Annotated in this window: 41 protein-coding genes; 29 read left to right on the top strand and 12 right to left on the bottom strand. The window is 72.7% G+C overall.

All coding sequences use genetic code 11. The annotated features are described in order from the left end of the window. Positions 1–457: 457 nt before the first annotated feature. The 8 genes from E0D90_RS02200 to E0D90_RS02165 all read left to right on the top strand — a co-directional run bounded on the left by E0D90_RS02200 (position 458) and on the right by E0D90_RS02165 (position 7958). Complete coding sequence (locus E0D90_RS02200) at positions 458–1318, top strand: hypothetical protein (protein ID WP_103501033.1); 861 nt, start codon at positions 458–460, stop codon at positions 1316–1318. A 115-nt stretch (positions 1319–1433) separates the two neighbouring features. Next, positions 1434–2183, top strand: coding sequence for a Flp pilus assembly protein CpaB (cpaB, locus tag E0D90_RS02195; RefSeq protein WP_130796390.1), 750 nt, complete (start codon positions 1434–1436; stop codon positions 2181–2183). Positions 2184–2335: 152 nt separating this feature from the next. Continuing rightward, positions 2336–3559, top strand: a complete 1224-nt coding sequence (locus tag E0D90_RS02190; protein ID WP_103528541.1) for a CpaE/TadZ family protein — start codon at positions 2336–2338, stop codon at positions 3557–3559. A gap of 86 nt (positions 3560–3645) precedes the next feature. Further along, positions 3646–3978, top strand: coding sequence for a TadE/TadG family type IV pilus assembly protein (locus E0D90_RS02185; protein ID WP_227869928.1), 333 nt, complete (start codon positions 3646–3648; stop codon positions 3976–3978). Between the two features lie 129 nt (positions 3979–4107). Continuing rightward, positions 4108–4437, top strand: a complete 330-nt coding sequence (locus E0D90_RS02180) for a TadE/TadG family type IV pilus assembly protein (protein WP_227869927.1) — start codon at positions 4108–4110, stop codon at positions 4435–4437. An 88-nt stretch (positions 4438–4525) separates the two neighbouring features. Further along, the gene (locus E0D90_RS02175; protein WP_170214909.1) at positions 4526–6055 is read left to right on the top strand and encodes a TadA family conjugal transfer-associated ATPase; all 1530 of its coding nucleotides are present in this window, start codon (positions 4526–4528) and stop codon (positions 6053–6055) included. Beyond that, positions 6052–7071: a type II secretion system F family protein gene (locus E0D90_RS02170; RefSeq protein ID WP_103504800.1), complete on the top strand. Its 1020-nt coding sequence runs from the start codon at positions 6052–6054 to the stop codon at positions 7069–7071. The genes E0D90_RS02175 and E0D90_RS02170 overlap by 4 nt, the downstream gene beginning before the upstream one ends. Next, positions 7068–7958 (top strand): DUF5936 domain-containing protein, encoded by an 891-nt coding sequence (locus E0D90_RS02165; protein WP_130796387.1) that lies wholly within the window; start codon positions 7068–7070, stop codon positions 7956–7958. Before E0D90_RS02170 ends, E0D90_RS02165 begins: the two co-directional genes overlap by 4 nt. A 56-nt stretch (positions 7959–8014) precedes the next feature. On the opposite strand, the gene E0D90_RS02160 is transcribed toward E0D90_RS02165, so the two are convergent. The 7 genes from E0D90_RS02160 to E0D90_RS02130 all read right to left on the bottom strand — a co-directional run bounded on the left by E0D90_RS02160 (position 8015) and on the right by E0D90_RS02130 (position 12845). Continuing rightward, positions 8015–8566 carry a hypothetical protein gene (locus tag E0D90_RS02160; RefSeq protein ID WP_103528724.1) on the bottom strand — a complete coding sequence of 184 codons (552 nt, stop codon included), beginning with the start codon at positions 8564–8566 and terminating at the stop codon, positions 8015–8017. 4 nt (positions 8567–8570) lie between these two features. Then, entirely contained in the window at positions 8571–9218 is a 648-nt protein-coding gene (locus E0D90_RS02155) for a hypothetical protein (RefSeq protein ID WP_103504803.1), read from the bottom strand. Beyond that, positions 9215–9841: a hypothetical protein gene (locus E0D90_RS02150; protein WP_130796386.1), complete on the bottom strand. Its 627-nt coding sequence runs from the start codon at positions 9839–9841 to the stop codon at positions 9215–9217. Before E0D90_RS02150 ends, E0D90_RS02155 begins: the two co-directional genes overlap by 4 nt. A gap of 165 nt (positions 9842–10006) precedes the next feature. Further along, positions 10007–11311, bottom strand: a complete 1305-nt coding sequence (locus E0D90_RS02145; protein ID WP_130796385.1) for a hypothetical protein — start codon at positions 11309–11311, stop codon at positions 10007–10009. Between the two features lie 31 nt (positions 11312–11342). Further along, positions 11343–11639, bottom strand: coding sequence for a hypothetical protein (locus tag E0D90_RS02140; protein WP_103504806.1), 297 nt, complete (start codon positions 11637–11639; stop codon positions 11343–11345). Positions 11640–11805: 166 nt separating this feature from the next. Continuing rightward, complete coding sequence (locus E0D90_RS02135; RefSeq protein WP_103504807.1) at positions 11806–12123, bottom strand: hypothetical protein; 318 nt, start codon at positions 12121–12123, stop codon at positions 11806–11808. Between the two features lie 83 nt (positions 12124–12206). Then, on the bottom strand, positions 12207–12845 hold the full coding sequence (locus E0D90_RS02130; RefSeq protein ID WP_103504808.1) for a hypothetical protein: 639 nt from the start codon (positions 12843–12845) through the stop codon (positions 12207–12209). Between the two features lie 393 nt (positions 12846–13238). On the opposite strand from E0D90_RS02130, the gene E0D90_RS02125 reads away from it, so the two are divergent. The 11 genes from E0D90_RS02125 to E0D90_RS02075 all read left to right on the top strand — a co-directional run bounded on the left by E0D90_RS02125 (position 13239) and on the right by E0D90_RS02075 (position 25167). Further along, positions 13239–13445, top strand: coding sequence for a hypothetical protein (locus E0D90_RS02125; RefSeq protein WP_130796384.1), 207 nt, complete (start codon positions 13239–13241; stop codon positions 13443–13445). 47 nt (positions 13446–13492) lie between these two features. Further along, a complete protein-coding gene (locus E0D90_RS02120; protein WP_130796383.1) occupies positions 13493–14104 on the top strand; it encodes a hypothetical protein in 612 nt (203 codons plus the stop codon). Positions 14105–14138: 34 nt separating this feature from the next. Next, on the top strand, positions 14139–14738 hold the full coding sequence (locus tag E0D90_RS02115) for a hypothetical protein (protein ID WP_130796382.1): 600 nt from the start codon (positions 14139–14141) through the stop codon (positions 14736–14738). Positions 14739–14750: 12 nt separating this feature from the next. Further along, entirely contained in the window at positions 14751–15488 is a 738-nt protein-coding gene (locus E0D90_RS02110; protein ID WP_130796381.1) for an OmpA family protein, read from the top strand. 344 nt (positions 15489–15832) lie between these two features. Continuing rightward, entirely contained in the window at positions 15833–16852 is a 1020-nt protein-coding gene (locus tag E0D90_RS02105) for a DUF4328 domain-containing protein (protein WP_170214908.1), read from the top strand. A gap of 116 nt (positions 16853–16968) precedes the next feature. Continuing rightward, positions 16969–17541 (top strand): DUF1990 domain-containing protein, encoded by a 573-nt coding sequence (locus tag E0D90_RS02100; RefSeq protein WP_103504814.1) that lies wholly within the window; start codon positions 16969–16971, stop codon positions 17539–17541. Between the two features lie 438 nt (positions 17542–17979). Beyond that, positions 17980–18915, top strand: coding sequence for a prepilin peptidase (locus E0D90_RS02095; RefSeq protein WP_130796379.1), 936 nt, complete (start codon positions 17980–17982; stop codon positions 18913–18915). Positions 18916–19078: 163 nt separating this feature from the next. After that, positions 19079–19846, top strand: a complete 768-nt coding sequence (locus tag E0D90_RS02090) for an isoprenyl transferase (RefSeq protein ID WP_103504816.1) — start codon at positions 19079–19081, stop codon at positions 19844–19846. Between the two features lie 490 nt (positions 19847–20336). Next, positions 20337–21641, top strand: a complete 1305-nt coding sequence (gene phoH2 / locus E0D90_RS02085; RefSeq protein WP_103504819.1) for an RNA 5'-3' helicase PhoH2 — start codon at positions 20337–20339, stop codon at positions 21639–21641. Between the two features lie 818 nt (positions 21642–22459). After that, on the top strand, positions 22460–23191 hold the full coding sequence (locus E0D90_RS02080) for an aggregation-promoting factor C-terminal-like domain-containing protein (protein WP_103504817.1): 732 nt from the start codon (positions 22460–22462) through the stop codon (positions 23189–23191). A gap of 323 nt (positions 23192–23514) precedes the next feature. Continuing rightward, on the top strand, positions 23515–25167 hold the full coding sequence (locus tag E0D90_RS02075) for an AI-2E family transporter (RefSeq protein WP_130796378.1): 1653 nt from the start codon (positions 23515–23517) through the stop codon (positions 25165–25167). A gap of 113 nt (positions 25168–25280) precedes the next feature. On the opposite strand, the gene E0D90_RS02070 is transcribed toward E0D90_RS02075, so the two are convergent. Continuing rightward, the gene (locus E0D90_RS02070; RefSeq protein WP_130796377.1) at positions 25281–27092 is read right to left on the bottom strand and encodes an alpha/beta hydrolase; all 1812 of its coding nucleotides are present in this window, start codon (positions 27090–27092) and stop codon (positions 25281–25283) included. A gap of 260 nt (positions 27093–27352) precedes the next feature. Between E0D90_RS02070 and E0D90_RS02065 the strand changes: the two genes are divergently transcribed. Continuing rightward, positions 27353–28813 carry a catalase gene (locus E0D90_RS02065; protein WP_103528182.1) on the top strand — a complete coding sequence of 487 codons (1461 nt, stop codon included), beginning with the start codon at positions 27353–27355 and terminating at the stop codon, positions 28811–28813. Between the two features lie 123 nt (positions 28814–28936). On the opposite strand, the gene E0D90_RS02060 is transcribed toward E0D90_RS02065, so the two are convergent. Further along, a complete protein-coding gene (locus E0D90_RS02060; protein WP_130796376.1) occupies positions 28937–30721 on the bottom strand; it encodes a hypothetical protein in 1785 nt (594 codons plus the stop codon). Between the two features lie 106 nt (positions 30722–30827). Here E0D90_RS02060 and E0D90_RS02055 point away from each other — a divergent pair, with 106 nt between their 5' ends. From E0D90_RS02055 to E0D90_RS02030, 6 genes are all read left to right on the top strand, one after another. Further along, positions 30828–32258 (top strand): serine/threonine-protein kinase, encoded by a 1431-nt coding sequence (locus E0D90_RS02055; RefSeq protein ID WP_130796375.1) that lies wholly within the window; start codon positions 30828–30830, stop codon positions 32256–32258. 135 nt (positions 32259–32393) lie between these two features. Next, complete coding sequence (locus tag E0D90_RS02050) at positions 32394–34061, top strand: fumarate hydratase (RefSeq protein ID WP_130796391.1); 1668 nt, start codon at positions 32394–32396, stop codon at positions 34059–34061. Positions 34062–34143: 82 nt separating this feature from the next. Beyond that, the gene (locus tag E0D90_RS02045; protein ID WP_130796374.1) at positions 34144–34815 is read left to right on the top strand and encodes a class I SAM-dependent methyltransferase; all 672 of its coding nucleotides are present in this window, start codon (positions 34144–34146) and stop codon (positions 34813–34815) included. Between the two features lie 113 nt (positions 34816–34928). Beyond that, positions 34929–36374 carry a class II fumarate hydratase gene (locus E0D90_RS02040; RefSeq protein ID WP_130796373.1) on the top strand — a complete coding sequence of 482 codons (1446 nt, stop codon included), beginning with the start codon at positions 34929–34931 and terminating at the stop codon, positions 36372–36374. A 105-nt stretch (positions 36375–36479) separates the two neighbouring features. Further along, positions 36480–37205, top strand: coding sequence for a cytidylyl-2-hydroxypropylphosphonate hydrolase (gene fomD, locus E0D90_RS02035; protein ID WP_130796372.1), 726 nt, complete (start codon positions 36480–36482; stop codon positions 37203–37205). Positions 37206–37380: 175 nt separating this feature from the next. Further along, positions 37381–39225 carry an ATP-binding SpoIIE family protein phosphatase gene (locus tag E0D90_RS02030; protein ID WP_103504503.1) on the top strand — a complete coding sequence of 615 codons (1845 nt, stop codon included), beginning with the start codon at positions 37381–37383 and terminating at the stop codon, positions 39223–39225. A 138-nt stretch (positions 39226–39363) separates the two neighbouring features. Here the strand turns inward: E0D90_RS02030 and E0D90_RS02025 are convergent, their stop codons facing one another. Further along, positions 39364–39897: an alkyl hydroperoxide reductase gene (locus E0D90_RS02025; RefSeq protein WP_130796371.1), complete on the bottom strand. Its 534-nt coding sequence runs from the start codon at positions 39895–39897 to the stop codon at positions 39364–39366. Positions 39898–40009: 112 nt separating this feature from the next. Further along, complete coding sequence (locus tag E0D90_RS02020; RefSeq protein WP_103504505.1) at positions 40010–40564, bottom strand: peroxiredoxin; 555 nt, start codon at positions 40562–40564, stop codon at positions 40010–40012. Positions 40565–40695: 131 nt separating this feature from the next. On the opposite strand from E0D90_RS02020, the gene E0D90_RS02015 reads away from it, so the two are divergent. From E0D90_RS02015 to E0D90_RS02005, 3 genes are all read left to right on the top strand, one after another. Continuing rightward, on the top strand, positions 40696–41670 hold the full coding sequence (locus tag E0D90_RS02015; RefSeq protein WP_130796370.1) for a hydrogen peroxide-inducible genes activator: 975 nt from the start codon (positions 40696–40698) through the stop codon (positions 41668–41670). Positions 41671–41852: 182 nt separating this feature from the next. Next, on the top strand, positions 41853–42509 hold the full coding sequence (locus E0D90_RS02010; RefSeq protein WP_130796369.1) for a DUF1707 SHOCT-like domain-containing protein: 657 nt from the start codon (positions 41853–41855) through the stop codon (positions 42507–42509). Positions 42510–42881: 372 nt separating this feature from the next. Continuing rightward, the gene (locus E0D90_RS02005) at positions 42882–43214 is read left to right on the top strand and encodes a WhiB family transcriptional regulator (RefSeq protein ID WP_103500934.1); all 333 of its coding nucleotides are present in this window, start codon (positions 42882–42884) and stop codon (positions 43212–43214) included. An 82-nt stretch (positions 43215–43296) separates the two neighbouring features. Here the strand turns inward: E0D90_RS02005 and glpX are convergent, their stop codons facing one another. Continuing rightward, complete coding sequence (gene glpX / locus E0D90_RS02000; protein WP_103500933.1) at positions 43297–44328, bottom strand: class II fructose-bisphosphatase; 1032 nt, start codon at positions 44326–44328, stop codon at positions 43297–43299. Positions 44329–44474: the final 146 nt, after the last annotated feature.

Genomic DNA, 44474 nt, shown 5'->3' with positions numbered 1-44474 from the left:
ATGTGTGGGGGTGTGGGGGAGGGGAGATGCGTTGTACATCGGTGGCCACCGATGGTCCAGAAAGATGGTCCAGACCAATGCTCCTGTCAAGGGGGTCGACACAAGTGCCGCAGCCACAGCGGTCCGCGGCACCGCCCGCGCCGCGGACCAGGCGCTGTCTCCCGCGTCCCGCCCGGCCCGCGACCCTCGGCACACCGCCTCGCCCCGTCGCAGGCCCACACGAGCACGGCGGCTACGAGCCGGGAACCTCCACCGTGCGACACGCCACGACGGACACCGCGAGTGCCCGGGGCGGTGTCCGTCGGACAGAACGGGTCACCCCCGCGACGGCTCCCCGGCCCGGCCCCGGAGCCGGAAGGCGGCGGAAGCTGCCACGCGGCACGGAAGATGCCATAAGCTGCTCAACTGGCAGACAGACTGCACGAGACGGGCAGCACGTGCCCGGGGGGAGCGGCGCATGCCCATGGCCATCGCGGTGACCGACGCCGACCTGGTACTGCCGTCGGCCGATCCCCGCACCCCCGGCGCCCATGTGCTCACCCCGCCGCAGCAGCAGGACTTCCCGGCCGCGCTCGCCGAGACCGGTGAGCTGCTGGAACGCCACGGGCACGTCCTCGTCGTCTACCCGGCCTCCCTGCCCCGCGCCCACCTCCAACGGCTGCACGCCGTGAGGGCGTTGCTGGAGACCGACCGGATGGCGCTCCTGCCCAGCAGGCTGCCGCCGCTCGGTATCGCGGCCCTCGTCCGCCAGTTGCGCCAGCTCTCCGTCTGCGACTTCAGCCCGGGTGTGCTCGGCTCCGCCGCGCGGCTGCTCGGGCACTACATCTACTGCGGCGCGCTCCTGGCCTCCGGCCGGGCGCTGGACCGCATCCCGCTGGCCCTGCCCACCGCCGAGAGCTCCCGCTCCGGGTCCTGCGCCGTGCTCGCCGGGCCCACCCCGCAGTGCGTGCGCACCGGCGAGGGCGAGCTGACCGGACCGCAGTTCGCCACCGTCCTGACCTACGCCGGCAGCGGCCTCGCCGACGACTGGGTGACCACCGAACTCGCCTCCCGCTGGCGGGTCAGCGGCGTCGACCCCGTCGACCTGCCCGAGGAGTCCCGCCACTGGTGGGGCACCGGCAAACTGGTGGAGTTCGCCGCCGCGATCCCCGACGTCGCGCCGCTCTACCAGATGGTCAGCTCCGTACGGCAGGAACTGTGCCACTGGTGCGGACTGGCGCTGATCGGCGACCGCTGCGCCTTCTGCGCCGCGCCGGTCCGCGCCACCGACCGCAGACCCCGCGCTCTCGTCTCCGGCCGGCGCAGGGCGCTCACCTGACCGGCTCCACCGAACCACGCCACGCCCACCACGCCCCACACGGCGGCCCGGCCGACCGGCCCGACCGTGACGAAGCGACCGCCACCGGAAGAACGACGAGGGAGAGCCCGCCCCCATGAACGGACGCCAGCGCCGAGGACTGATACTGTTGCTGGTCTCGGTGGTGCTCGCCCTGGTCGCGTTCGGCGGCGTCTACGCGGTGATCCAGGACGTCGAGTCCAAGGTCGGCCCCGAGACCACCGCCTACGAGGTCGCCGAGGACATCGAGCCCTACCAGCCGCTGAACGCCGACCAGTTCCGCGAGGTGCGGATACCCGAGCGCTATGTGCCCGAGTCGGCCGTCACCGATCTCGACGACCTGGACGGCAAGGTGGCCGTCGGACCTCTCGCCCCCGGGTCGCTGCTGCAGCGCGACATGATCTCCGACCGCCCCGAACTCGGCAGCGGGCAGCAGGAGATCGCCATCATGATCGACGCCTCCACCGGCGTGGCCGGCAAGATCTACCCCGGCGCCACCATCAACATGTACGCCGCCTACCGGGCCGAGGACAGCGACGCCACCGACAGCGGCGAACTGGAGGTGGTGCGGCTCATGGTCAACAACGCGCAGGTCATCGATGTCGGCGACCTCACCGAGATCGAGGGCGACCGCGAGCGCGTCGAGGCGGTCCCGATCACCTTCGCCCTGGAGAACGTCGACGCCCAACGGGTCACCTTCGCCGAGGCGTTCGCCGAGCAGATCCGCCTCGCCCTCGTCGCCCCCGGCGACGACACCGAGATCCCCGAGGAGGAGCGCACCTACACCATCGTCGGTGACGTCCTCGGCTCCCCGCACGCCGACATCGTCCAGCCCGGCGCGAACTGACAGGTGGTTGCCGTGAACACACTGCCGCGCGACGGGCTGAGTCCCGCCCTGAGGGGAAGGGAACCGGAGAAGAGACGGCGGACGCACGATGCCGGGAGCCGCCGGCCCGCCGCACCCGCGGCAGCCCCTCCCGGCACGGAAAGGACCGGCAGGTGACGACGCGCATCCTCCCCGCGGTGGGGGACCCGGACACGGCACGGGCCATGCTCACCGTACTGAGCCAGCTCCCGGACATCGCGCCGCTGCGCGCCGTGCCCGACTCGGGCGCGCTCCTGGACACCCTCGCGGCGCTCTCCCACGGCTCCGTCGGCGACCTGCCCGAGGTCGTCCTGATCCACGAGGGCGTCGGCCCGCTGCCCGCCCTCGAAGTGGTCCGCGAGGTGGCACTGCGGTTCCCCGCCGTCGGTGTCGTCCTGGTCACCTCCGACCCCACCGCCGGGCTCTACGCGGCGGCCATGGAGGCCGGTGCCCGGGGTCTGGCGGGGCTGCCCCTCTCCTACGACGAACTGGCCGCGCGGGTCACCGCCGCCGGGCAGTGGGCGCAGGGCGTGCGACGGCACCTCGGCGCCGAGGAGCACACCCCGGCGGGCCCCGGCGGCCGGGTCGTCACCGTCTCCGGCGCCAAGGGCGGGGTCGGCGCGACGCTGCTCGCCACCCAGCTCGCCCTGGCCGCCCGGCGCGGCGGACCCTCCGACCGGGGCGTGCTGCTGCTCGACCTCGACCTGCTGTGCGGCGACGTCGGCTCCTACTTCGACGTCCAGTTCCGGCGTTCCGTCGCCGACCTCGCGGGCATCAGCGACATCTCCCCGCAGGTCCTCTCCGAGGCGGTGTACGCCCACGAGACCGGGCTGTCGCTGCTGATCGCGCCGGCCGAGGGCGAGCGTGGCGAGGAGGTCACCGACCCGACCGCGCGCCAGCTGCTCGCCGCCGTCAGGTCGCGCTACGAACTCGTCATCGTCGACTGCGGATCGCAGATGAACCCGGCCAACGCCGCCGCGGTGGAGATCGCCGACATCGCGCTGCTGGTCACGACGCCCGACGTCATCTCGGTGCGGGCCGTCAACCGCATGGTCCGGATGTGGGACCGGCTCCAGATCCGCAAGGCAGAGGACACCCTGACCGTCGTCAACCGCCTCGGCCGCACCAGCCACATCCAGCCCCAGCTGATCTCCCGGATCACCGGGACCCGGGTCGCGCGCGGCGTCGTCCCCGCCAACTTCCGCGAACTGCAGGAGGCCCAGGACGCCGGGCGCATCCAGGACCTCGACCACCGCGGACCGGTCCGCCGCGCCATGTGGGAGCTGGCCGACGAACTGGGCCTGACCACGGCGCCGGCCGCCGACGGCCGGTCCAACCGCCGCAAGGGCAAAGGCTGATGGACCGGCCCCCGGTCCCCGCCGCGCCCACGAGCCCCCCGCGTCCGCGCGGGGAGCCTCGGCCGCACGGCGACCGGGGCGCCGTCATGATCGAGTTCGCCGGGATCTTCCCCTATGTGCTGCTGATGCTCGCCCTCATCTGGCAGTGCGTACTGATCGGTTACACCTTCTCGCTCGCCGGCAACGCCGCCGACCAGGCGGCCCGTGCCGGTGCCGCCGCCCGGGACGGCGCCGCCGGTGCCTGCGCCGCCGCCGCGGCTCAGCACGTGCCGTCCTCCTGGAGCGTGAGCGCCGACTGCGGCGGCCAGGGCGAGCTGTACCGCGCGGAGGTGACCCTGCGGGTGCCGGCGCTCTTCCCCGGGGTGCTGAACCTGCCGTTCGACGTCAACGGCACCGCCGGCGCGGCGGCGGAGGGATGACCCATGGCCCAGCGACCGCGCCCACCCGTCCGCCTGCCGCGCCGCCCGCGCGCCGGCCGGCCCCCGGCCCGAACCACCGCGGGCGGCCCGAACCCGCCACGACGCGACGGCCAACGGGGAGTCAGCGCGGTGGAGTTCGCCGGATGGCTGCCCATCCTGCTGCTGGTGGCGCTGACCGGACTCCAGCTCGGCTTCGTCGGCTACGCCGCCCAGCAGGCGGGCTCGGCGGCCCGCGCCGCCGCCCGGGTCGCCGCCCAGGAGGAGATCGCCGACCGCTACCGCACTGCCGGCCTGGGCGCGATGAGCGACTGGAGCGACGGCAGCGTCTCGCTGGACACCGCCTGTGGCCGGAACGGCGGCGTAGCGACGGTGACAGCGAGCGTCCGGGTGCCGTCCGTCCTGCCGTTCATCAGCGGATTCGGCGCCATCACCAAGACCGTCACCATGCCATGCGACTGAACACCGGGCGGCGGACACCAGGCCGTGCCGTGCCCGGCCGCGCCGCGCACCGAGCCGTCCGGCCGCCACACGCGAGGAGGAACACCCCATGGGTCTGAGGTCCCGGCTGGCCGTCCCGGAGGAGACGGCCGGCGCCGACCAGGGCGACAGCCGGCTGGTCGCGGTCTACCGCGCCAAGCTGCTGCAGGAGACCGACCTCGCCGAGATGTCGTCCATGTCGATGGCCGAGCGGCGCGACCGGCTCGAACGCGTCCTCGGACACATCCTGAGCCGCGAGGGTCCCGTACTCTCCACCCAGCAGCGCGCCACCCTCATCCGTCGCGTCGTGGACGAGGCACTGGGCCTGGGCATCCTCGAACCGCTCCTGGAGGACGCCTCCATCACCGAGATCATGGTCAACGGACCCGACCAGATCTTCGTCGAGCGCCGTGGCCGCGTCGAGCAACTTCCCCTGCGGTTCGCCTCCGACGAGCAGCTGATGCAGACCATCGAGCGGATCGTCTCCACCGTCAACCGGCGGGTCGACGAATCCAACCCGATGGTCGACGCCCGGCTCCCCACCGGTGAACGCGTCAACGTCATCATCCCGCCGCTCGCACTCAGCGGCGCCACGCTCACCATCCGGCGCTTCCCCCGCGCCTTCACCCTCAGTGAGCTGCTGGACGCGGGCACCCTCGACCAGGAAATCCTGCTGCTGCTCTCCGCGTTCGTCCGGGCCCGCCTCAACATCATCGTCTCCGGGGGCACCGGCTCGGGCAAGACGACGCTGCTCAACGCCCTCTCCGGCCTGATCCCCGACGGCGAGCGCATCGTCACCGTCGAGGACGCCGCCGAACTCCAGCTGCAGCAGAGCCACGTGGTCCGGCTGGAGTCCCGCCCGCCGAACGTCGAGGGACGCGGCGAGGTCACCATCCGCGACCTCGTCCGCAACTCGCTGCGGATGCGCCCCGACCGCATCCTGGTCGGCGAGGTCCGCGGCGGTGAGACGCTCGACATGCTCCAGGCGATGTCCACCGGCCACGACGGCTCACTGGCGACCGTGCACGCCAACAGCGCCGAGGACGCCCTGCTCCGGCTCCAGACCCTCGCGTCCATGTCCGAACTCCAGGTCCCCTTCGAGGCGTTGCGTGACCAGATCAACAGCGCCGTGGACGTCCTGGTCCAGCTCGTCCGCGACCCCGACGGCACCCGCCGTATCGCCGAGGTCGCGGTGCTCGCCAGCCGCGGTCGCGACCGCTTCCAGGTCGTGTCCGTCGCCCGGTACGAATCCACGCCGATGACCCGGGACGTCGGCGTGCCGGGCCGCTTCCTCCACTACCCCGTGCCGCCGCAGCTCGCCGACCGGCTCCATCTGGCGGGCGAACGGGTGCCGCAGGCGTTCACCGTGCTGCGGGACGGGGTGCCGGACCGTCTGGCGGACGAGCCGGGCGGCCGTGGCCCAGCCGACGGCTACGGCGGTCACGGCGGTCACGGCGGTCAGGGCGGCTACCCCGGCGGCCACGGTCCGGGGCACCCGTACGGGCCCGCGCACGGGCCCGCGCACGGATACGGCGAGGCGCCGGGCCTGCCCCGAGCCGTACCGCGCCGGCTCGGCGCCGGCGGGGAGGGCGACCGGTGACCACCTCCGGCCCCGACGGGGCGGCCGCGGTCCGGCTCAGCTTCGACCACCTCCCACAACTCACCCTCGGCATAGCCCTGTTCGCCGCCCTGGTCTTCGTCGCAGGGCTGCACGTCTATGTGACCGGCCGCGCCCGTCAGCGCGCGCTGATGAACCGGCTCGCGGGCCCGGACCCCACCCCGGCCGACCCGATCGGCCCGATCCTGCCCGGCCGGGGTGCGGAACTGCGCACCGGCCGGTTCGACGCGGTCGACCGGGCCATCCGCACCACCGCCTTCGGCCGCCGCCTGCGGCTGAAACTGGCGGCGACCGGCCTCAACCTGACCGCAGGCGAGTACCTCAGCTATGTGGTCGGCGCGGTGCTGCTGCTCGGCCTGGCGGGCTCCGTCGTCCTCGCACCGTTCTTCGGACCGGTCTTCGCCCTGGTAGCCCTCTGGGGCGGCAACGCCTACCTCAACTGGCAGCGCACCAAGCGGACCGAACGGTTCATCGCCCAACTCCCCGAGCTGGCACGCCTGATCGCCAACGGCACGGCGGCCGGACTGGCGCTGCGCACCGCGCTCTCCATGGCGGCCGAGGAGATGGACGACCCCGCGCGATCCGAACTCGCCTCGGTCGCGAACCAGTTGGCAGTCGGACGGTCACTGGAGGACGCCCTCGGCGAACTCGGGGAACGGCTGCCCTCCCGCGAACTCAACGTCCTGGTCTCCACCCTGATACTCGCCAACCGCGCCGGCGGAGCCATCGTCTCCTCGCTGCGCAACCTCACCGACACCCTCGAACAGCGCAAGGAGACCCGGCGTGAGGTGCGCACCGTCCTCGCGGAGGTCAACGCCACCGCTGTCACCGTCCCCGCCCTCGGCCTGGGCTCGCTGCTGATGATCAACACGATGTCCCCGGGGGCGCTCGGCCGGGTCACCGCCAGCCCGGCCGGACAGATCGCCATGATCATCGCGCTGTCGCTGTACGCCGTGGGCTTCTTCGTGGTGCGCCGCTTCGGGCGGGTGGAGCCATGATCGCCCTGGCGCTCTCCCTCGCGGTCCTGCTCGCCGTCCTGGGCACCATCGCCGGCTACCGCATGATGAGCGGAGGCACCCGCCTCCCCGAGGACCTGGCGCTCGCCCTCGAAGTCGGCTCCACCCGCGTCACCGCCACCGGCTCGGCCGTCGACCGGCTCGGGATGCGGATGGCCCCCACCGTGCTGCGGCTGATGGGACCGCAGGGCGTGGAGAAGAAACGCCTGCGCATCGACCAGGCCGGCAACCCCGACGGCCTCACCATCGACCGCTACGCCGCCCGGCGCGCCGTCTACGGCATCTTCGGCGCCGTGGCCGGGCTGCTGTTCTTCGCCGCCGGCTGGGGGCTGTTCGGCCTGCTGGGCCTGGCCTTCGGCCTCTTCGCGGCCGACGCCGTCATCTGGCAGGGAGCGCGGGCCCGCAAGGACGCCATCGAGCGGACGCTGCCCGACTTCCTCGACGTCCTGGCCGTCGTGGTCTCCGCGGGCATCGGTTTCCGTCAGGCGCTGGACCGCGTCTCCTCCCGCTACGAGGGGCCGTGGGCCGACGAGATCCGGATCACCCTGCGCCAGATGGACATGGGCGTCCCACGCCGCCAGGCGTTCGACGAACTGCGACGCCGCAACGGCTCCGAAGCGGTCAACCAGTTCGTCACCGCCCTCCAGCAGGGAGAGGAACTCGGCGCGCCGATCGCCGACACCCTGATCCAGATCGCCGACGACATGCGGCGCACCGACGCCCAGAACGCCCGCCGCCGCGCGGCCAAGGCGATCCCGAAGGCGACGATGGCGACACTGGTGTTCATGGTGCCCGCCACGATGATCATCATCGTGACCGGGATGATCCTGGGCTCCGGCACCAACCTGCTGTCGATCCTCAACCCGTGATCGCCGGGGCGCGGCCGGCGCAGGCCGGAGGCGCCCCGGCGGTCAGGCGGGGCGCCTCAGCGGCTCTTCCGCGCCCGACGGCGGTGCGGGTCCCCTCCGCCCCGACGTGTCGCCGGAACCCGCCGCGCCAGCCGCAGCAGCGGCCGCACCCCGGCCGCCACCACCGACACACAGACGCCCAGGCCCAGTACCCACCACCAGCCCTCACCGCTCTCCGCCAGGCGGCACCCCAGATCCTCCGACGCCACGCAGCGGTCCGCGCCACCGCGCGCGGGCAGGGCCCCCGCGAGGAACACCACCAGGACCAGTGCCACCGCCGCCGTCAGCACCGTCGCCGAAACCGGCACCCACCGGCCGAACCGGCCGCTCCACGCGGCCCGTTCCGGCACCTCGCAGACCAGGCAGCCGTACGCGGTCAACAGCACGGCCGCCGCGGTCGCCAGGCCCAGCAGCGACAGGAAGACCGCCGGCCCGCCCGGTGTCGCCCCGGCCCACCCGGCCACCGTCGCCCCCGTCGTCATACCGACCGCGATCATCAGCACCACCGCCGCCGCGCAACCGCAGTACAGCAGGACGGCGGCCCGTCCGCGCAACTCCCGCCGGGCCACGCGCTCAGCCCGCCGGGTCGGCCATGACGGTGCCGGCGATCTCGTCCGTCCACTCCTCGACCGGTTCGTCGATGCCCGGATCGGTCCACAGCGCGGTGAGCGTGATCAGGGAGTCCTGCCCGCGCGGCGCGATGCCGTAGACCACGCTGCGGTTCACCGTCCGCCCGCCGAACCAGGACTTCCTGGCACCCGGGTAGTTCTGCCGCAGCCGCACCGCGCGGCCCACATTGGGCAGCTCGCCGTACTGGACATCCGGCTCGCCCAGCTCGCGGACGGTGTTGCGCTCCGCGAACCACTCCAGCGTCAGCGGCGGATCACCCGGCTCCGGGAACACGTAGCCGACCTCCAGGCCGACGTCGCTGGAGTCGATACCCGGCGGGTAGCACCCCAGGGCGAAGACCAGGTCCTGGCCCCGGTACGCCTCCGCGCGGGTGCGCAGCTCCGCGGCGAGCTCCTCCTGTGAGGGATGGAGCATCCGGGTGACCTCGGGGACCTCGTCGCCGGCCGCCGACCGCACGATCCGGGCGGCGCGGTCCTCGGCCCAGGCCGCCACGTCGGCGTCGGGAGCGAGCGGGAACTCGATCCACGGCTCGGGGTACTCGATGGTGATGTTCAGCGGGTTGTGGGTCATGTCCTGTCCGGGTTCGGTCATGTCCGGTCCGGCCCGGTCCAGGCGAACGAGCGCGCGACGGCGTCGAAGAGCTGGACCAGGGCGTCGGCGATGGCGGGCAACGGGGTGCTGAAGGAGAGCAGCAGCAGGTCGTCCGTACCCGGGATGGGCAGGTAGTAGTCGACAGCGACCGGCGGCTCCACGTCCGCCGGTGAACCGTCCACCGGCTCCTCACGGCGCCGCACCCGCACCGCCGGGCCGGAGGGCAGCTCCTCCAGCGTCGACTCCACCTCAAGATCCCCGCCGCCGGCACGCTCGGCCAGCTCCTCCAGCGAGGAGCACGGGACGGTGTGACCGGGCACGAAGGTCACCAGCAGCGAGGCGGGAACGGTGACCGGCCCGACGGACTGCAACGACAGGTACAGCTCCACACCGTGGTTGCGGAAGGCGCTCTCCGCCTGCTCCAGCAGCTGACCGCGAACCCGGTGCTTCGCCGCGGCCGCGTCGTCCTGCCCCTGGAACTGCCGGTCGACCAGCGCGTTCACCGAACGCTCCCGCTCGCCGGGGGCCAGCGGGATCTGGTACCACTCCTGCGGGGTGATCAGCCGGTAGTGCACCGGCGGCGGGTCCGGCGGTGTGGCTCGCGCTGTCGCGGGTCGTTCCATGGACGTGCTCTCCGAGGTGCTGGTGACGGTCGCCGGAGCGTGCCGTCGGTGTGCCGGACTGTCGTGTGGCGGGTGTGGCGGGTGTGGTGGGGTGCCGTGCGCGGGTGTGCCGGTGCGTCGGCCCCGCCGCGGGCGACACGCCCGCACCGTGACCGCCCCACCGGGTCAGAAGGTACGGCTGAACGCCACGCTCGACGCGGCGACACCCGTGGTCGTGGAGGCCGTCCAGACCGCTACGTGCGAGTTGAAGTTCTGCGTCGCGGTGGCGACCGCCGACTCCCGGTACACCGAAGGGTCGATGCGGCGGAGCGAGTTGGTGATCGACTTGATGTCCGGGTCCAGCCGCGCCAGCGTGTGCAGACGGGTGTTGGCGGTGGCCGGCATCGGCGCGAACGGCAGGCGCCGGCTCGGCATCCCGTCGATCGCCCGTCGCCGCGCCTGCCCCGTCACCGCGTCCGGCACCAGCTTCTTGGACGTCTCCCGCGCCACCTGCCGGTTGGCCCCCGCCCGCTGGCTGGCCTTGTAGGCGGCCTGCCGGGCGACCGGCTTCAGGCCGTGGGCCGCGGCGCGGCCGGAGCGCAGCGCGGCGGCGCCGACTCCGAACGTCGCCAGACCCACCACGTCCAGCGCGACGTCGATCCACGAACCGTCGCCGCTGACGGCGAGGGCGGTGTTCGCGGCAAGGGAGACGACCGTGGCGATGAGAGTGATCGCGACCAGCGCCTGCCCCAGGAACGGCACCCAGCCGAGGAACAGCGACAGCACACCCGCCACGGCGGCGATCCGCCCCGCCCACTTGGAGATCTCGCCGACGGCGCCCTTGATCTTGTCCCAGAAACTGTCCTTGTAAGCCTTGTCGTTGATGACGTCGTTGATGGCGTTCACCGCGCGGGTCGCGGCCCGGTCCCGGATCGACTTGGCCCGTTCGACCGCCTGGCCGCACCGTGTGACGGTGCCCTGGGCGGCGGAGAGGCAGCTTTCGAGACCGGTCAACTCCGGGTCGTCGTCCTCGATGTCGTCGTCGAGGCCGTCGATGGCGGCCGAGGCGGTGGTCACCTCGCCGTTGGCCTCCACCGCGTCGCTGAGGGCGGCGTCCGCGATCCGCTGGGCGCGGGCCAACTCTGAGGCGTAGTCGGTGTAGTGGAGGTCTGTGTCGGTGTCGGCGCGCGGGTCGGTGCCGTTGTTGCTGACCCGGGAGCCCAGCGCGTCGGCGGCGGCGTCATAGCGCGCGTACGCCTTGCGCAGCTGCTCGCTGGTGCCGTCCGACTCCTCACGGAAGGCCTTGGCGGCGTCGCTGTCCCAGTTCTCCGCGCTGACCAGCGCGTCGATCTCGCCGGCCTGCCGGTTGATCGTCTCCGCCATCTCGGCCAGCTCCCGGCCGATGGCGGCGACCTCCTCGGGGTCACCGGGCACCGGGTCACCGGACTCGCCGACGAGTTCCCAGTCCTCCAGCGGTGCGTTTCTGCTCATGCCTGCCCGTCCGTGGTTGTCGCGACGGCGCTCACGCGTCGTTCTCCCGAAGGGCGTCCACCAGCGCCCGGTTGACCTCGCTGTAGGACTGGGCCGCCATCTCCGTGATGCCGCCCAGCTTCTCCAGCGCGTCGGTCAGCTCACCGCGCCGGATCTTCCAGTTGCTCTCGAACGTCTCGAAGGTGTCCAGGAGTTCGGAGCTGCCGATGGTCGCCCGGTCCTGGCCGTCCATCGGGTTGGCCGCCTCCGAGAACTCGCGATGGATGCGGTGGAAGGAGTCGGCGCACTCCTGGATGCGCGCGATGTCGGCGTTGAGGCCGTCCCCCATGAACTCTCCCCGTGCTTGCCGTGCTTGAGCTGCCTGTACTACCCGCGCGTGCTGTACCACCCGCGCGTGCCTGCCTCGTCGTCCCGTGTTCGCGCCCGCAGCGGTCCGGGCGGCCACGGCCGCGGGCCCGCGAACCGCGCCCGCGGCGTATGTGTCCGGCAGACGGCTACACCGCCTGCTGGCCGCCACCTCCTCCTCCGTCACCCTGCAGACCGGACTCCAGGTCGGTCTCCAGATCGCGGATGGTCTCCACGACCAGGTCGGTGATGTCCTTGACGGCCTCCAGCTGGCCGTCGATCTCGGCCCGGCCGTCCTTCCAGTTGTCGACGAAGCTCTCCAGCGCGTTCTTCACCCGGCTGTCGCCGAGATCGTCCTCGTAGCGGTCCACCATGCTTCCGGTGCCGTTCATCCGGTTGCGTACGGACTCCACATCGCTCGCGAACTCGCCCAGGTTGTCCGGCAGCCCGAAATCGGGAACGCCCACAGCACTTCCTCCCCCACCGGGCCGTGCCCGGCGATCGTCCTGTCACGGGTCGAGAGCCGCCGCACCCTGCTGCGGCGGTCCCGTCATGCGAAGCGGAACGTCGAGGTGACGGCGTCGAACACCTCGAAGAGCGAGTCGGCGATCTCGGTGACATGGCTGCTGCCCGAGACCAGCGCGACCCGGTTGGCGCTCCCGGGAACCGGGATGTAGGTCTGCATCAGCACCACACGCATCGGACGCGGGTCCTGACGGAACCTGATGTCCTCGACGCCGTAGGTGCGCGCCGTGGTTCCCACTCCCGGGATCTCGACCGTGGTGACCTTCCGCCACGCGTCGGTCGGCTTCTTCGCGGTGATCGACTTGAGCTGTCCCGCGATCTCCGCCGGGTCGGTGGACAGCGTGCTGCCGTCCTCGTTGCGCGCGCTCAGCAACGACACCGTCATCGACGCGGTGATCGGAACCTCGCCCCCGAAGGTGTCCGCCATGCAACCGATGTAGGCGGCCCCGGAGTCCCACGCCTCGCGCGCCTGCGCGCGCAGAAAGGTGCGAATGGTGTCGCGATGCGGCGCCATCTCGGGCGTCGCCCGCATCCGCTCCTCGACGATCCGGCGGATCGAGTCCTCCCGGGTCTCCGGCCGGATCTCGAACTCCCACCAGCTGTCCGGCACCTTGATGCTGAAGCCGTCGCGCTCGATCGCGACGGTATCCACCCATTTGCTCAACTTCGCCCTCCCCGTAACCGTCTGCGGTCTGTCCGCGATTCTCGTCACGGTACCGAGTGGCGCCGACCGCTCCAACGGCGCGCGTCACACCCGGCCCCCGCCGGGCGTGCCGGGCGCGGGTGGTGCGCCCTCGGGTATTCGCATCCGTAACGCGCTACCCGGTGACCGAAGGGTGGTTGATATGGCACAGTCGGTGGCGAGAGCGTGCGCGCGGGCCCGCGGGGGAGGGGGACGGCATGAAACGACCCGGCCCCAACTGGTCACCTCCGGAGCAGAATTGCGCCCACCGTTCGATACCGGACGACCCGGCTGCGCAGTACCGTGTGGCATGGCCGGTACTGCTGGGTAGGAAACCGGCGGTACGACGGGGACCGTCCGGAGGGAATGACGACCATGACCAGAACGCTGGTGCGTTGGGGGCTGACGCTTTCCGACCGCGTCAAGAGCGCGGGCCGCGACCGCGGCGCCGGATTCGTGGAGTACGCCGGGCTGCTCCTGCTGATCGCGCTCATGGTCGCGGCGGTCGTCGGCCTGAACCTGCACGTCCGGGTCGCGAACGCCGTGAGCAGCGCCGTCGGGGACATCCTCCAAGGCAACTGACCGAGCGGTGGCACGACCGCGGCGGCGTCTTCCCGCTGTACATCTGGATGGTCAGCGGGCTGTTGCTGATCGCGCTGACCTTCTTCGTCTTCGCCCAGGCGGCGTTCACCCGCAGCGGCGGCCAGTCGGCCGCCGACGCGGCGGCGCTGGCGGCGGCCCGGGAGGCCCGGGACAGCCTCCACGACCGGTTCCTGGAAGCCGCCGACGCCGGTGACGCCGACCTCGGCGACCTGCTCGACGGCCTCGACTTCCGCACCGCGGCGGCCTGCACCGCCGCGGCGGAACTGGCGGGCAGCAACAACGCCACGGTGGTCTCCTGCGAACCCGCGGGCTCGCGCCCCGGCTACCGGGTCACCGTGGAGACCCTCGACACCGTGGGCGAGTCAGTGATCCCGGGGACCGAGAACGCCACGGCCACCGCGACCGCCGTGGCCGTGATCGAGAACCTGTGCCGCCTCGAGAACGTCGAAGAGGACGACGAGGGCGACGACGGTGGCGACGACGACGCCGGTGAGGACGGCGGAGACGACGGCGACGATGCCGAGGTGCCGCGCTGGATCGAACTCGGCTGCGAGGACCGCGACTGGGGGTTCGATCCGGCCGAAGAGGACGAACTGCCCGAACCCCGTGACCTTTTCCGGATTCACCTGGAAGACTGAAATTCCAGAGATTGAGCGATAAGGAACGCCCTCGATGGATCTGCGTGACAGCAAGTCCCGTATCGCGTTGACGATGCTGAGCCTCGGCCTCGTCGTCGTGCTCGTCGCCTGCGGTGGCGGCGGCAGCGACGACGGCGGGAAGAGCGGGGACACCACCTCCGAGGGCGACGCGGCCGCGCCGGACGGCTCTTCGGAGGAGGGCGACGACTCCCCCGATGACGGCAACGACGGTGACACCAAACAGGTGCTGGCGCAGATCACCGGCGAGCCGAGCATCACCCTCACCGTCACCGGGGCGGCCAGGGAGGAGGGGGGCTTCCTCACGGTCGAGGGAACCCTGCACAACGGCGGCGGCAAGGCGTGGAACGACGTCGGCTGGGCCGGGCAGGAGCGCGAGCTCGCGGGCAACAGCTTCTCGATGGCCGGTGCGTCGCTGACCGCGAAGGAGGAGGGCAAGAAGTACCTGATCCTCCGCGACACCAGCGGCCGTTGCCTCTGCACCCGCTTCGACCTGCAGATCGGAGCCGGCGACACGGTCGACTGGTTCGCCCAGTTCCCGGCACCCGACCCCTCCACGACGCAGGTCGACCTCCAGATCGGGAACCTGCCACCCGCGACCTTCGAGATTCGCTGAGGAGCGACCGACATGAGTCAGAGACCGCGCACCTCAGGGCTGGCACTGGTGGGTGTCGGCACGGGGGTGGCCATGCTGGCCTTCGCCACACCCGCGTTCGCCCAGGACGACGAGTACGAGCAGCCTCCCGGTTACGAGCAGCCCGCGACTCCCGAGGTCGACGTCAACGCGCCCGGACTGAAGCTCGGTGACGGCGCGACCCTGGCCGAGCCGCGGGTGCTCGACATCAAGTTCGTCATCGAGGAGATCGGGGGCGGCGCAGAGAGCGGCGACGGCGCCGGGTCCGGTGACGCCTCACCGGACCCGAGCCCGGACCCCGATCCGCCGCGCGAGGAGCCGGGTGGCGCCGGCGTCGACGGCGGCAGCGACACACGTGAGGAACGCACCGGCGGCCAGCGCAAGTTCGTACTGCAGGCGGGTGTGCTGTTCCAGGAGAACGAGGCCGACCTCAGCGACGAGGCGCTCGAAGCGCTCGAAGCCGTGGCCGAGGCGATCGACGACGAGAACCCCGAGTGGGTGAACATCTTCGGCTTCACCGACAGCCAGGGCTCCTACGACTTCGGCGTGCAGCTCTCCAACCTCCGTGCGGAGAACACGCAGTTGGCGCTGATCGACCTGATGGACGATGCCTCGGGGATCACTTTCAACCTGAACGGCTACAGCGAGGAGTACTTCCTCTACGACAACAGCACCGAGGAAGGCCGACAGAAGAACCGGCGGGTGGAGATCTCCTGGCCGACCAGCGGCTAGCGGAGCGCGGGGCCACCGCCCTCTCCGGGTCCGCCGCGCGGGCCCCGTGTGCCGGGGTTCCGTCCGTCGCGCGAAGTTCGCCGCAGGGAAGCGGGGGCGGCGGCGCACGGCGGGCGCCGCTCCCGCCGTCACGCGGGCGCACACGGGGGGTGACAATCGCGAGCATGGCTGTTACTCTCGGTGTTCGAATGTCGGAGTGGCCGGTACCGCGTGACCGGAGCTGACTCCGGCGGACGTCGTCGACCGTGAAGCCGAGCCCGGGGGAGGGTGCCGCGATGCGCTGCTGGACATGCCGAGTCGCTTCGGCGGAGCCCGCCACCGGGGTCTGCGCCCAGTGCGGGAGGGTGCGCCGGTTCAAGCCCCTGCGGCTCCTCGCTGCGACCGCCTCGCTGCTGCTCGCCGCCTGTGCCCTGCTGTCCTGGCGAAGGCTGGAGGCCGGCCGGGAGAAGCTGGCCTACCTGGCGCGCTCGCACGACATCGACCCCGCGGGGATGACTGTGCGGCAGTGGCGCGCGGCCGAGCGGGCGCTGCTGCCCGAGGACGTCCGAATAGCCGGCCTGATAGAGAACGCCACCGGCCCCTGGGTGGTGGTGGGCACACTCACCGCCGGCTTCTTCCTGCTGTGGTTCCGCCGGGCACGTGGCAACGCCCGGCTGCTGTCCGGCCGGGAGCCCAGCGTGCGGGACGGGTTCGCCTACGTCGGCTGGCTGGTCCCGCCCGCCAACATCGTGGTGCCGCGCCGGACGGTCGGGGAACTGCGACCGCCCGGCACCGCCGGCGGGAAGATCGTGCTGCACGTCTGGTGGTTGCTGTGGGGCGCGGTCGTCCTGGTCAGCGCGTTCGCCTTCTGGCTGTGGTGGGAGCAGGCGCCGCAGGCGGGCGGCCGGCTCGCCGCGGGGAAGGTCCCCGCCTCCGAGCCGCTGGAGAACGCCGTGCGCGCCCTGGCAGTCGCCGACGGTCTGCTGATGGCGTGCGCGGGCGCGGCGATCGTGCTGCTGTGGCGGATGACCCGGCTCCAGGAGCGCGCCCTGCGCGCCGGCCCGCCGCCGGGCCCCCGCGAGCCCGCCGTGGGTGAGCTGACCAGGGACCAACTACTGAACCGGGTCGTGGCGAACTGGGACGACTCCGGCCGCTCCGGCAAGGGCGGCCACCCTGCGGTGCCCGGCGGCACGGGGGACTCCCGCCCCAGGCCCGGCGCTGCCTCCGGGCGTCGTCCGAGCGGCGGCGCCACCCGGTTCGGTGCTCGTGACGTCCCCGGGCGCCGCGGCCCCGCTGCCGCGCGGGACCGTCCGGTCCGGCCGGGTCACCTCGGACACCCCGGACGCTCCGGCGGACCGGGGAGGGGCGACGGCGGCGAGGGCTGAGCCCGCTGCCGCCCGCCCGGCCGTTGACTCCGTTCCTCCCGCTCGCCCCCACGGTCGGCGGACCGCCCGTGATCGGTGCGGTACCCGAGGCGGGGCAGATCGGTAGGGTGCGCCGCATGGGAGATCATGGCGCCGGTCAGGCCGGCGACGAATCGAGGCCGCCGCACCCGGAAGCGGGCGGTTTCACCTACGACGAGGTGGGCGCCACCCGATCCCCCTCCACGCTCCCGCCCGACGGCTACCGGCTGATGCGCGTCAGCACCAGGGTCGGGGAGGGGGCCGCCGATTTCCGTACCGCCTCCCGTGCGCTGCTGGAGTGGCGACTCCACCGCGCGATGGGGGTACGTGCCGAGACCGGCGCGGCGCGGGCCGAGCCCGGGGTCCGCGTCACCGTCGTGGTCGGAGCGGGACCGTTCCGGCTGACCGCCCCGTGCCGGCTGATCTGGGTCGAAGAGCAGGAGGCACGGACCGCCTGGGGCTACGGCACACTCCCCGGACATCCCGTGCGGGGCGAGGAGTCGTTCGAAGTCACCCTCGAACCGGATGGCGCCGTTCGGCTGAACGTCACGGCGTTCAGTCGTCCGGCGCTTTGGTACACACGTGCTGCCGGGTCACTGGGAAGGGCAGCGCAGCGTTACTACGCGCGACGGTGTGGACGCGTGATGCGACGGCTGGTGGAAGGTCGCTGACCAGCCGGGCACCCTCGATGACGGACTCATCACACATCATCACCGCTGCTCGGAGGGGGTGTCCTCCCCCACACCTGTGCGGGCCGGGCGGGTGTGGCGAACCATTCCTGGCCGCGAGGCGTTGGGGTATTGTTGAAAGGTCACCAACTGCCAGCGTCGTCACACCCACCCCGGCGACGGCTGGCGGGGCCGGACGTGAGCAACCCCCCCCCCGCTCCGTCCCGCCCCTCGCGCGGGCCGGTCCGCTCTCCCCCCCCACTCGAGCGGACCGGCCCGCTGCCTCTCTTCAACGGCGGACGCCGCGCGAGGCGTCACCGGCACGAGTGACTCGCGGCCGGGCAGCGACCGGACCGCGTCCCGGACGCCACCGCGTGGCCGCCGGTCCTCGACCGCCGAGCCCGGTGCCGCGGGCGGGCCGGAGACCGTACGCTCGGCTCCGTGTCTCTGCCGCTGATCATCCTCGCCGCCGCCTTCGGTGCCGGGGCGGGCGCACTGCTTCCCCGGGCCGTGTTCCGTCTCGCCGTCGAGCCCGGTGAACCCCGGCGCCCCGACTGCGCCCAGGGACACCCCTGGCCCAGCGGCCCGCGCGGCTGGCTCGGTGCCGCCCGCTGCAAACACTGCGCCGTCCCACGAGCCCGGCCCACCGGTGCCGCCGCCCCGGCCGACGATCCCGGTCGCGTACATGAGCGCGGCCCCTCGGACCCGGGTGACCCGGACGACACTCGCGCCGCGGACGCCGGTTCGGCGGCGCGCCCCGCCCGTACCGACGCGCTCGACGCTCCCATCCCCGCGCGTGGGGACGGGGCCGGGGGAGGCCCGGTACCCGGCGCGCCCCGCCCCAGGCGGTTGGTGCCGGCCCTCGCGGCTGCCGTCTGCTGCGCACTGCTCGCCCACGGCGTCGGCGAGCGGCCGGAGCTCCTGGTGTGGCTGCTCCTGGTCCCCGGGATGGTCGCCGTCACCGCCGTCGACGTTGCCGTGCTGCGTCTCCCCGACGTGCTCACCCTGCCTATGGCCGCGGTGGCGGCCGTCGGGCTGGGTGTCTGCGCGCTGCTTCCCGCGTCCGACGGCAGTTGGCCCCGCGCCCTGCTGGGCGGCGCCGTGCTCTGCGGCTCCCTCTTCGTTCTGGCGCTGATCAACCCGCGTGGCATGGGCCTCGGCGACGTCAAGCTCTCGCTCGCCATCGGGATCGTCCTCGGCTGGTACGGCTGGGGGGTGCTGGTGGTCGGGGTCTTCTCGGGCTTCCTCTTCGCGGCGGTCTTCGCGCTGTACCTGGTCGCCCTGCGGGGGGCCGGACGCGGCACCGCCTTCTCGATGGGGCCCTTCCTGGCGGCCGGGGCGCTGACCGGAGTGGTCCTCGGAGGACTCGCCGCGTAATTCCCCGCGAGGTGCGCGCGCTCCCGGCATCGATGCGTTACGGTGGAAACCCCCCCTCGGGCCGGTCCGTAACCCCCCCCACGGACCGGCCCGCTTTCTGTCCGGGGACCTGCCTCGCCCCGTGTACGCTGGCGCGGTGCGGCAAGAGGGACGGACATACGCGATGAAGAGCAAGCTGCGCCAGCTGGCGGTCAAGCTGTACGCGCGGCGCGTCGAGGGCCATCTGGACCCCCGCGGGGTCCCCAAGCACATCGGTGTCATCCTCGACGGCAACCGGCGCTGGGCGAAGGCCGCGGGCAACACCACGCGCGAGGGACACCAGGCCGGCGCGGCCAAGATCCGGGAACTGCTCGGCTGGTGCGCCGAGACCGAGGTTGAGGTGGTCACCCTGTGGCTGCTCTCCACCGACAACCTCGACCGTCCCGAGGACGAGCTGGGCCCGCTGCTCACCATCGTGGAGGGCGCGGTCCGCGACCTCGCGGAGGACGGTCGCTGGCGGGTCCACCACGTCGGCGCGGCGGAGGTGCTGCCCGAGAGGACCCAGCGGGTCCTCAAGGACGCCGAGGAACTGGCCGGACGGCGTGACGGCATTCTCGTCAACGTCGCGGTGGGTTACGGCGGGCGCCAGGAGATCACCGACGCGGTGCGATCCCTGCTCGCCAAGCGCGCCGCCGACGGCGACAGTCTGGAGCGGGTGGCGGAGACGCTGCGCGTGGAGGAGATCGCCGAGCATCTCTACACGCGTGGGCAGCCCGACCCCGACCTGGTCATCCGTACCAGCGGCGAGCAGCGGCTGTCCGGCTTCATGCTCTGGCAGAGCGCGCATTCGGAGTACCACTTCTGCGACGTGTACTGGCCGGCCTTCCGCAAGGTCGACTTCCTTCGGGCGATCCGAGACTTCGCCGCCCGCCACCGCCGCTACGGCCAGTAGTACCGCTCAGCGCCGGCCGGTTCGCCCATCGGGGTGAGCCGGCCGTTCGCGTGTGCCGGCACGCCCGGCGCCCCGGCACTCCCGGCATGCCCAGCGCGTGTCGCCGGCCACGGCGCCGCCGCGCACCCGTCGTTCGTTCCTCCGCGTGACGTCCCACCGGGGCTACCCCGCCGCCCGACGCGGCACACACGTGGCTGCGGCCCGTTCCGCCTTACGGGTCAGCCGCCGCGTTCCAGGTATGAGCTGACCAGCATGAGGGCATATTGACGGCGGGCCGGAGCCCGGACCCGGCCCGCCGGGAGGTCCGTTTGCGCAGCACGACGGAGATCGCTGAGGGCCGGAACACGGCCCGCCCGCGGCGTGGCCGCTCCGGTACCACCCCCGGCGCGCCGGCCCTTGCGGGCCCGGGGCGCGCCGCGGCTTCCCAACCTCATCCGAGGGGGTTTGTCCACACGTGGTGACGATCAAGAAGCGCCTGAACGACCGGCGCATGTACGTGCTTGACACCAGTGTCCTGCTCGCCGACCCGTCCGCCATCACGCGCTTCGAGGAGCACGAGGTGGTCCTGCCGGTCGTCGTCATCTCCGAGCTGGAGGCCAAACGACACCATCCCGAACTGGGCTACTTCGCCCGGCAGGTCCTGCGCCGGCTCGACGAGTTCCGGGTCCGCCACGGCCGGCTCGACGAGCCGCTGCCGCTCGGCGACCTCGGCGGCACGCTGCGCGTGGAGCTCAACCACTCCGACCCGGCCGTGCTGCCGCCCGCCATGCGGGGCCAGAACGGCCGGCTGGTCGACAACGACTCCCGGATTCTCGCGGTCGCGCGCAACCTCCAGGCGGAGGGGCACGACGTCACGGTTGTCTCCAAGGACCTCCCGCTGCGGATCAAGGCGTCCTCCGTGGGGCTCCGGGCGGAGGAGTACCGGGCCGAGCTGGCCATAACGGACTCGGGCTGGACGGGTATGTCGGAGGTGAGCCTCGGCGGTGAGGCCGTGGACGAACTCTTCGCCACGGACACCGTGCGGGACGCCTCGGCCGAGGGGCTGCCGGTCCACACCGGGCTGGTGATCTCCTCCGAGCGCGGCAGCGCCCTCGGGCGGGTCACCCCGGACGGCCGGATCCGGCTGGTCCGCGGCGACCGTGAGGCGTTCGGCATCCACGGGCGCAGCGCCGAGCAGCGGATCGCGCTGGACATCCTGCTCGACCCGGACGTCGGCATCGTCTCGATGGGCGGCCGTGCCGGTACCGGCAAGTCGGCGCTGGCGCTGTGCGCGGGGCTGGAGGCGGTGCTCGAACGCAGGCAGCACCGCAAGGTCATGGTCTTCCGTCCGCTCTACGCGGTCGGCGGTCAGGACCTCGGCTACCTGCCGGGCAGCGAGTCCGAGAAGATGAACCCCTGGGCGCAGGCGGTCTTCGACACGCTCTCGGCGGTGACCACCCGCGATGTGATCGAGGAGGTCGTGGCGCGCGGGATGCTGGAGGTCCTGCCGCTGACGCACATCCGGGGCCGCTCACTGCACGACGCGTTCGTCATCGTCGACGAGGCGCAGTCGCTGGAGCGGAACGTGCTGCTGACGGTGCTCTCCCGGATCGGCCAGGGTTCGCGCGTGGTGCTGACCCACGACGTCGCCCAGCGGGACAACCTCCGGGTGGGGCGGTACGACGGTGTCGTGGCGGTCGTCGAACGGCTCAAGGGGCATCCCCTGTTCGCGCATGTGACGCTGACCCGTTCGGAGCGGTCGCCGATCGCGGCGCTGGTCACCGAGATGCTGGAGGAGGGGCGGCTGCCGGTCTGACGCACAGCCGGCCCCGGCCACCGCCGACAGCGGGCGCCGCAGCCGGTGACGGGTCACCGCACGAGAGAGACGGCGGGCGCCGGAAACCTTCCGGCGTCCGCCGCGGTGTGCCCGGAGGTGAACGGGGGTGAACGAACGGGAGCGAACGAAGAGGAGCGAACGGGGGCGAGTCGGGGGCTTCACCGCGCGGCCGGGCCCGTGTCGTCCGCCACTCGCTGACCGCACGGGGTGCGCCGTCAACTGCCGCCGGAGCGCGGCGACGGTGCCGCGACCGGACTCGTGAGCGGTCGCGCGGCGATGCGTCCCGGAGCGGTACGGCGCGCGACGTGCCGAACTACGCCCCGGCGCGCATGGCCCCCAACTGGCGTTTCGCCGGCAACCGGCGGACAGGACATGCTCAATCCGGCCAACCGGTAGAGGAGTAGGGAATCGGTCGATAACCGGCGAACGGGCGGGGCAGAGTAGCCCCCGGAAACCGAACGCGGGTGCGTCTCCTTCGAACGACAAGGTCAAACTACGTGTGACCTTTCCCACAGCGAGTTGAATTGCCAGCGGCCACGACGGTCCGGCAGGGTGTCCACCTGTCAGGCCCCGCATACGGCCCCGCTGTTCCGCCATCAGGCGGTCGGCACAGAGTCTTACAACTGAACAGACGCTCGCCGTATGCCGCCCGAGTACCACGCGGGTCCCGTGCAGAGACGCACGGAACCCGCCGGGCCAGCGCCTCCCGTGACCGGTCAATCAGCGGAGGCCCGTGCCAGGGGCACGATTGTGCCCGTGGGGGGTCACCCAGGCGGGCGATGGTGGAAGGAAACCGTGTGAGCCGGATTTCGGTCCGGGGATTCGCAGTGGCGTCTGCTACCGCGGTCACGACCGTCGGTGCTGCCGTCGGCGTTGCCTCCGGGGATGACGGAAGTGCGAACGACCTCGAGGTCGTCGCCGCCGATGCTTCGCTGCTCGTCGAAATACCCGCTGCCGGGAACGCCCAGCTGCACACCACGTCGCTGAGCCGCCAGGCCGAAACGCAGGACCACGCCGCGGAGTCCGCGACGCGCAAGTCCGCCGAGGAGTCCGCCCGCAAGGCGGCCGCCGAGAAGGCTTCGGCCAAGAAGGAGGCCGCTGAGAAGGCGGCAGCCGAGAAGGCGGCCAAGGAGAAGGCGGAGCAGGAGGCGAAGGAGAAGGCCGAACGCGAGGCCGAACTCGCCGCCACTCGCAGCGAGGCCCGGACGGACATCAGCCCGCCGGTCCAGTCCAGCTACACCAAGGCCGAGATCCAGGCCATGGCGAAGCAGATCGTGGGCGGCGGTCAGTACCAGTGCTTCTCCACCATCGTCGAGCGTGAGAGCGGCTGGAACCACACCATCAGCAACCCGAGTTCGGGTGCCTATGGTCTGATGCAGGCGCTGCCCGGCACCAAGATGGCGTCGGCGGGCGCCGACTGGCAGACCAACCCCGCGACCCAGATCAAGTGGGGTCTGAACTACATGAACGAACGCTACGGGAGCCCATGTGGCGCCTGGGAGTTCTGGCAGGCCAACCACTGGTACTGACCCGATGACCGGTCCCTCGGGCCGGTTCCCCGGCTGAGTTCGGAACGGCGGGGTCGCAGCGCGAAGGCGCGGCGGCCCCGCCGTTCGCCGTCCGGACCCGCAGGTGGACGCGGGCCCGGCCCCGTGCGCCGTGGCCCGGCCCCGGACGCGGCCCCTGGCGCGCCGGGCACAGCGGCACCGTCATCTCTTCACGCCATGGGCCCGTCTTTACCCCCGGGCACGCTGCCGCGACCCCCCGAACGCACGGTAACGTCAAGCCGCGACGGGCTACGCCCACGTGGGCAGGCGCCGCGGCGCGGAACATCAGGGGGAAGAGGAAGACCATGGCACGACTTCAACGGCTCCGGGCCCAGGTGACGCGGGTGCGCTCCCGGGTCTCGGCCTATCGCCAGGCGGCAGAGCGGGAGGTCGCCCGCCGCGAGCGCGAGGCGGAGCGGCGAGTCGTGGGAGACGACGAGCCCGAGCTGTTCCACAGCCGGCCCGAGCAGGCCGCCCCCGCGTCGGCGCGGCTGGCCCAGTCCGTCTCCGTGTCCGCCCGGGCGCCGCTGGCCGCCGGCGAGACCGTCTCACGGGCCCAGCGGGCCACGCTGGAGAAGGACGGCGACGACGCCGGGCCGCCCGCCGCGCCACGTCCGGCCGCGGAAGGTGACGGGCCGGGCAGCGGCGGCGGACGGCCGCAGCCGCCTCCGCCGGCCGAGGCGCTGCCGTGGGGACTGCGGGTGGCCGGCGAGGTCTGCTGGCGGCTCCTGGTCATGGCGGCGGTCATCTGGGTGCTGATCCAGGTGGTCGGCGCGATCAGCCTGCTGGTCATCTCCTTCGCCGCGGGCCTGCTGGTCACCGCGCTGCTGCAGCCGTTCACCGGCATGCTCAAGCGTGTGGGGCTGGGCCGGGGCGCCGCGACCGCGGTGACCTCCTTCACCGGGTTCGGTGTGATGGGCCTGGTCGGCTGGTTCGTGGTGTGGCAGGTGATGGAGAACGTCGACGAGCTGGTCGACAGCGTCACCGACGGCATCAACGAACTGCGTGACTGGCTGGTCGACGGCCAGTTCGGCGTCTCCGAGGACGACATCACGGAGATGGTCGACAACGTCAACCGCTGGCTGAGCGACCACAGCGCCGAGCTGACGTCGGCCGGGCTGGAGGGCGCGAACTACCTGCTGCGGTTCCTCAGCGGTGCCGGTGTGGCGCTGTTCGTCGTGCTGTTCCTGCTCTACGACGGCCGCAACATCTGGTACTGGTGCCTGAAGTTCCTGCCGGCCTCCGCCCGGCCGGGTGTCGCCGGTGCCGGGCCCCGGGTGTGGATCACCCTGACCGGTTACGTCCGCGGGACGGTGCTGGTGGCGGCGATCGACGCGGTCGGTATCGGCGTCGGCCTGTACTTCCTCAATGTGCCGATGGCGGTGCCGCTGGCCGTCATCGTCTTCCTTTTCGCGTTCATCCCGATCGTCGGTGCCTTCTTCTCCGGCGCGCTGGCGACGGTCGTCGCCTTCGTGACGGGCGGGCCGTTCACCGCGCTGCTGGTCATCGTGCTGGTGCTGGTGGTGCAGCAGGTCGAGGGACAGATCCTGCAACCGCTGATCCTCGGAAGGCTGGTGCGGGTGCATCCGCTGGGCGTGGTGCTGGCGGTCACCGCCGGCACCGTCCTGGCGGGGATTCCCGGAGCCATCGTCGCGGTGCCGCTGGTGGCGGTGCTCAACACGGCGGTCGGCTATCTCCGGGCCTACCACATGGAGGCGGAGATGCGGGCCGATCCACGGGCCAGCGGTGCGACGGTCGCCGCGCTCGCGCCGACGCCGCCGCCGTACGCCGCGGAATCCGGCGGCGCGGAGGGGGCGGGTTCCGCGTCGGACGCGCCCGGGGCAGCCCCGGCCGGTGGCACCGGCGGGCCGTCCGAGGGAGCTGTGCCGGAGACCGGTGGTGACGCGGACCCGCCGTCCGCGGGCGAGGGCGGCGGCTCCGGAGACGGCCGTCGCTGAGTGAAGTGTCCCGGCCGTGGCGTGGCCCTCCTCGGAGGCCCACGCCACGGCCGTTTCGCGCGCGGCTCCCACCGCTCCGCGCCGGGGTGCGGCGGGCGCTCCGGCGTGGCGGACTACTCGGGTTTGCCGGCCCAGCCCGATCGTGGCGGGTGCCGCAGCTCCAGCAGCGTCTTCAGTCGCCGGGTGTCCTGCGGCGCCCAGTCTGGCGGCGGGATGACGGCCTCCCAGGCGTCGACGGGGTTGGAGCCGTAGCGGTGGCCGTGCGGCGCGGGCGCCCCGTAGGAGACGGCCATGTCGACCGTGGTCTGCCAGAAGGTCACCAGGGGGAACCAGTCGATCGCCCCGGTCACGTCCGGCCCCAGTGGCTGCCGCAGCCACTCCGGACGCTGGAACATCAGGTGGGGCGTCCACCAGACCACCGGGTCGGAGGCGTTCTGCAGGTAGACGACGCGCGGCTCCGCCCACGTGGCGTCGCCGATCGACAGGTCGGACTCGGGGAACTGGGCGAAGCGGACGTGCTCGCCGTCCCGGTAGACCGGTCGCCACACCGGGCTGCCCGGGTCGCGGTCCTCGGTGAGGGCGCCGTGGATCGGGCTGCCGTCCGGTGGGCCGATGAGCAGGGCGCCGTCGGTGCGGTCGAGGAGGTCCTCGATGCCGTCGAACGACGCCTCGACGGCCTGCACGCCCATGCTCTCGCCGGAGACCACCAGCTTCGGGCGGGTGTCGGCCGGTTCCCGCGACCAGCGTTCGTGTACCGCGTCGACCAGCGCGCGGGTGGCGTTGCCGGCTTCCTCACGGTCGACGACGAACGACGCCCAGCTCGGCAGGTAGGAGTACTGCATGGTCACCACGGCGGTGTCGCCGGAGTTCATGAACTCCAGGGCCTCGACCGTGGTCGGGTTGATCCAGCCGGTGCCGGTGGTGCCGGAGATGGCGAGCACGGACCGGTCGAAGGCGCCGGTCCGCTCCAGCTCCCGCACGGCCAGGCGCGCACCCTGCGCGTAGTCGTCGTAGGCGGCGCGGCCGACGTAGACCCGGATGGGTGTCTGGGCCGGGCGCCCGTTGAAACGGGCGATCTCGTCGCCGGACAGGGCGCCGCCGGTGAAGGAGCGGCCCTTGTTGCCCAGGTCCTCCCAGCTCACCAGGGAGTCCGGGCTGCCGGAGAGCAGCGGCGAGAACGGCCGCAGCACGCCCTCGTCGGTGGAGCGGTCCTTGGCGGCGGCGACCCGGTCGGCGATGGAGAGCACCCCGCGCTCGAAGACCACGTCGCGCGTGCCGAACACCACGACGATGCTGGTGAGCGACAGGGCCAGGGCGACCGCCACCGGCCAGGGCACGAACCGGTGGAGCAGCCGGGTGAGCTGCCGGGTGCCCAGCCGGATCGTGCGCGCGATGACGACCAGCAGTGCGGCGACACCGAGCGCGATCAGCGTGATCATCAGCGAGTGCCAGGTCAGGGTCGGCGGCAGCTCCTGCAGCCGGCGCAGCTCCCGCTGCATGTCGGCGCTCTGCGACAGCAGCAGGATCACCAGCGGCGGGGTGATGACGTAGAGCGCCAGCCACGACCGGGCCCGCATCTCCTGGCTGGGGCGGCGGCTGAAGGTGAGCCGGAAGAGTCCGCTGAGCGTCGCGCCGATGCCGTAGCCGATCGCGGCGGTGATGCCGCCGATGACTCCCTGGAAGTACCACGGTCTCGGCACCAGCGACGGGGTGAGGGAGAGCCAGAAGAAGAACAGCGCGACCAGGCAGGCCGTGAGGTCCGGCCAGCGGCGCACCACCAGCGCGGGGATGCCCGGGTCCCAGTACGGCTTGTCGGCGAATGCGGCGCCGTGGCGGCGGGCAGCCGCCAGCCAGGGGCGCTCGTCCTGGTTCGGGGCGGTGTCCGGCCGGAGGGTGGGGGAGTTCTCCCCGGCGCTCTGCGGCATTGCTGACTCCGACCCGTTCGTGATGCGCGGTTGAGTTGTGCGCGTTGTGGACGCTCCGTGAGGGGCTGCCCTGTGGTCTATCACGCTAGGGGATCAGACGCCGCCTCGTTGCGTCGCGTTGCTCACCGCCGGGCGCCCCCCCGGGCCGTACGCACCCCGGATGGCGCTGGCAACGGCGGCAGCGGTTGCCCGGTCGCGGGGGGCGCGATCTCCTGAGAGGGCGACTGAGTGTCCCCACCTCGAACGGGAGACCCCTTCCCATGTCCGAATACGGCACCTCCGACCACACGACCACCAACGCGGGCATCCCGGTGGAGAGCGACGAGCATTCGCTCACTGTCGCACCCGACGGCCCCATCCTGCTGCAGGACCACTACCTCATCGAGAAGATGGCCCAGTTCAACCGGGAGCGAGTGCCGGAACGGGTCGTGCACGCGAAGGGCGGCGGGGCGTACGGGACGTTCCACGTCACCAACGACGTGAGCCAGTTCACCAAGGCGTCGCTCTTCCAGCCGGGGCGGCGGACCGAGATGCTGGCCCGTTTCTCCACCGTGGCGGGCGAACAGGGCAGCCCCGACACCTGGCGGGACCCGCGCGGCTTCGCGCTGAAGTTCTACACCGACCAGGGGAACTACGACCTGGTCGGCAACAACACCCCCGTGTTCTTCGTGCGCGACCCCCTGAAGTTCCAGGACTTCATCCGCTCGCAGAAGCGCCGCCCGGACAGCGGGCTGCGCGACCACGACATGCAGTGGGACTTCTGGACGCTCTCCCCGGAGTCGGCGCACATGGTGACCTGGCTCATGGGCGACCGGGGCATCCCGCGGAGCTGGCGCCACATGAACGGGTACGGCTCCCACACCTACCTCTGGGTCAACGGGGGCGGCGAGCGGTTCTGGATCAAGTACCACATCAAGACCGACCAGGGGATCGAGTACCTCACGCAGGAGGACGCCGACCGGATCGCCGGTGAGAACGCCGACGCCCACCGGCAGGACCTCTTCGAGGCGATCGCCCGCCGGGAGGCCCCCACCTGGACGATGTACGTGCAGGTGATGCCGTTCGACGACGCGCCGGACTACCGCTTCAATCCCTTCGACCTGACCAAGGTGTGGCCGCACGGCGACTACCCCCTGATCGAGGTCGGGCAGATGCGGCTGGACCGCAACCCGGAGGACTACTTCGTCCACATCGAGCAGTCCGCGTTCGAGCCGTCGAACCTGGTGCCCGGTATCGGGCCCTCGCCGGACAAGATGCTGCTCGGCCGGCTCTTCTCGTACCCGGACACCCACCGCTACCGGATCGGGCCGAACTACACCCAGCTGCCGCCCAACCGGCCGCAGACCCCGGTGCGCTCCTACTCCAAGGACGGCCCGATGCGGTACGAGCCGGCGCGGACGGGGGCGGTGTACGCCCCGAACTCCTACGGCGGCCCGGCGGCCGACACGGCTCGGTTCGGCGAACCCGCCGGCTGGCGCGCGGAGGGGGAGATGGTCCGCCAGGCGTACACCCCGCGGTCGGCCGACGACGACTTCGGCCAGGCCGGGACGATGGTGCGCGAGGTGCTCGACGACGCGGCACGGGCACGGCTCGTGACCAACGTGACGGGGCACCTGAAGCAGGACGTCAGCGCACCCGTGCTGGAGCGGGCGCTGCGGTACTGGCGGAACGTCGACAAGGGGATCGGCGACCGGATCGCGGCGTCGGTCAACGGCGGCTGAGTCCGGCGGCCGTGCGGGGCGCCCGCGGGTGACGGGCGGGTGACGGTGGGCGGGTGACCGGCGGTGCCACCGCCGGTCACCCGCCCGACGCACACGAAGACCGGTCAACGGGCGGGGGCGCGCTCAGCGGGAGGAGACCAGCACCAGGAGGCCGTGACGGCGGTGGGCGCGGGCGAGGTCCTTGCGCACCTGTGCCGCCTGGTCCACCGTCCGCGCCTCCGCGTGGGCCGCGCGCAGCCGCTCGTACTCCCCGAGGAGCTGCCCCAGGCCCGGCGGCAGGCGGTCGCCGTACCCGACGGGGAGGGCGGCCAGCCGGTTCTCCAGCCGGGCCAGTTCACGCCCGTTCTCGGCGCGTGTCCGCGCGGAGCGGGCGAGCTGTTCGTGGCGCTGCCGCTCGGTCATGCGGGCGAGCGCCTTCCGGCGCGAGGCGGTCGCCAGGGACCGTGCCACCAGCCGTGGCCGCCCCCGGGGGAGCAGCCGTGCCGAGGCGACGGTCAGCACCGTGGCGGCCGCCGCCAGCCCGAGCAGGACCCAGACCACGAGGCGCAGGGCGCCGGAGTCCGCCAGGGCGGGACCGGCCGCCGTGTCCTGGCCCGGTGTGCCGGCTCCGACATCCTCGCCGGTGGCGGGCGGTGCGGCCACGGAGCTGCCCAGCTGCTCCAGCAGACGGCTCAGCGTGGTCTCCAGGAACGGCTCGCCGCTGTGCCTGCTGCGGTCGGCGGCCGTCACGAACTCCTCACCGCCGACCGCCTCGGCGTCGCTGATCCGCAGATAGTGCATGTCCGCGAGGAACACGGCCAGCGGGCCTTCGTCGTCCCCGGCGACGAGCCGGGCGACGGCGTCGTCGTCACCGTTGCCGGTCACGTCCTCGCCGAGCTGCGCGCGGGTGACGGCCTCCGGCAGCACCGCCACCCGGGCCCCGGAATCCAGGGCGGCGAACGCCTCGCCGAACTCCGCCAGCCGTTCGCCGGTGGTCACCCCGTCCTGGACGGCCGGGTGCACGTACAGCGCGGAGGAGTCCAGCGCCTCCCGCGCCAGCTCCGTGACGTCGGGGCCGAGGACGGCGGCCAGCTGCGTCAGCCGGGTGGGCAGCAGCTCCGGTTCGACGCGGGAGATGCCGATGCTGCCCCCGATGCTCTCCAGTTCCCCGACGGACGGCAGATCCCGGCCCGAGCCCATCACCACGGAGAACTCGGAGTCCTCCCACTGGAGCAGCAGCATCGCCCCGTCCGCCGGGAGGTCGGCGGCCATCGTCGTCGCCGCCGCGTCCGAGGCGCCGCCGACCCCGGAGACCAGCGCCACCCGCAGCCGGGGGGTGTCGGCGAAGGTGTCCCGGAGCAACTCCTCGGTGAGCTCGGGGAAGACATCGGTGACGGCGGGGTCCACCAGGAACCGGTCCTCGCCGAAGTCGCGGGGCAGCCGGGCGGAGAGGTCCCCGTCGAGCGAGTCGGGCAGCGTGAGCAGGACGTTGCCGGTGTTGATACCGGCGCGGTTGATGTTCTCGTCCCGCAGGTCGTCGGCGGTGGCGCCCACCGCTGTGGCGGCGAAGCCGCGGGCGCTGTCGCGGTAGTCGCTGAGCGGGTCGTCCCACTCCGAGAGCACGAAGTAGACGCCCGGTTCGCCGACCCGCGTGGCGAGGTCCCGGGCGAGGGCGTCGGCGTCGTCCGTCTTCTCGGTGAGCAGCGCCATCCGGAAGGGCGTCTCGGCGCGCGCGTAGCGGGCGTCGAGCAGCGCGACCATGTCCTCGGTGAGCCCCTGGTAGTCCTCGTCGGCCCAGACCCCGGGCTCCGCGAGGGCCTCGGCGGCCCGGTCGAGCTGCCCCTCGGCGCGTGCGGGCGGAGCCGCGAGCAGGCCGACGACCAGTGCGGCCGTCAGTGTTCCCGCCGTCCGCCGGAACCATCCGCGCATCCCCGTACCCCCGACGACATCTCTACCCGGCAGCTGATAATCCTGTGCGATCCTAAGCCTCCGCGGTGACGGTGCGGAGGCGCTGGAGAGAGACGACGGGGGACACATGGCGGCCGGTGAACTGCTGCACGAGCGCTACCGACTGGTACGCAAGCTCGGCGAGGGTGGCATGGGCCAGGTCTGGCAGGCCCACGACGAGCGGCTGCGCCGCGATGTCGCCATCAAGACCGCGACCGACGCCGACGACGCCGACCTGGTCCGCCGCCTGGAACGCGAGGCCACGGCCATCGCCCGGCTGGCGCACCCCCACATCGTCACGGTGCACGACTTCTTCACCGGCGAGTTCCAGGGCTCCCCGGCGGTCCTGCTGGTCATGGAGCTGGTCCCGGGCCGCTCCCTCGCCGAGGAACTGCGCGCCGGGGTGCCGCCGCTCCCGCGCGCGCTGGAGTGGGCCGCCCAGATCGCCGACGGGCTCTCCGCCGCCCACCATCCCGAGGTGGGCATCACACACCGGGACCTCAAGCCCGGCAACGTCATGCTCAGCCGCGACGACCGGGTCAAGCTGCTGGACTTCGGCATCGCGCGGTTCGCCGAGGGCGTCAGCGTCCGGCAGCGCAGCGCGCTCACCGCGACCGGCATGGTCATCGGCACCCCCGACTACATGGCGCCCGAACAGTGCATGACCGGTGAGGTCGACGCCCGCACCGACCTCTACGCCCTGGGCTGCGTCCTCTTCGCCCTGCTCACCGGCCGCACCGTCTTCCCGCCCGGCTCCACGATGATGCAGCTGATGTACCAGCAGGTGCACCAGGTGCCCGAGGCGCCGAGCAGTATCCGTCCCGGGATTCCCGCGCCGGTCGACGAACTGGTGCTCCGGCTGCTGGCGAAGCGGCCGGAGGACCGCCCGTCCGGCGCCGCCGAGGTGCGCGACCTGCTGCGCGTGCTCGCCGCCGGTCCCACCGGTGCCGCCGCGCTCGCCCGGGACGGTGGTGCCCGGGAGGACGGCGGTGCCCGGCCCGCGCCGGAGGCCGCCACGGGGCCCACGGTGGAGGACCGCGTTCCCACCGCCTTCCGGCAGCCGCCCGCCGGGCCCGGTCCGGCCGCGCCGGACACCGGGCACGGCCTTCACGACCGTGACCCCGAGGAGAGCGTCGACCCGGCGCCGGTCCGCCGGCCCGGGCCGAACCCCTCGGCCGGGCCGGCCGCACCGACCGGCGCGGGCCCCGGCGCCGAGCCCGCCGGAGCCCTCGCCACCTCGCACCTGCTGCGCGCCCGCGGCGACGCGGCCCGGGCGGCCCTGGAGAGCGGCGACACCGGGGAGGCCGCCCGCCTGTGGGCCGAGCTCATACCGGATCTCGCCGAGCTGTACGGCCCCGACAGCTGGCCCACCGAGTCCGCCTGCGTGGAACTGGGGCGGCTCACCGACGGCGCCGCCCCCGCCACCGAGGCGGCGGAACGGCTCCGCCGCCGCCACGGCGCCCGCCGCACCCGGCGCGCGGTCCGCGCCCTGCGCGGACGGCGCATCCTCCTCGACTGACGAGCCACGATCCCGCACCGCGCGGTGCACCGCACCGGACCGCGCAGGCCCTGACGCCGCCCTGTCCCGGACAGGTTCTAGGCTGGTGGGCGCGCCGCAGCAGCCTGCCCGGCGCTGAAGTCTGCCCGGATGAGGTTGCCCGCCATGCCAGAGTTCGCCTACACCGACCTGCTGCCCGCCGGCACGGACAGCACTCCGTACCGCCTGGTCACCGCCGAGGGCGTGTCCACCTTCGAGGTCGAGGGACGCACCTTCCTCAAGGTGGAGCCCGAGGCGCTGCGCAGGCTCGCTGCCGAGGCGATGCACGACATCTCCCACTACCTGCGGCCGGAGCACCTCTCCCAGCTGCGGAAGATCCTCGACGATCCGGAGGCCTCGGCCAACGACCGGTTCGTGGCGCTGGACCTGCTGAAGAACGCCAACATCGCCGCGGCCGGTGTGCTGCCGATGTGCCAGGACACCGGCACCGCGATCGTGATGGGCAAGCGCGGGCAGCAGGTCCTGACGGAGGGCGGGGACGCGGAGGCGCTCTCGCGCGGCGTGTACGACGCCTACACCAAGCTGAACCTGCGCTACTCGCAGCTCGCGCCGCTGACCATGTGGGAGGAGAAGAACACCGGCTCCAACCTCCCGGCCCAGATCGAGCTGTACGCCGAGGACGGCGACGCCTACAAGTTCCTCTTCATGGCCAAGGGCGGCGGGTCGGCGAACAAGTCCTTCCTCTACCAGGAGACGAAGGCGGTCCTCAACGAGACCTCCATGATGAAGTTCCTGGAGGAGAAGATCCGGTCGCTCGGCACCGCGGCCTGCCCGCCCTACCACCTGGCGATCGTCGTCGGCGGCACATCCGCCGAGTACGCGCTGAAGACGGCGAAGTACGCCTCCGCGCACTACCTCGACGACCTCCCGGAGAGCGGCTCGCCCTCCGGGCACGGCTTCCGTGACCGTGAGCTGGAACAGCAGGTCTTCGAGCTGACCCAGCGCATCGGGATCGGCGCGCAGTTCGGCGGCAAGTACTTCTGCCACGACGTCCGCGTCGTCCGGCTGCCGCGCCACGGTGCCTCCTGCCCGGTCGCCATCGCCGTCTCCTGTTCGGCCGACCGCCAGGCCCGCGCCAAGATCACCGCCGAGGGCGTCTTCCTGGAGCAGCTGGAGACCGACCCGGCGCGCTTCCTGCCGGAGACCACCGAGGAGGACCTCTCCGCCGACAGCGACGTGGTCCGGATCGACCTCAACCGGCCGATGGACGAGATCCGCGCGGAGCTGACCAGGCACCCGGTCAAGACCCGGCTCTCGCTCTCCGGCCCGCTGGTCGTGGCCCGCGACATCGCCCACGCCAAGATCAAGGAACTGCTGGACAGCGGCGAGGAGATGCCGCAGTACCTGCGTGACCACGCGGTCTACTACGCGGGCCCGGCCAAGACCCCCGAGGGATACGCCTCGGGCTCCTTCGGGCCGACCACCGCCGGCCGGATGGACGCCTACGTGGAGCAGTTCCAGGCGGCCGGTGGCTCCTTCGTCATGCTGGCGAAGGGCAACCGCAGCAAGCAGGTCACCGACGCCTGCGCGGCCCACGGCGGCTTCTACCTCGGCTCCATCGGCGGCCCGGCCGCCCGGCTCGCCCAGGACTGCATCAAGAAGGTCGAGGTGCTGGAGTACGAGGAGCTGGGCATGGAGGCGGTCTGGAAGATCGAGGTCGAGGACTTCCCGGCGTTCATCGTGGTGGACGACAAGGGCAACGACTTCTTCACCGACCCCGGCCCGTCCCAGCCGTTCGTCACCACCATCCCGGTGCGCCGCTGAGCCACACCCCGGACGGCGGCGGGCCCGGTCCGGTCCGCCGCGCCGGGCCGGACCGGCCCACGGGCCGAGGAGGTGCGGCCGGGTGCCGTTCGACCACAACGACCACTACCACCGCCTGATCTCGCGGCAGATCCCGCACCGCGCCGGACGCGCCCTGGACGTGGGCTGCGGCACCGGCGCGTTCGCCCACCGGCTCGCCGCACGCGGCCTGACGGTGGAGGCGGTGGACCCGTCGGCCGAGATGATCGCGGCGGCGCGGCGACGCACCCCGGCCGAGCGCCGTAGCCCGGCCGAGCGCCGTACCCCGGTTGCGGGGCGTCCGGCCGTCGACGGACCGCGCTTCCGCCGGGCCGACATCACCCGGACCGAGCTGAGCCCGGCCGGCTACGACGTCATCACCTGCCTCGCCAGCCTGCACCACGTCCCGTTCGCGCCGACGCTGGGCCGGCTGCGCGACGCGCTCGCGCCCGGCGGCGTACTGGTGGTCCTGGGCTGCTACGCCGAGTGGACCGTCACCGACCACGCCTGGAGCCTCGCGGCGCTGCCGGTCAACGCCACGGCCCGGGTCGCGGTGGCGGCGGGGGAGCGGCTGCGTGGCGTCCCGTCGCAGCCGCCCGCACCGCCGGTGCGGGCCCCGGAGCTGTCGCTGGCGCAGGTGCGCGGGACGGCCGCGACGCTGCTGCCGGGCGCCCGGGTCCGGCGGCTGCTGCTGTGGCGCTACCTGCTGGTGCACCACGCGCCCCGGGTGCCCTGAGCGCCCGGGCGACCCGAGAGCGTGTTTGAGAGCCCACCACCGGTCCGGCTCGCGTCGGCGGTGCGCCGCGGTGGCACGCCACCCCTCCGTGAGCGCGGCGGTACGTTGGGGTCATGACTGGGACGACTGGGAAGACCGAGGACGACGGCAGCGGCGGCGGGTTCCGGGTGGAACGGGACTCCATGGGAGAGGTACGGGTACCGGCGGACGCCAAGTGGCGCGCGCAGACGCAGCGGGCGGTGGAGAACTTCCCGGTCTCCGGCCGCCGGCTGGACCCGGCGCACATCGAGGCACTGGCCCGCGTCAAGGCGGCGGCGGCCGTCGTCAACGCCGAGCTGGGCGTGCTGGACGCGGCGCGCGCCGAGGCCATCGCCTCGGCCGCCGCCGAGGTGGTGGAGGGCCGCTGGGACGACCAGTTCCCGGTGGACGTCTTCCAGACCGGCTCGGGCACCTCCTCCAACATGAACATGAACGAGGTGCTCGCCACCCTGGCCACCGAACGGCTGGGTGAGCCGGTCCACCCCAACGACCACGTGAACGCCAGCCAGTCGTCCAACGACGTGTTCCCGTCCTCGATCCACATCGCCGCCACCGCCGCGATCAGCCGCGAGCTGGTACCGGCGCTGGAACACCTCGCCGACGCCCTCGCGGACAAGGGCCAGGAGTTCGCCGGGGTCGTGAAGTCCGGCCGTACCCATCTGATGGACGCGACACCGGTCACCCTCGGCCAGGAGTTCGCCGGCTACGCCGCGCAGGTGCGGTACGGCGTGGAGCGGCTGCGCGGCTCCCTTCCGCGCCTGGCCGAACTGCCGCTGGGCGGTACCGCCGTCGGCACCGGCATCAACACACCCGCCGGGTTCCCCGCCGCCGTCATCGCCGAGGTGGCGCGCACCACCGGGCTGCCGCTGACCGAGGCACGCAACCACTTCGAGGCGCAGGGCGCGCGGGACGCGCTGGTGGAGACATCGGGCCAGCTGCGCGTCATCGCGGTCTCCCTCACCAAGATCTGCAACGACCTGCGCTGGATGGCGTCGGGCCCCCGCACCGGCCTGGCGGAGATCGCGCTCCCCGACCTCCAGCCCGGTTCGTCGATCATGCCGGGCAAGGTCAATCCCGTGGTGCCGGAGGCGGTGCTGATGGTCTGCGCCCAGGTGATCGGGAACGACGTCACCGTCACCACCGCCGGCGCGTCCGGCAGCTTCGAGCTGAACGTCATGCTCCCGGTCCTGGCGCGCAACCTGCTGGAGTCGGTCCGGCTGCTCGGCAACTCGGCCACCATGCTGGCCGACCGGACGGTGAGCGGGATCACCGCCGACACCGAGCGCTGCCGCGAGTACGCCGAATCCTCGCCGTCCGTGGTCACCCCGCTGAACCGCCACATCGGGTACGAGGAGGCGGCCAAGGTCGCCAAGCGCGCCCTGGCCGAGCGGATCACCGTCCGGCAGGCGGTGATCGACGGCGGGTACGTCGCGGACGGGCGGCTGACCGAGGAGCAGCTGGACGCGGCCCTGGACGTGCTGGCGATGACCCACCCTCCGGCGGCGCCGCCCCGCTCCTGACGGGCCCCCTCCGCACCTCTCCCGCCCGCTCCCGGTACCGCGGCGCCCCGGCCCGGGGCGCCGCGGTACCGGCGGCCTCATGATGAGTCGTCATATGCTCCGCATATGACGACAGAGCGAGCGGGCGGCGAGCGGGCGGCCGGGCGGCGGTGGCGGCCCGGCGACCACGTCCTGTGGCGCTACCGGGCCAACGGCGCCGACGGCTTCCACATCTGCCGTCCGATGACCGTCGTCCGGGACACCCCCGACCTCTTCGCCGCGTGGGTGGCGCCCGGGACGGAGTGCGTGCGGCCGCAGCTCACCGACGGCACCGCCCTGCACCTGGAGCCGCTGGCCACCCGCTACACCAAACCGCGCACCACGGTCCGGGCGCGCTGGAAGGGCGCCGGCGTGCTGAAGCTGGCCCGCCCGGGCGAGCCGTGGTCGGTCTGGCTGTTCTGGGAGCGCGGCTGGCGCTTCCGGAACTGGTACGTCAACCTGGAGGAGCCGTTGACCCGTTGGTCTGGCGGTGTTGACTCCGAGGACTACTTCCTCGACATCGCGGTCCGGCCCGACCGCGACTGGTCCTGGCTGGACGAGGACGAGTTCGCCCAGGCGCAGCGCGTGGGCCTGCTGAGCGCCGAGAGGGCTTCCCGCGTAAGGGATGCAGGGCATGCGGCGATCGAACGGATCACCTCCTGGCAGGGCCCGTTCCGGGACGGCTGGGAGTCCTGGCGGCCCGATCCGCTGTGGCGCAGGCCGGTGCTGCCACCGGACTGGGACCGTCCGGCCGGTCCTTCCCGAGCCCTCCAGGGGCTTCCCATAATGTGTGAGGGTCCGGGAGCCTCTTGAAACGCACCCCTGACTCGACCGTAGGATCAACCCTCACCGATCCTCGGATCACAACATCTCGGCCCCACACGCCAGTTCCCACCTGGACGGATGGACAACCCCCGTGACGGACCCGACCCCACCGCACCCCGCGGCACGTACGGCGGAACCTCCGCAGTGCGCGGAGAACGCGTCCATGCCGCACGCCCGGACGGAACCGGCCGCCGAGGAGCACCATGCGGTGCGTCCCGGCTCGCCGGAACCCGCCGACGGGGGCGCGGAACAGCCGTCCGCACAGGGACATCCCACCGACCCGGCGGACAGCGGGGGAGCGGCCGGACGCATCCCGGCCGCCGGGCAGGGCCACGCCGAACGGCTCCGGTTCGTGGGCTCCGCCACCCGCCGGATCGCGCGCGGGCTCGACCTGGACGAGACGATCCTCGGCCTGTGCCGGGCCACCGTCCCGACCTTCGCCGACGCCATCCTCATCTACCTGCGTGAGCCGCTGCCCGTCGGCGACGAGCAGCCCGTCAGCCCGTTCGTGCTGCGGCTGCGCCGCACCGACCGGGTGCCGGAGGCGCTGGCCGGGCGCAGCAGCGGCGCCGGACCGGTCCCGCTGCTGGACAACGCGACGGCCCAGGTCGAGCAGGTCCCCAACGGGCCGCTGGCGGAGACGATGCGCAACGTCCGCCCGGTCTTCGCGGACGGCGAGGTCGCGCGCGGCGCGCTCCAGGAGCTGACCGGACCGGATCAGCTGCTCCCCGCCGGGGACCGCGCGATCCTGGCGCCGCTGCGCGGCCACCGGCGCGTCACCGGGATCGCCGTCTTCGTGCGCCGCCCGGACACCGTGGCGTTCACCCACGACGACCTCCAGGTCGCCGCCCAGCTGGCGACCCACACCGCGCTCGGCGTCGACAAGGCCGTGCTGTACGGCCGTGAGGCGTCCATCGCCGACGAACTCCAGCGCACCATGCTCCCGGACCGGCTGCCGCAGCCCACCGGCGTCCGGCTGGCACACCGCTACCTCGCCGCCGCGCAGTCCGCGCGGGTCGGCGGCGACTGGTACGACGCCATCCCGCTGCCCGGCAGCCGGATGGCGCTGGTCGTCGGCGACGTGATGGGCCACTCCACCACCTCGGCCGCGATCATGGGCCAGCTCCGGACGACCGTGCAGACCCTGGCCGGGCTGGACCTGCCGCCCGAGGAGGTGCTGCGCCACCTCGACGAGCAGGCCCAGCGGCTCGGCGAGGACCGGATGGCGACCTGCCTCTACGCCGTCTACGACCCGGTCGCGCACACCATCACCGCCGCCAACGCGGGCCACCCGCCGCCCGTGCTGCTGCACGTGGACGGCACCACCGAGCTGGTGGACCTGCCGCCCAACGCCCCGATCGGCGTCGGCGGCGTGGACTTCGAGACGATCACGCTCAGCGCCCCCGCCGGGTCGACCCTGGTGCTCTACACCGACGGTCTGGTCGAGTCGCGCAGCCGTGACGTCTCCACCGGCGTGGACCAGCTGCGCGCGCTGCTGACCGAGACCGCGCGGCTCACCCGCCCGGGCGCCGCCGCGCCGCTGGAGGCGCTGTGCGACGAGATCCTGGATATCGCCGGCCCCGGCGACCGGGACGACGACATCGCGCTGCTCGCCGCCCAGTTCGAGGGGGTGGCGCCGGAGGACGTGGTGCTGCTGCGGCTCCCGCCGCGCGCCGACTCGGTCCGCCTCGCCCGCCGCCAGGTGCGTGACAGCCTGACCCGGTGGGGGCTGGAGGACCTGCTCGACTCGGTGGAGCTGCTGGTCAGCGAGGTGGTCACCAACGCGGTCCGCTACGCCGAACGCCCGGTGACGCTGCGGCTGCTGCGTACCGAGGCGCTGCGTTGCGAGGTCGGTGACGACGTCCCCCAGCTGCCCAGGCTCCGGCAGGCCGGCCCCGCCGACGAGGGCGGCCGCGGTCTCGTCCTCGTGCAGCGGCTGGCACGGCGCTGGGGCGCCACGCGGCTCGGCACGGGCAAGCTGGTCTGGTTCGAGATGACGGTGCGCTGACACGGTGCGCTGACGGCGCCACCGGCACACACGCCGAGGGCCCGGAACTCAAGCTGTGGATCACAGGGGTTCCGGGCCCTCGGCATGAGCGTCGAGCACGCTCCGGCCGGAAGCGGCCGGAAGCGGGTCCGGGGTGGTTCAGGAGGAGAGCGTCGCCTCGGCGTCGAGGGTGAGGGCCACGGCCTGGACCACGGCGGCGATCTTGAACGCCTCCTGGACGGTCTCGCGGTCCACGCCCGCCTTGCGCAGCACCTGCTCGTGCGAGTCCAGGCACTGGCCGCAGCCGTTGACGGCGGAGACGGCGAGCGACCACAGCTCGAAGTCGGTCTTGTCCACGCCGGGGTTGCCGATGACGTTCATCCGCAGGCCCGCGCGGAGCGTGCCGTACTCCGGGTCCGACAGCAGGTGCCGGGTGCGGTAGAAGACGTTGTTCATCGCCATGACGGCGGCGGCCGCCTTGGCGGCGGTGTACGCCTCCTCGGACAGCTCCTTGCGGGCCTCGGGCTCCAGCTCGCGCAGCACGATCGGGGAGCGGGCGGCGATGGCGCAGGCCAGCACCGTGCCCCAGAGCTGCTGGGCCGGCAGCTCGGAGTTGCCGATCACCGAGCTGAGGTTGAGCTTGAGGTCCTTGGCGTAGGCCGGTATGGCCGCCTTCAGGTCGTCCAGTGCCATGGTCGTTCTCCCGTCTCCGCTGTTCCGCCGGACGCTGTAGTGCCGGACGCTGTTCCGCCCGAACCCGCCGCCGGCGCTGTCGCCGGCGGCGTCACCGCTGGGTGTGGTCCGCTCACTCGCCCGCGAGCAGCGAGACCGGGTCGAGGGTGTCCTCGCCCTTGCTCCAGTTGCAGGGGCACAGCTCGTCGGTCTGCAGGGCGTCGAGGACCCGCAGGACCTCCTTGGGGTTCCGGCCGACGGAGCCGGCGGTCACCATGGAGAACTGGATCTCGTTGTTCGGGTCGACGATGAAGACGGCGCGCATGGGCAGGCCGTCCTCGCCGAGGATGCCGAGGGCGGAGCAGAGCTCGCGCTGCACGTCGGACATCATCGGGAAGGGGAGGTCGCGGAGGTCCTCGTGGTCACGGCGCCACGCGTGGTGGACGAACTGCGTGTCGAGCGAGAAGCCGAGGATCTGCGCGTCACGGTCGGCGAACTCGTCCTGGAGCTTGCCGAAGGCGGCGATCTCGGTGGGGCAGACGAAGGTGAAGTCCATCGGCCAGGCGAAGTAGACCTTCCACGAGCCCTCGTAGGTCTTGTGGTTGATCGTGTCGAACTCCTTGCCCTTCTCCAGCGAGACACAGGCGGTCAGCTCGAACTCGGGGAACTTGTCACCAACGGTGAGCAACGTGATCTCCTTGCACGGGGAAAGTACCCTTACGGGGGCTTTCCGAGGGTTGGACGCGACTCACGCTGTCACATCCGGCGTTGATCACGGAAATAGCCAGGTTCTGTACGGTTGATCGGGAGTGTTTATCAGTGTCGGTGCGTTCGGCGGGACTGCGCCAACCCACGGTCTCCCAGCTCAGGGCCTTCCTGGCGGTCGCCGAACACCTTCATTTCCGGGAGGCCGCAGCCGCCATCGGCATGAGCCAACCGGCTCTTTCGGGTGCCGTCGCGGCCCTGGAGGACATCCTCGACGTCACCCTTGTGGAGCGCACCACACGGCGTGTCCTGCTCACCCCCGCGGGTGAACGGCTCGCCGGCCGCGCCCGCGCCGTACTCGACGCGGTCGGGGACCTCATGGAGGAGGCCGAGGCGGCACGCGCCCCGTTCACCGGCTCGCTCCGCCTCGGGGTCATCCCCACCTGCGCCCCCTACCTGCTGCCCGGTGTGCTCCGGCTGGTGCGCGAGGAGTACCCGGCCCTCGACCTGGCCGTCACCGAGGAGCAGACCGCGCCGCTGCTGGACGGACTGCTCTCCGGCCGCCTGGACGTGCTGCTGCTCGCCGTCCCCCTCGGTGTTCCCGGCCTCACCGAACTGCCCCTCTTCGACGAGGACATCTGCGTCGTCACCCCCAGGGACCACCCGCTGGCCGGACGCACCGACATCCCCCGGGACGCGCTGCGCGACCTCGACCTCATCCTGCTCGACCACGGCCACTGCCTGCGGGACCAGGCGCTGGACATCTGCCGCCACGCCGGGCGCGAGGGCCCCGGCCCCGCCGCCGGCGCGGCCGGGCTCGCCACCCTGGTCCAGCTCGTCGCCGGCGGCATGGGCGTGACGCTGCTGCCGCGCACCGCGCTGGACGCCGAGACGGCCCGCAGCCACGACCTGGCCACCGGCCACTTCGCCGCCCCCGCGCCGACCCGCCGCATCGCGCTGGTGACCCGCGCCGGCACCGCCCGGGCCGCCGAGTTCGCCGCGCTGGGCGCCGGGCTGCGCCGCGTGCTGCGCTCGCTGCCGGTCCGGGTGGTCCCCGCGGTGCCCGAGGCCCGCCCCGGCCGCCGCTGAACCCGAGGCCGCCGCGGCGCGTCGCCCTCTGCGGCGGGGCCGCGATACGGCACCGCGGCGGGGCTGCGGTGACGGCGCCCCTGAGCGCGGGCCCTGAGGCGGCCCTGACAACGGCCCTGACTCCTCCCTGAAGCGCGCCGTCGACCCTGGTGGGCCCGGCCACCGCTCGCTAACCTGAGCCAGTGAGCACCGACAAGCGGCCCGCCGTGCCCCTCGAGAAGCAGAGTGATCAGCCCGCCGTCCGCGCCTCCGACGCGGACCGCGACCGGATCGCGGACATCCTGCGTGAGGCGCTGGCCGAGGGCCGCCTGGAGGCCGAGGAACACGCGGACCGCATCGAGCGCGTCTACTGTGCCAAGACCGTGCCGGAGCTGGACGTCCTGATCCGGGACCTGCCGGCCGGACAGCGGCAGGCGCCCCGGCCGAACCCCCGCCCCGGCCCCGCGCGGCCGGGGCCCGGCTCGGGTGCCTCCCGCAACATCGTGGCGATCCTCGGCGGCGCCAGCCGTGAGGGGACCTGGCGCGTAGGCGCGGTGGTCAACGTCGTCGCCATCTGCGGCGGGGTGGACCTCGACCTCTCCGAGGCGATCTTCGAGCACCCCGAGGTCGTGATCAACGTCACCGCCATCTGCGGAGGCGTCGACATCACGGTCCCGGAGAACGTCACGCTGCGCTCCGAGGGCAGCGGCATCCTGGGCGGCTTCGGCAACACCGAGACCGTCTCCCGCGACCCCGACGCACCGGTGATCACCGTGCGGGGCGTCGCCATCTGCGGTGGCGTCGACGCCGGACCGGCCGTCGGCAAGCAGGTGCGCAACCTGCGTGACGAACAGGGCTGATCCCCGCCCCTCCGGGCCGCGTCGGGCTCCTCCCGGGCTTCGCCGGTCCGCGTGCGTGTCGGCCGTGGGCGGTGGTGCCCCCGTGGCGCGGCGCACCCCCGGGGCACGTGACCCGGACGGTGCGCTGTCACCGGATGAGTGCGCTGTGTGTGCGCGGCCCTGTGTCGCGCCGCTCCATGGACACGCTGCGGACTCGGGGGACTACCGCACGTCCACGGGTTTGGCTCTCCGTGCATAAGCGTGTGCGCAGCGGGTAGGGCAGGGAGGACCGTCACTCGTATGGCCGATCAGTGGTGCGCTGCCGCGGCCGGCCCGCCAGGCCGACGGATGAGGGTCTGTCAGCCCCCCGGAAGCCGTCCTCAGGAGTTGACCGTGCTGCAATCGCCTCACGAGTCCCAGTGGTCTCCGGCTGCCCCGGCGCAGCCCATACGGAGAGACCTCGCGGGCCCGTGGCATTCCGAAGCCGCGTGCCAGCGGGACGAGGCAGGGTTGTTCTTCGCGCCCTCCCAGGAGCCCACGGCCGCCCGGCTCTCCCGGGAGCAGGCCGCCAAGTCGGTGTGCGCCCGGTGCCCGGTGCTGCTGGAGTGCCGCGAGCACGCCCTGCTCCAGCCCGAGCCGTACGGAGTCTGGGGCGGTCTGACCGCCGCGGAACGCCGCGTGGTTCTGGGACGTCGCCGTCGGCGGCAGGCCGCCGAGGCGGCCTGAGCCCGGCCCACTCGCCACTGCCTTCCGTCCGTCCGGCCCGCTGTCACGCGTGCCGGACGAACGGGAGGCCGGAGGCGTGGTGTCAGCGTGCCTGGTCGAAGTTGACGGCGCTGTAGGCGCGCAGCTTGGACAGCCGGTGCGTGGAGTCGATCTGGCGGATCGTGCCCGACTTCGAGCGGACCACCAGTGACTGGGTGGTCGCCGTCTCGGCGCGATAGCGCACGCCACGGAGCAGGTCGCCGTCGGTGATCCCCGTGGCGACGAAGAAGACGTTGTCGCCGCTGACCAGGTCGTCTGTGTGGAGCACCCGGTCCAGGTCGTGCCCGGCGTCCAGGGCCTGCTGCCGTTCGGCCGCGTCCTTGGGCCACAGCTTGCCCTGGATGGTGCCGCCGAGGCACTTGATGGCGCAGGCCGCGATGATGCCCTCGGGGGTGCCGCCGATCCCCAGCAGCAGGTCCACGCCCGTGCCGTCGCGCACGGCCGCGATGGCACCCGCCACGTCCCCGTCGGCGATGAACCGGATGCGGGCGCCCGAGGCGCGGATCTCACGCACGATGTCCTCGTGGCGCGGACGGTCCAGGACGCAGACGGTCACGTCCTCGGGCGAGCCGCCCTTCGCCTTGGCGACGCGGCGGATGTTGACGGCCACGGGCGCGTCGATGTCGACGAACTCGGCGGCCTCGGGCCCCGTCACCAGCTTGTCCATGTAGAAGACCGCGCTCGGGTCGAACATCGCGCCCCGGTCGGCGACCGCCAGCACGGAGACGGCGTTGCCCATGCCCTTGGCGGTGAGCGTGGTGCCGTCCACCGGGTCCACGGCGACATCGCACTCGGCCCCGGTGCCGTCGCCGACGCGCTCGCCGTTGTACAGCATCGGGGCTTCGTCCTTCTCGCCCTCACCGATGACGACCACGCCGTTCATCGAGACGGTGGAGACCAGGGCGCGCATGGCGCGGACGGCGGCGGCGTCCGCGCCGTTCTTGTCACCGCGGCCCACCCAGCGGCCGGAGGCCATCGCGCCGGCCTCCGTGACACGGACCAGCTCCAGCGCCAGGTTGCGGTCGGGCGCCTCCGGGCTGACCTCCAGCGGAGGGGGAAGATGATGATCAGACATGGGGACACGCACCTTTCTGCACGGGCGGACCGTCTCTGTGCGCCGTGACCGTGGATCTGGGGATGTGTTCGACTCTAGCCGTCGTCCCTACAAGTGAGCTTTTCGGCCCACGGATGAGCGATGGGGTGGGTGGCGGTGTACGGGGG

It is taken from the genome of Streptomyces otsuchiensis, from assembly GCF_004305975.1.
Classification (GTDB): Bacteria; Actinomycetota; Actinomycetes; order Streptomycetales; family Streptomycetaceae; genus Streptomyces; species Streptomyces otsuchiensis.
Note: the sequence above shows the minus strand (reverse complement) of the source record. Positions and strands in the feature narration are given on the sequence as shown.

What these genes read in the sequence shown, in the direction of transcription:
- E0D90_RS02200 (WP_103501033.1), top strand. Translation starts at nt 458, where the DNA reads ATGCCCATGGCCATCGCGGTGACCGACGCCGACCTGGTACTGCCGTCG.
- E0D90_RS02150 (WP_130796386.1), bottom strand. Translation starts at nt 9,841, where the DNA reads ATGGAACGACCCGCGACAGCGCGAGCCACACCGCCGGACCCGCCGCCG.
- E0D90_RS02065 (WP_103528182.1), top strand. Translation starts at nt 27,353, where the DNA reads ATGTCCGAATACGGCACCTCCGACCACACGACCACCAACGCGGGCATC.
- E0D90_RS02060 (WP_130796376.1), bottom strand. Translation starts at nt 30,721, where the DNA reads ATGCGCGGATGGTTCCGGCGGACGGCGGGAACACTGACGGCCGCACTG.
- glpX (WP_103500933.1), bottom strand. Translation starts at nt 44,328, where the DNA reads ATGTCTGATCATCATCTTCCCCCTCCGCTGGAGGTCAGCCCGGAGGCG.
- cpaB (WP_130796390.1), top strand. Translation starts at nt 1,434, where the DNA reads ATGAACGGACGCCAGCGCCGAGGACTGATACTGTTGCTGGTCTCGGTG.
- E0D90_RS02140 (WP_103504806.1), bottom strand. Translation starts at nt 11,639, where the DNA reads ATGGGGGACGGCCTCAACGCCGACATCGCGCGCATCCAGGAGTGCGCC.
- E0D90_RS02110 (WP_130796381.1), top strand. Translation starts at nt 14,751, where the DNA reads ATGAGTCAGAGACCGCGCACCTCAGGGCTGGCACTGGTGGGTGTCGGC.
- E0D90_RS02025 (WP_130796371.1), bottom strand. Translation starts at nt 39,897, where the DNA reads ATGGCACTGGACGACCTGAAGGCGGCCATACCGGCCTACGCCAAGGAC.
- E0D90_RS02165 (WP_130796387.1), top strand. Translation starts at nt 7,068, where the DNA reads ATGATCGCCCTGGCGCTCTCCCTCGCGGTCCTGCTCGCCGTCCTGGGC.
- E0D90_RS02175 (WP_170214909.1), top strand. Translation starts at nt 4,526, where the DNA reads ATGGGTCTGAGGTCCCGGCTGGCCGTCCCGGAGGAGACGGCCGGCGCC.
- E0D90_RS02125 (WP_130796384.1), top strand. Translation starts at nt 13,239, where the DNA reads ATGACCAGAACGCTGGTGCGTTGGGGGCTGACGCTTTCCGACCGCGTC.
- E0D90_RS02120 (WP_130796383.1), top strand. Translation starts at nt 13,493, where the DNA reads ATGGTCAGCGGGCTGTTGCTGATCGCGCTGACCTTCTTCGTCTTCGCC.
- phoH2 (WP_103504819.1), top strand. Translation starts at nt 20,337, where the DNA reads ATGTACGTGCTTGACACCAGTGTCCTGCTCGCCGACCCGTCCGCCATC.
- E0D90_RS02055 (WP_130796375.1), top strand. Translation starts at nt 30,828, where the DNA reads ATGGCGGCCGGTGAACTGCTGCACGAGCGCTACCGACTGGTACGCAAG.
- E0D90_RS02100 (WP_103504814.1), top strand. Translation starts at nt 16,969, where the DNA reads ATGGGAGATCATGGCGCCGGTCAGGCCGGCGACGAATCGAGGCCGCCG.
- E0D90_RS02090 (WP_103504816.1), top strand. Translation starts at nt 19,079, where the DNA reads ATGAAGAGCAAGCTGCGCCAGCTGGCGGTCAAGCTGTACGCGCGGCGC.
- E0D90_RS02075 (WP_130796378.1), top strand. Translation starts at nt 23,515, where the DNA reads ATGGCACGACTTCAACGGCTCCGGGCCCAGGTGACGCGGGTGCGCTCC.
- E0D90_RS02155 (WP_103504803.1), bottom strand. Translation starts at nt 9,218, where the DNA reads ATGACCGAACCCGGACAGGACATGACCCACAACCCGCTGAACATCACC.
- E0D90_RS02185 (WP_227869928.1), top strand. Translation starts at nt 3,646, where the DNA reads ATGATCGAGTTCGCCGGGATCTTCCCCTATGTGCTGCTGATGCTCGCC.
- E0D90_RS02040 (WP_130796373.1), top strand. Translation starts at nt 34,929, where the DNA reads ATGACTGGGACGACTGGGAAGACCGAGGACGACGGCAGCGGCGGCGGG.
- E0D90_RS02070 (WP_130796377.1), bottom strand. Translation starts at nt 27,092, where the DNA reads ATGCCGCAGAGCGCCGGGGAGAACTCCCCCACCCTCCGGCCGGACACC.
- E0D90_RS02145 (WP_130796385.1), bottom strand. Translation starts at nt 11,311, where the DNA reads ATGAGCAGAAACGCACCGCTGGAGGACTGGGAACTCGTCGGCGAGTCC.
- E0D90_RS02115 (WP_130796382.1), top strand. Translation starts at nt 14,139, where the DNA reads ATGGATCTGCGTGACAGCAAGTCCCGTATCGCGTTGACGATGCTGAGC.
- E0D90_RS02030 (WP_103504503.1), top strand. Translation starts at nt 37,381, where the DNA reads ATGCCGCACGCCCGGACGGAACCGGCCGCCGAGGAGCACCATGCGGTG.
- fomD (WP_130796372.1), top strand. Translation starts at nt 36,480, where the DNA reads ATGACGACAGAGCGAGCGGGCGGCGAGCGGGCGGCCGGGCGGCGGTGG.